The organism is Streptomyces sp. NPDC048420, assembly GCF_040651535.1.
Classification (GTDB): domain Bacteria; phylum Actinomycetota; class Actinomycetes; order Streptomycetales; family Streptomycetaceae; genus Streptomyces.
In genome coordinates this window covers 55,813-113,483 of sequence record NZ_JBEZKG010000010.1, presented here as the reverse complement: position 1 = coordinate 113,483, position 57,671 = coordinate 55,813, and the positions used below count along the sequence as shown (strand labels likewise).

The 57,671-nt window shown below is 70.4% G+C and carries 43 protein-coding genes and 2 pseudogenes (2 of these 45 only partly in view); 35 read left to right on the top strand and 10 right to left on the bottom strand.

The features are described from left to right. Positions 1-2,717: the 5' portion of a glycoside hydrolase family 3 C-terminal domain-containing protein gene (locus AB0D34_RS19760; RefSeq protein ID WP_362663074.1), read on the bottom strand. It extends 148 nt beyond the left edge of the window; the window shows 2,717 of its 2,865 coding nt (coding positions 1-2,717); the start codon lies at positions 2,715-2,717; its stop codon lies beyond the left edge, outside the window. Positions 2,718-3,043: 326 nt separating this feature from the next. On the opposite strand from AB0D34_RS19760, the gene AB0D34_RS19755 reads away from it, so the two are divergent. The 8 genes and pseudogenes from AB0D34_RS19755 to AB0D34_RS19720 all read left to right on the top strand — a co-directional run bounded on the left by AB0D34_RS19755 (position 3,044) and on the right by AB0D34_RS19720 (position 14,389). Next, on the top strand, positions 3,044-4,723 hold the full coding sequence (locus AB0D34_RS19755) for an extracellular solute-binding protein (protein WP_362663073.1): 1,680 nt from the start codon (positions 3,044-3,046) through the stop codon (positions 4,721-4,723). Continuing rightward, complete coding sequence (locus AB0D34_RS19750) at positions 4,723-5,775, top strand: ABC transporter permease subunit (protein WP_362663072.1); 1,053 nt, start codon at positions 4,723-4,725, stop codon at positions 5,773-5,775. The genes AB0D34_RS19755 and AB0D34_RS19750 overlap by 1 nt, the downstream gene beginning before the upstream one ends. Next, on the top strand, positions 5,772-6,698 hold the full coding sequence (locus AB0D34_RS19745; RefSeq protein ID WP_362663071.1) for a carbohydrate ABC transporter permease: 927 nt from the start codon (positions 5,772-5,774) through the stop codon (positions 6,696-6,698). The genes AB0D34_RS19750 and AB0D34_RS19745 overlap by 4 nt, the downstream gene beginning before the upstream one ends. A 147-nt stretch (positions 6,699-6,845) precedes the next feature. Beyond that, positions 6,846-9,047 carry a 1,4-beta-glucanase gene (locus AB0D34_RS19740; RefSeq protein WP_362663070.1) on the top strand — a complete coding sequence of 734 codons (2,202 nt, stop codon included), beginning with the start codon at positions 6,846-6,848 and terminating at the stop codon, positions 9,045-9,047. Next, a complete protein-coding gene (locus tag AB0D34_RS19735; protein ID WP_362663069.1) occupies positions 9,044-11,014 on the top strand; it encodes a beta-galactosidase in 1,971 nt (656 codons plus the stop codon). The genes AB0D34_RS19740 and AB0D34_RS19735 overlap by 4 nt, the downstream gene beginning before the upstream one ends. After that, the gene (locus AB0D34_RS19730; RefSeq protein ID WP_362663068.1) at positions 11,011-13,209 is read left to right on the top strand and encodes a glycoside hydrolase N-terminal domain-containing protein; all 2,199 of its coding nucleotides are present in this window, start codon (positions 11,011-11,013) and stop codon (positions 13,207-13,209) included. Before AB0D34_RS19735 ends, AB0D34_RS19730 begins: the two co-directional genes overlap by 4 nt. 39 nt (positions 13,210-13,248) lie before the next feature. Beyond that, positions 13,249-13,959 (top strand): hypothetical protein, encoded by a 711-nt coding sequence (locus AB0D34_RS19725; RefSeq protein ID WP_362663067.1) that lies wholly within the window; start codon positions 13,249-13,251, stop codon positions 13,957-13,959. Between the two features lie 84 nt (positions 13,960-14,043). Beyond that, positions 14,044-14,389: pseudogene (locus AB0D34_RS19720) on the top strand (hypothetical protein). A gap of 66 nt (positions 14,390-14,455) precedes the next feature. Here the strand turns inward: AB0D34_RS19720 and AB0D34_RS19715 are convergent. Together AB0D34_RS19715 and AB0D34_RS19710 are read right to left on the bottom strand one after the other, a co-directional pair. Next, positions 14,456-16,504 carry a TIM-barrel domain-containing protein gene (locus AB0D34_RS19715; protein WP_362663066.1) on the bottom strand — a complete coding sequence of 683 codons (2,049 nt, stop codon included), beginning with the start codon at positions 16,502-16,504 and terminating at the stop codon, positions 14,456-14,458. 83 nt (positions 16,505-16,587) lie between these two features. Then, positions 16,588-17,595, bottom strand: coding sequence for a LacI family DNA-binding transcriptional regulator (locus AB0D34_RS19710; protein ID WP_362663065.1), 1,008 nt, complete (start codon positions 17,593-17,595; stop codon positions 16,588-16,590). Positions 17,596-17,920: 325 nt separating this feature from the next. Between AB0D34_RS19710 and AB0D34_RS19705 the strand changes: the two genes are divergently transcribed. The 11 genes from AB0D34_RS19705 (at position 17,921) to AB0D34_RS19655 (ending at position 31,163) form a co-directional block, all read left to right on the top strand. Then, positions 17,921-18,472, top strand: coding sequence for a hypothetical protein (locus tag AB0D34_RS19705; protein WP_362663064.1), 552 nt, complete (start codon positions 17,921-17,923; stop codon positions 18,470-18,472). Positions 18,473-18,545: 73 nt separating this feature from the next. After that, positions 18,546-19,355 (top strand): endo-1,4-beta-glucanase, encoded by an 810-nt coding sequence (locus tag AB0D34_RS19700; protein WP_362663063.1) that lies wholly within the window; start codon positions 18,546-18,548, stop codon positions 19,353-19,355. A 111-nt stretch (positions 19,356-19,466) separates the two neighbouring features. Further along, on the top strand, positions 19,467-21,398 hold the full coding sequence (locus tag AB0D34_RS19695) for an acyl-CoA dehydrogenase family protein (RefSeq protein WP_362663062.1): 1,932 nt from the start codon (positions 19,467-19,469) through the stop codon (positions 21,396-21,398). Between the two features lie 10 nt (positions 21,399-21,408). Further along, positions 21,409-21,660: a helix-turn-helix transcriptional regulator gene (locus AB0D34_RS19690; protein ID WP_362663061.1), complete on the top strand. Its 252-nt coding sequence runs from the start codon at positions 21,409-21,411 to the stop codon at positions 21,658-21,660. Beyond that, positions 21,657-22,913: a 1-deoxy-D-xylulose-5-phosphate reductoisomerase gene (gene dxr, locus AB0D34_RS19685; RefSeq protein ID WP_362663060.1), complete on the top strand. Its 1,257-nt coding sequence runs from the start codon at positions 21,657-21,659 to the stop codon at positions 22,911-22,913. Before AB0D34_RS19690 ends, dxr begins: the two co-directional genes overlap by 4 nt. A gap of 8 nt (positions 22,914-22,921) precedes the next feature. Next, complete coding sequence (locus tag AB0D34_RS19680) at positions 22,922-24,214, top strand: site-2 protease family protein (protein WP_362663504.1); 1,293 nt, start codon at positions 22,922-22,924, stop codon at positions 24,212-24,214. A gap of 234 nt (positions 24,215-24,448) precedes the next feature. Further along, on the top strand, positions 24,449-26,353 hold the full coding sequence (locus AB0D34_RS19675; protein WP_362663059.1) for a recombinase family protein: 1,905 nt from the start codon (positions 24,449-24,451) through the stop codon (positions 26,351-26,353). A gap of 170 nt (positions 26,354-26,523) precedes the next feature. After that, the gene (ispG, locus tag AB0D34_RS19670; RefSeq protein ID WP_362663058.1) at positions 26,524-27,681 is read left to right on the top strand and encodes a flavodoxin-dependent (E)-4-hydroxy-3-methylbut-2-enyl-diphosphate synthase; all 1,158 of its coding nucleotides are present in this window, start codon (positions 26,524-26,526) and stop codon (positions 27,679-27,681) included. A 232-nt stretch (positions 27,682-27,913) separates the two neighbouring features. Beyond that, a complete protein-coding gene (locus AB0D34_RS19665) occupies positions 27,914-28,762 on the top strand; it encodes a GNAT family N-acetyltransferase (protein ID WP_362663057.1) in 849 nt (282 codons plus the stop codon). Positions 28,763-28,851: 89 nt separating this feature from the next. Beyond that, positions 28,852-29,382, top strand: coding sequence for a GNAT family N-acetyltransferase (locus AB0D34_RS19660; protein WP_362663056.1), 531 nt, complete (start codon positions 28,852-28,854; stop codon positions 29,380-29,382). Between the two features lie 77 nt (positions 29,383-29,459). Continuing rightward, complete coding sequence (locus AB0D34_RS19655) at positions 29,460-31,163, top strand: proline--tRNA ligase (protein ID WP_362663055.1); 1,704 nt, start codon at positions 29,460-29,462, stop codon at positions 31,161-31,163. Positions 31,164-31,322: 159 nt separating this feature from the next. Here AB0D34_RS19655 and AB0D34_RS19650 read toward each other — a convergent pair whose 3' ends face one another. Genes AB0D34_RS19650 through AB0D34_RS19640 form a run of 3 tightly spaced genes read right to left on the bottom strand, consistent with a single transcriptional unit; the run spans position 31,323 to position 33,226 of the window. Then, positions 31,323-32,213, bottom strand: a complete 891-nt coding sequence (locus tag AB0D34_RS19650; protein ID WP_362663054.1) for an aminoglycoside phosphotransferase family protein — start codon at positions 32,211-32,213, stop codon at positions 31,323-31,325. Between the two features lie 27 nt (positions 32,214-32,240). After that, positions 32,241-32,705, bottom strand: coding sequence for a ferritin-like domain-containing protein (locus AB0D34_RS19645; protein WP_362663053.1), 465 nt, complete (start codon positions 32,703-32,705; stop codon positions 32,241-32,243). Beyond that, positions 32,702-33,226 carry a hypothetical protein gene (locus tag AB0D34_RS19640; RefSeq protein ID WP_362663052.1) on the bottom strand — a complete coding sequence of 175 codons (525 nt, stop codon included), beginning with the start codon at positions 33,224-33,226 and terminating at the stop codon, positions 32,702-32,704. Before AB0D34_RS19640 ends, AB0D34_RS19645 begins: the two co-directional genes overlap by 4 nt. 176 nt (positions 33,227-33,402) lie before the next feature. Here AB0D34_RS19640 and rimP point away from each other — a divergent pair, with 176 nt between their 5' ends. From rimP to AB0D34_RS19595, 9 genes and pseudogenes are all read left to right on the top strand, one after another. Next, positions 33,403-33,900: a ribosome maturation factor RimP gene (rimP, locus tag AB0D34_RS19635; RefSeq protein ID WP_362663051.1), complete on the top strand. Its 498-nt coding sequence runs from the start codon at positions 33,403-33,405 to the stop codon at positions 33,898-33,900. Positions 33,901-33,902: 2 nt separating this feature from the next. Then, positions 33,903-34,901: a transcription termination factor NusA gene (gene nusA, locus AB0D34_RS19630; protein ID WP_362663050.1), complete on the top strand. Its 999-nt coding sequence runs from the start codon at positions 33,903-33,905 to the stop codon at positions 34,899-34,901. Between the two features lie 90 nt (positions 34,902-34,991). After that, positions 34,992-35,273 (top strand): YlxR family protein, encoded by a 282-nt coding sequence (locus AB0D34_RS19625; protein WP_123991941.1) that lies wholly within the window; start codon positions 34,992-34,994, stop codon positions 35,271-35,273. 161 nt (positions 35,274-35,434) lie between these two features. Further along, positions 35,435-38,581: a translation initiation factor IF-2 gene (infB, locus tag AB0D34_RS19620; RefSeq protein WP_362663049.1), complete on the top strand. Its 3,147-nt coding sequence runs from the start codon at positions 35,435-35,437 to the stop codon at positions 38,579-38,581. A gap of 146 nt (positions 38,582-38,727) precedes the next feature. After that, positions 38,728-39,021: a DUF503 domain-containing protein gene (locus AB0D34_RS19615; protein WP_362663048.1), complete on the top strand. Its 294-nt coding sequence runs from the start codon at positions 38,728-38,730 to the stop codon at positions 39,019-39,021. Between the two features lie 32 nt (positions 39,022-39,053). Next, the gene (rbfA, locus tag AB0D34_RS19610) at positions 39,054-39,506 is read left to right on the top strand and encodes a 30S ribosome-binding factor RbfA (protein WP_007385054.1); all 453 of its coding nucleotides are present in this window, start codon (positions 39,054-39,056) and stop codon (positions 39,504-39,506) included. Next, the gene (truB, locus tag AB0D34_RS19605) at positions 39,503-40,408 is read left to right on the top strand and encodes a tRNA pseudouridine(55) synthase TruB (RefSeq protein ID WP_362663047.1); all 906 of its coding nucleotides are present in this window, start codon (positions 39,503-39,505) and stop codon (positions 40,406-40,408) included. The genes rbfA and truB overlap by 4 nt, the downstream gene beginning before the upstream one ends. 747 nt (positions 40,409-41,155) lie before the next feature. Continuing rightward, positions 41,156-44,528: pseudogene (locus AB0D34_RS19600) on the top strand (trypsin-like peptidase domain-containing protein). A gap of 148 nt (positions 44,529-44,676) precedes the next feature. Further along, entirely contained in the window at positions 44,677-45,627 is a 951-nt protein-coding gene (locus AB0D34_RS19595; protein WP_362663046.1) for a bifunctional riboflavin kinase/FAD synthetase, read from the top strand. A gap of 67 nt (positions 45,628-45,694) precedes the next feature. On the opposite strand, the gene AB0D34_RS19590 is transcribed toward AB0D34_RS19595, so the two are convergent. The 4 genes from AB0D34_RS19590 to eccE all read right to left on the bottom strand — a co-directional run bounded on the left by AB0D34_RS19590 (position 45,695) and on the right by eccE (position 51,469). Next, the gene (locus AB0D34_RS19590) at positions 45,695-48,562 is read right to left on the bottom strand and encodes an SCO5717 family growth-regulating ATPase (protein ID WP_362663045.1); all 2,868 of its coding nucleotides are present in this window, start codon (positions 48,560-48,562) and stop codon (positions 45,695-45,697) included. Between the two features lie 290 nt (positions 48,563-48,852). Continuing rightward, complete coding sequence (locus AB0D34_RS19585) at positions 48,853-49,179, bottom strand: DUF397 domain-containing protein (protein ID WP_362663044.1); 327 nt, start codon at positions 49,177-49,179, stop codon at positions 48,853-48,855. A gap of 137 nt (positions 49,180-49,316) precedes the next feature. Then, entirely contained in the window at positions 49,317-50,147 is an 831-nt protein-coding gene (locus AB0D34_RS19580; protein ID WP_362663043.1) for a hypothetical protein, read from the bottom strand. After that, on the bottom strand, positions 50,147-51,469 hold the full coding sequence (gene eccE, locus AB0D34_RS19575; RefSeq protein WP_362663042.1) for a type VII secretion protein EccE: 1,323 nt from the start codon (positions 51,467-51,469) through the stop codon (positions 50,147-50,149). Before eccE ends, AB0D34_RS19580 begins: the two co-directional genes overlap by 1 nt. 195 nt (positions 51,470-51,664) lie before the next feature. Between eccE and eccB the strand changes: the two genes are divergently transcribed. From eccB to mycP (AB0D34_RS19540), 7 genes are all read left to right on the top strand, one after another. Next, positions 51,665-53,242 carry a type VII secretion protein EccB gene (gene eccB, locus AB0D34_RS19570; RefSeq protein ID WP_362663041.1) on the top strand — a complete coding sequence of 526 codons (1,578 nt, stop codon included), beginning with the start codon at positions 51,665-51,667 and terminating at the stop codon, positions 53,240-53,242. Between the two features lie 223 nt (positions 53,243-53,465). Further along, positions 53,466-53,786, top strand: coding sequence for a WXG100 family type VII secretion target (locus tag AB0D34_RS19565; RefSeq protein ID WP_007385064.1), 321 nt, complete (start codon positions 53,466-53,468; stop codon positions 53,784-53,786). 67 nt (positions 53,787-53,853) lie between these two features. Further along, a complete protein-coding gene (locus AB0D34_RS19560; protein ID WP_362663040.1) occupies positions 53,854-54,147 on the top strand; it encodes a WXG100 family type VII secretion target in 294 nt (97 codons plus the stop codon). 286 nt (positions 54,148-54,433) lie between these two features. Next, complete coding sequence (gene mycP, locus AB0D34_RS19555; protein WP_362663039.1) at positions 54,434-55,726, top strand: type VII secretion-associated serine protease mycosin; 1,293 nt, start codon at positions 54,434-54,436, stop codon at positions 55,724-55,726. Between the two features lie 5 nt (positions 55,727-55,731). Continuing rightward, on the top strand, positions 55,732-56,046 hold the full coding sequence (locus AB0D34_RS19550) for a hypothetical protein (RefSeq protein ID WP_362663038.1): 315 nt from the start codon (positions 55,732-55,734) through the stop codon (positions 56,044-56,046). Positions 56,047-56,085: 39 nt separating this feature from the next. After that, positions 56,086-57,498: a hypothetical protein gene (locus AB0D34_RS19545; RefSeq protein ID WP_362663037.1), complete on the top strand. Its 1,413-nt coding sequence runs from the start codon at positions 56,086-56,088 to the stop codon at positions 57,496-57,498. Positions 57,499-57,588: 90 nt separating this feature from the next. Further along, on the top strand, positions 57,589-57,671 hold the beginning of the coding sequence (gene mycP, locus AB0D34_RS19540) for a type VII secretion-associated serine protease mycosin (RefSeq protein ID WP_362663036.1). 1,255 nt of this gene lie beyond the right edge of the window; the window shows 83 of its 1,338 coding nt (coding positions 1-83); the start codon lies at positions 57,589-57,591; its stop codon lies off the right edge, out of view.

Below are 57,671 nucleotides of genomic sequence, written 5' to 3'. Positions count from 1 at the left end.
ACCGTGCCCCTGTCCAGTGACAGCTCGACCGCACCCTCGCCGGAGACCAGGGCCGTCACCTCGGTGACGCCGTCTCCGAAGTCGCAGTCCCGGTAGACGAGTTCGCCGGTACGGCCCTGAGCCGCCGTCACTGCGTCGCCCGCCGTCTTCGTCCGGTCGACGATCTCGACTCCGCTCTGCTCGTCGAAGTCCGCGCCTTCCAGACCCCGTTGGAGCACGGGACGCGGTGCGGCGGGCTCGCCGTCGAGCAGGACGGTCGTGCGCAGCCGGATGTCCTCGCTGGAGGCGCCGGCCAGGAGGTCGTACGGGCCGGGCTCCAGGCGCGGGCGGCCCTGCGTGACGTCCCAGAACTCGAAGGCGCGCAAGGGTACTTCGAAGGTGAGTTCCTCGCGGGCGCCCGGGGCGAGGGTCACCCGCCGGTGGGCCACCAGTTCGCGGCGCGGGCGGGGGAGCGCCGGGTCGACCGCGCGGGTGTAGAGCTGGGCGACCTCGTCGGCGGTGACGTCGCCGGTGTTCGTGATCGTGAACGAGACGTGCGCCGCCCCGTCGTCGATCCGCACGTTCAGATCACCGTACGAGAAGGAGGCGTACGACAGCCCGTGCCCGAAGGGGAACAGGGGTGTGCCCTCGAAGTAGAGGTAGGTCTGGCGGCTGCCGATGACGTCGTAGTCGAGGAGGCCGGGAAGGTCGGCGTCGCTCTCGTACCAGGTCTGCGGGAGGCGGCCCGCGGGGGAGACGTCGCCGGCCAGGACACGGGCCAGGGCGGTGCCGGCCGCCTGGCCGCCGTGAGCTGTCCACAGGGTCGCGGCCAGGGCGGAGGTGTCGACGGCGTAGGGGTAGGCGGAGACCAGGGCCAGGACCGTGCGGGGGTTCGTGGCGCGGGCCGCGCGCAACAGGCGCTCCTGGTGGGCGGGGAGTCGCAGGGAGACGCGGTCCTCGGTCTCGCGGCCGTTGATGTGCGGGTCGTTGCCCGCGACGACCAGGACGACATCGGCCTCCGATGTGACCCGGGTCACTGCGTCCTCGCCGCGTTCGACGATGATCAGCTCAAGGGTTTCCGCGTTCTCGGGGTTCGCGGGGTTCTCGTTGTTTTCGTCGGCAACCTTCACTCCGTCCGCGGCGACAGTGACGTGGCGGCCCGTGCCGAGGTGCCTGAGGAGGTGACCGTCGCCGTGCGGTTCCAGGCGGAAGGTCTCCTGGACGACCCAGCCTCCGGGCTGGTCGGCCGAGGCGCGCAGATAGCCGTCCTCGGCGACGGAGAGATAGCGGCCGTCGGGCGCGCGGAGCGTGAGGACGCCCTCGTCCCAGTCGATCAGCGCGAACTCGGTGCCGGTCGCGTCGGTCGTCAGCGGGGGCAGGTCCGTGCGGCCGGCGAGCAGCGCCGGGTCCAGGGCGCCCTCGGCGCCGCGCACCTCGTCCGCGCTGCCGTCGGCGTCCGGGACATGCAGAAACGTCCCGGCGGAGGTCTTCAGACGGACCCGGTCCACGCCCTCCGCGAACTCCACCCGCTCGGCGCCGAACCGCTCGTACAGGCCCTCCAGCGGGGTGGAGCGGTGGATGAGCGTGCCGCTGTACCAGTCGAGCTTGCACTCGTCGGCGAGCAGGCCGACCACGGCGATCCGGGTGTCCGGGGCGAGCGGCAGCACACCGTCGTTCCTGAGCAGGACGATCGCCTGCTCGGCGGCCTCCTGGGCGAGCGCCCGGTGCGCCGGGGTGTCGAAGTCCTTGGCGTCGGCGTGCGGGTCGTGGTGCGGGTCGAACTCGCCGAGCCGGAAACGGACCGACAGCTGCCGGCGGACCGCGGTGTCGATGTCGGCCTCGGTCAACAGGCCCTGGTCGTAGGCCCGTTGGATGCGGCCGACCATCTGCGAGCTGTCCGTCCCGTGGTCGGTGAAGCTGTCGACGCCGGCCTTGAGGGAGGCCGCGGTGGCCTCCTCGTGGGTGTCGAAGTAGTGCTCGTGGTCGACCAGGTTGGAGGGCGCGCCCGCGTCCGAGCAGACCAGCAGCTCCTCCTCGGTCCAGGCGCGCAGGTGCTCGCGAAGGTACGGCGAGACGTGGTTGGGGCGGCCGTTGACCAGGTTGTACGCCGGCATCACACCCGCCACCGCGCCCGCCTCGACGGTCTCGCGGAAGGCGCGCAGGTCGTACTCGTGCAGCACGCGCGGGCGCACCGAGCTCGACGCGGTGGCCCGGTCCGTCTCGTTGTTGTGGGCGAGCCAGTGCTTGAGGACGGGAGCCGTGCGCCAGTACGTCGGGTGGTCGCCGCGCAGTCCGTGGGTGTAGGCGGTGGCGATGGCGGAGGTGAGCTTCGGGTCCTCCGAGTAGCCCTCCTCGTTACGGCCCCACAGCGGGTGCCGGAGCAGATTGACCGTCGGCGCCCAGACGTTGAGGCCGACGCGCTCGTCGTGGGCGCGCATCGCCCGGACCTCCTTGGACACCGCCTCGCCGACGCGTCGTACCAGCTCGGTGTTCCAGGTCGCGCCCAGGCCGACCGCCTGCGGGAAGACCGTCGCCGGGCCCATCCACGCGACGCCGTGCAGCGCCTCCTGGCCGGTGCGGAACTCCGCGATGCCGAGCCGCTCGACGGCCGGGGCGAACTGGTGCAGGAAGCCGATCTTCTCGTCGAGGGTCAGCCGCGACAGCAGATCGTCGATGCGCTTCGCGAACGGCATGTGCGGATCGCGAAATGGCGGTGTGTGCGGCGGGTGTGCGGTCACGTGGGGATCCCCTTGTGATGGATCGGTTCGATGCTTTCGAAGCGCTTCGATGCTCATTCGACACCGGGGCGGGTGTCAAGAGATCAACACCGTCACTTCAAGCGGTGCATAAGAAAAGGTCACCTCCCTTACCTCCGAGGAATCTTGGGATCGACCCTTGTGCACCCCTGGGTGTTCACTTAACCTCACAGCAACATCGAAGCGCTTCGACTACGGATTCCGTCGCAACGTCGAAGTAACGCTTCAGCTCAGCCAGTTCCACTCAAGACACCGCAGCCGACGGCTCCACCGCCGGGTGTCCTGGTGCGCCATGAAGGGTTGACGCAATGACGCCGAACGCCGCTTCCGCCTCCTCCGGGCCCAGCCGGAGAAGCTTCCTCGCCTCGACGGCGGTCGCCACCGCCGCGGTGGCGGGCGGGATGCCGCTCCTTGCCGCCTGCGGAGGTTCGGGCGGTGGCGACCGCGAGGGGACCACGTCGGGCAAGGCCGCGGACAAGCTGCTCCCCACGTTCGTCGCCAGCACGGTCGCGAACCCGGACCTGCCGTCCAAGAACGGCTCGGCCGCCGGCTACACCGGCAAGGTCGACCTCGCGGCCCTGAAGACCTCGGTCCCGGAGAAGCTCGGCACCGGCGCCCCCATCAAGATCATGTCCCCGTTCTGGGGCTCCCCGCCGAAGGCCGGCTGCGCCTACTACAAGGCGCTCGACGCCGCCGCGGGCACCAAGATCACCTGGCAGAACCAGGACGGCAACACCTACGGCGAGAAGCTGGGCGCGGTCCTCGCCTCCAGCTCCATACCCGACATGGTGGTCGTGCCCGGCTGGGAACTGGTCGGCAAGATCGCGAACGCCGTCACCGCGAAGTTCATGGACCTCAGCCCCCACATCGCGGGCGACAAGATCAAGAAGTACCCGAACCTGGCCGCGATCCCGTCCGACGCCTGGCGCATGGGTATCTTCGGCGGTGCCCTGCGCGGGATCCCGATGCCCTCGGCCACCGCCGGCTTCATCACCCCCTTCTATCGCAAGGACATCTTCGACAAGAAGGGCTACTCGGTCCCCAAGTCGCCCGACGAGTTCCTCAGTTGGGCGAAGGAGGCCACCAGCGCCAAGGCCAAGGTCTGGGCCTGCGGCGACCTGAGCTGGACCGCGTGGAACATCTTCGGTGTCCGCGGTTCCGGGACGGTCGGCTGGAACATCGGCGACGACGGCAAGCTGACGTACCGCGTCGAGCAGCCCGAGTACCTGGAAGCCCTGGAGTGGGTCCGCAAACTCTTCGACGCGGGCGTGGTCCACCCCGACGACAAGGCGCGCACCGGAGACCAGGGCCAGCGGTTCACCGCCGGGCAGGTTCTCGTCTACAACGACAACATCGCCAGCTGGTACGGCAAGACCGCCGAACAGGCCGCGTCCAACCCGGACTTCAAGATCGAGGGCATGGACATCTTCGGAGCCGACGGCGGTGACCCGACGCTGTGGGCGTCACAGCCCGCCAGCATCTGGTCGATGATCCGCAAGGGCGCCTCCAAGGCGACCATCGAGAACGCTCTCGCCGCCGCCGACTTCGCCGCCGCGCCCTACGGCACCAAGGAGCGGATGCTCGTCGACTACGGCGTCGAGGGCACCCACTACACCGTCAAGGACGGCGTCCCGGTCAAGAACGACCTCGGCAACTCCGAGGTGCTCAACGCCTGGGTGATGCTGGCCGCCCCGGCCGCCTACTACGCCCACCCCGACTTCCCCGAGACCGCCCGCAAGCAGGTCGAGTGGCAGCAGCGGATGGGCGCCTTCATGAAGAAGACGTCCACCTTCGGCATGAACATCGTCGAGCCGACCCGCTGGGCCAACCTCAACAGCCAGTTCGAGCAGCTGGAGCTCGACTACGTGCGCGGCAACCGCAAGCTCTCCGACGTCCAGGCCGCCATCTCCACCTGGAAGTCTTCCGGCGGCGACAAGCTGCGCGACTGGTACAAGGAGCTCATCGACAAGAACGGCAGCGGCAACTGATGTCTCTCACGGCCGGGAGCAGGCCCGACGGGACTCGTCCCCCCGCGGCCGTCGAGGAACCGACGGCCGCGGTCGCCGCCGCGGTGGCGAAGCCCCGAGTGCCGGGCAAGGCGAGCAAGGCCGCCAAGGTTCCCTTCAAGATCCGGCTGCGCCGCGACCGCACGCTCATCCTGATGACGCTGCCGGTCATGGTCCTGCTGCTGGTCTTCAACTACGTTCCGCTGCTCGGCAACGTCGTCGCCTTCCAGGAGTACGACCCGTACGTCTCCAGCAACGGTGTCACCGCGATCTTCCACAGCCCCTGGGTCGGGGTGGAGCAGTTCTCGCGGATGATCGACGACCCGCTGTTCTGGAGCGCCGCGAAGAACACCATCGTGCTGTTCGTACTCCAGCTGGTGCTGTTCTTCCCGATCCCGATCGCCCTCGCGCTGCTCATCAACAGCGTGATCCGGCCCCGGGTGCGGGCCGTGGCGCAGGCGATCATGTATCTGCCGCACTTCTTCTCGTGGGTCCTCGTCGTCACCGTGTTCCAGCAGATCTTCGGCGGCGCGGGCATCATCGCCCAGACCCTGGAGGACCACGGCTGGAGCGGCTTCGACCTGATGACCAACGCGGGCCTGTTCAAGTACCTGGTCACCGCGCAGGCCGTCTGGAAGGACGCCGGCTGGGGGATCATCGTCTTCCTCGCCGCGCTGGCCGCCGTCAGCACCGACCTGTACGAGGCCGCGGCCATGGACGGTGCCGGACGCTGGCGCCGCATGTGGCACGTGACGCTGCCCGCGCTGCGCCCGGTGATCGCGCTGCTCCTGGTCCTCAGGGTCGGCGACGCGCTCAGCGTCGGCTTCGAGCAGTTCCTGCTCCAGCGGTACGCGGTGGGGGCGGGGGCCAGTGAGGTCCTCGACACCTACGTGTGGAACATGGGTATCCAGAACGGCGACTTCAGCTACGCGGCCGCGGTCGGCCTCGTCAAGGGAGCCATCGGACTTTGCCTCGTCCTGGGCGCGAACAAGTTCGCGCACCTGCTCGGCGAGCAGGGGGTGTACAAGAAGTGAGCCTCAACACGCAGCTCGTCCGCAGTCTCAAGGCTCCCGCCCGGCCGGTGTGGGAGGAGGAGCCGAGCAAGGCCGGACTCACCGCCAAGGGCGGTCTCCTTCTCCTGTGCTGTCTCGGCGTGCTCGGTCCGCTGTGGATCGTCATCGTCACCAGCCTCTCCCCGAAACCGGTGATCGACCGGGTCGGCGGGCTCGTCGTGATCCCCCAGGGCATCACCTTCGTCAACTACACGGAACTGCTCAGCGGGGGGCAGGTCAGCCGGGCCATCATGGTGTCGATCGGGGTCACCCTCGTCGGCACGCTGTTCTCGATGGCGGTGTCGGTGCTGGCGGCGTACGGGCTGTCGCGGCCGGGGAGTCTGGGCCATCGGTTCTTCCTGATGACCATGATGGCGACGATGTTCTTCGGCGCCGGCCTCATCCCGACGTATCTGCTGGTGCAGTCGCTGGGGCTCACGGACACCTATCTGTCCCTGATCCTGCCGAGCGCGGTCAGCGTTTTCAACATCCTTGTGCTGCGGGCCTTCTTCATGGGGATCTCGCCCGAACTCACCGAGTCGGCGCGGATCGACGGGGCCGGGGACATGCGGATTCTGCTGACCATCGTCATGCCGCTGTCCCGGGCGGTGCTGGCTGTGATCTCGCTGTTCTACGCGGTGGGTTACTGGAGTGCCTGGTTCAACGCGTCGATCTATCTCAGTGATCAGTCGATGATGCCGCTGCAGAACGTGCTCATTCAGTTGGTGCAGAAGAACACGGAGGCCCCTACGGGGTTGCAGCAGGCGGTTCGTACCGGGCAGTTGTCGTCGCTGGGGTTGCAGATGGCCGTGATGGTGCTGGCGTTGATTCCGGTGGCGGTGGCTTCTCCGTTCGTGCAGCGGCACTTCAAGAAGGGCATGCTCACGGGCGCGGTGAAGGGGTGACCTGCGCCTGATCAACGGGGGCTTCAAGTAGTTGGGCGGCTGCAGGTTCGTCGTGGCCTGTCGCGCCCACGCGGCGGAGCCGCACATCGATGCAGCCCCGCGCCCCTAGGTGGGCTCACTCTCCCTTAGTTCAGAGCGAGGTTTGTCATGCTTACGTCCGGGCTCAGCCGTCGTGCTGTTCTTGCCGGGACCGCGGCCGCCGCCGCGATCACCGCCCTTCCGTCCCTCTCGGGGACCGCCGCGGCCGCCACCCCCTCCTACCGCTGGCGCCAAGTCGCCATCGGCGGCACCGGATTCGTCACCGGCGTCCTCTTCCACCCCTCCGTCCGCGGGCTCGCCTACGCCCGGACCGACATCGGTGGCGCCTACCGCTGGGTCGACCGGAGCGCGCGCTGGATCCCGCTCAACGACGACCTCGGGTGGGACGACTGGAACCTGCTCGGTGTCGAGGCCATGGCCGTCGACCCCGCCCACCCCGACCGGGTCTATCTCGCACTCGGTACCTACGCGCAGTCCTGGGCCGGCAACGGGGCCGTGCTGCGGTCCGAGAACCGCGGGGCGACCTGGGCCCGGACCGACCTCACCGTGAAGCTCGGTGGGAACGAGGACGGGCGGGGGACCGGGGAGCGGCTGCTCGTCGATCCCCGGGACAGCGACACGCTGTGGCTGGGCACCAGACACGACGGGCTGCTCAAGTCCACCGACCGGGGCGCCACCTGGGCCACCGCGAGCACCTTCCCCGGCACTCCCAGCAGCAGCGGCCAGGGCGTCACCCTGCTCGTCGCCGCCGGGCGGGTCCTCTACGCCGGGTGGGGCGACTCCGACGGCACCACCGCCAACCTGTACCGCACCTCCGACGGCACCACCTGGGAAGCCGCCCCCGGGCAGCCCTCCGGCACGAACGCCAAGGTGCCGATCCGGGCCGCCTACGACTGCCACACCCGCGAGCTGTACGTCAGCTACGCCAACGCGCCCGGTCCCAACGGGCAGTCCGACGGCAGTGTGCACAAGCTGGCCACGGCGAGCGGCAAGTGGACCGACGTCACGCCCGTGAAGCCCGGCGGGACCACGAGCGACGGCTCCGCCGACACCTTCGCCTACGGCGGGGTCTCCGTCGACGCCCGCCGCCCCGGCACCGTCGTCGTCTCCACCAACAACCGCTGGGCCGACGTCGACACCCTGTACCGGACCACGAACGGCGGCCGCACCTGGACGTCCCTGAAGGACACCGCGGTCCTCGACGTCTCCGAGACCCCCTTCCTCACCTTCGGCGCCGACGAGCCCAAGTTCGGCTGGTGGATCCAGGCCGTCGCCGTCGACCCGTACGACTCGAAGCACATCGTCTACGGCACCGGCGCCACCCTCTACGGCACCCGCGACCTCCAGCACTGGGCCCCGCAGATCCGCGGCCTGGAGGAGACCTCCGTACGCCAGCTGATCTCGCCCCCGACCGGGGAGGCGCACCTGCTCAGCGGTCTCGGGGACATCGGGGTGATGTACCACGAGCGACTGACGGCCTCGCCCTCGCGCGGTATGGCTTCGAACCCCGTGTTCGGGTCGGCGACCGGCCTCGCCCAGGCCGCCGCCAAGCCCTCGTACGTCGTCCGCACGGGCTTCGGTGACCACGGCAACGGCGCCTACTCGAACGACGGCGGCAAGACCTGGGCGCCCTTCGCGGGCCGGCCCGCCCTCGCCAAGGACGCACCCGGCCCGATCGCCACCAACAGCGACGGCAGCGTGCTGCTGTGGACCTTCGTGCACTGGGACGGCACCAAGTACCCGGCCCAGCGCTCCACGGACAACGGCGCGACCTGGTCCGAGGTCTCGACCTACCCCAAGGGCGCCACCCCGCTCGCCGACCCGGCCGACCCGACGCGCTTCTACGCGTACGACACCGACACGGGGACCCTGTTCGCCAGCACGGACCGCGGTCTCACCTTCACCGGACGCGCGAGCGGACTGCCCTCCGGGGACAGCCAGTTCCAGCTGGCAGCTGCGCCGGGGCGCTCCGGCGACCTGTGGCTGAGCACCAAGACGAACGGCCTCCACCGGTCCACCGACGGCGGCGCGACCTTCACCAGGCTCACCAGCTGCTGGGCTTCGCACACCCTCGCCTTCGGCAAGGCCGCCCAGGGAGCCGGATACCCGGCGATCTACATGGTCGGCTCCACGGAGGCGATCACCGCCGTGTACCGCTCCGACGACGGCGCGAAGACCTGGGTGCGCGTCAACGACGACCAGCACCAGTGGGGCTGGATCGGCGCTACCATCGCCGCCGACCCGCGGGTGTACGGCCGGGTCTACATCGCGACCAACGGGCGGGGCATCCAGTACGGGGAGCCGGCATGACACCAGGACTCCAGGACGCCACCCGCGGCCGCATCCTCTACGGCGGCGACTACAACCCCGAGCAATGGCCCGAGGAGACCTGGCAGGAGGACGTCCGGCTGATGAAAGCCGCCGGCGTCAACTCCGTCACCCTCGGCGTCTTCTCCTGGGCGAAGCTCGAACCCCGCCCGGGAGAACGGGACTTCGGCTGGCTGGACCGGCTGATGGACCTCATGCACGACAACGGCATAGGGGTCGTCCTCGCCACCCCGACCTCCTCGCCGCCGCCGTGGATGGGCCACCGCCACCCCGACACCCTGCCCGTCGACCAGGACGGCCGCACCGAGTACTGGGGCGGGCGCCAGCACTTCTCGCACTCCAGCGCCACCTACCGCCGTTACGCCGCCGCCATCACCGAGGACCTCGCCGCCCGCTACGGCGGCCACCCGGCCCTCACCATGTGGCACATCAACAACGAGTACTGCACCTTCGACTGGAGCGACGAGGCCGCCGCCCGGTTCAGGATCTGGCTCCAGCGGCGATACGGCACCCTCGACGCCCTCAACTCCGCCTGGGGCACCGCCTTCTGGAGCCAGGGCTACGGCGACTGGGCCGAGGTCCACACGCCCCGTCACGCGCACTACATGAAGAACCCCAGCCAGGTCCTTGACTTCCGGCGCTTCACTTCCGACATGCTCCTGGAGTGCTACCTCGCCGAGCGGGACATCGTCCGGCGGGCCACCCCGCACACCCCGGTGACCAGCAACTTCATGCCCCTGTGGATCGGCCAGGACGCCTGGCGCTGGGCCGAGGAGGAGGACGTCGTCTCCGTCGACATCTATCCCGACCCGCGCGATCCGCTGGGGACCCAACAAGGCGCCCTCGTGCAGGACATGACCCGCTCCCAGGCGCGCGGACCCTGGATGCTCATGGAGCAGGCGGCCGGGCCGGTCAACTGGCGGGGTGTGAACCACCCCAAACCCCGTGGCCTGAACCGCCTCTGGTCCCTCCAGGCCGTCGCCCGCGGTGCCGACGCCGTGTGCTACTTCCAGTGGCGCCAGTCCCGGCAGGGCGCGGAGAAGTTCCACTCCGGGATGGTCAGCCACGCGGGAGAGGAGGGCCGCACCTATCGGGAGGTCAAGCAGCTCGGCGCCGAACTCGCGCTCATCTCCGGCGAGGTGACGGGCAGTCACACCGGCAACGACATCGCGATCCTGCACGACTGGCACTCCTGGTGGGCCGGCACCCAGGACGGCCGCCTCTCCAGCGAGGTCGACTACCCGGACGTACTGAAGTCCTGGCACCGCGCCCTCTGGGAGGCCCACCTCACCACCGACTTCGCCCACCCCGAACACGACCTCACCGCCTACAGGATGGTGGTCGTACCCCAGCTGTACGCCCTCACGGACACGGCGATCGACAACCTCCTTGCCTACGTCCGCCAGGGCGGCACCCTCGTCTCCGGCTTCCTCACCGGCGTCGCCGACCAGGACGACCGGGTGCGCCCCGGCGGCATGGACGCCCGGCTGCGTGAACTGTTCGGCATCCGCACCCTGCACGAGTGGTGGCCGCTGGACGCGGGCGAGCACGCCGAGTGCGACGGGTTCCGGGGCACGCTGTGGTCGGAGGAGATCGCGACGACCGAGGACGCCACAACAGAGGCCGCCTACAAGGGCGGTGAGCTCGACGGGCTGCCGGCGGTGCTCCGCAGGGGCCGCGCCTGGTACCTCTCGACACTCCCCGAACCGGGCGCCCTGCGCGAACTCCTCGGCCGGATCGCGTACGACGCGGGCGCACGCCCCGCCCTCGACGGACTGCCCGACCGCGTCGAGGCCGTCCGCCGCGGCGAGCTGCTCTTCCTGCTCCACCACGGGCGCGAGGCCGTGACGGTCGACGTGCCCGGGACACACCTGGACCTGCTGACGGGGGAGTCCCACACGGACCGGGTGACCCTGGGCCGCTACGGAGTGGCGGTGCTCAAGCCATGAGCGACGGCCTCGTCCACGGCACCTGGGAACCCGCGCCGGCCACCCGCTGGGAGGACGGCTTCCTGAGCGGCAACGGCCGTCACGGCGCCCTCCTGTTCGGCGCCCCGGAGGACGAGCGGGTCGTGGTCACCCACCACACCCTGGTCCGTCCCAACGGTGCCGAACACGCCCGCCCGCCCCGGCTGGCCGTCGAACTCCCCGCGCTCCAGGACCGGTTGCTCGCCGGAGACCCGCACGCGGCCGAGGGCTTCACCGACCGGCGCGAACTCCAGTGGGTGCAGCCCTTCCACCCGGCCTTCGCGATACGGCTGCGACGGCCCGCCCGTGCGGAGAACACCGGCTTCCGCCGCTCCGTCGACTTCACCACCGGCGTCGCGCGGACCGAGTACGACGGCCGGCTCAGCCGTGTCTTCGTCTCCCGCGCCGACGACGTCATCGTCCACCAGGTCACCACCCCCGACCTGGACATCTCCCTCGACCACCGGCTCCCCGGCGCACCCCACGACCTGGCCGTGGGCCACGGCGCCGTCCTCACCCCCGACGGCGCCCTGCTCACCCTGCGCGCCCGCTACCCCGGCAGTGACCGCGCCTACACCGGCGTCACCCTCGTCGCGGTCACCGGCGGCCGTACGACCCTCACGCCCCCGGGGCTCCGTATCACCGGCGCGGACTCCGTGCTCCTGCTCACCCGCGTCCTGCGGCACACCGAGGAGCCGGACGCGCTCGCCGAGGCCCGGGCGCTGGGCGAACTCCTGCCCGAGGACCACGAGGATCCGTACACCGACCTCCTCGCCCGCCACACCGAGCTGCACCGCGCCGCCTACCGTCGGGTGACGCTCGACCTCGGCGCCGCTCCCGCCGAACGCGCCCTGCCGGGCTCCGAGCTGCTCCGGCACCCCGACAGCCCCGCCCTCCTGGAGCGCCTCTTCGCCGCGGGCCGCTACCACCTGCTCTCCGCCAGCGGCCTCTTCCCGCCCCGCCTCACCGGCCTGTGGACCGGCGACTGGGACACGGCCTGGTCGGGAGCGTTCACCAACGACGCCAACGTCAACCTCCAGACCGCGTCCGCCGCCTGCGCCGCACTCCCCGAAGTCACCGAAGCACTCGCCTCCCTGATTTACCGTCAAATACCGGACTGGCAGGACAACGCCCGCGAGATCTTCGGCGCCCGCGGGGTCGTGGCCCCGCCGCACTCCGACGGCGAGTCCGGGCTGACGTACCACTTCAGCCGCGAGTACCCGCTGCACCTGTGGACGGCCGGTGCCGACTGGCTGCTCAAGCCCCTCGTCGACCACGACGAGACCCGCGGCGAACAGGACCCGCGCACCGCGCGCGCCCTCGCCGAAGTCGCCTTGTTCTACGAGGACTTCCTGCACCGCGTCGATGAGAACGGCCATCTCGTCGTCGTCCCCTCCTACTCACCCGAGAACCGCCCGGCGAACGCCGGCTGGGGCGCGATCAACGCGGCCATGGACCTCTCGGCGGCCCGCCACGCCCTGCTCACGGCCGCCGCGTACCACCCGGAGAAGGCGGAAGCCTGGCGGGCCCTCGCCGACCGCCTCCCGCCCCACCGTGTCAACGACGACGGAGCCCTCGCCGAATGGGCCTGGCCCGGCCTCGACGACACCTACGACCACCGCCACCTCAGCCACCTCTACGGCGTCTGGCCGCTCGACGAGATCACCCCGTACGACACCCCGGACCTCGCCAAGGCCGCCCACCGGGCCCTCGAACTCCGCGGCTCCGAGAACGACTCGGCGCACGGACACCTGCACCACGCCCTCGTCGCGGCCCGCCTGCGCGACGGTGAACGGGTCGCACACGCCCTCGGTCAGGTCCTGGAAGGCGACTTCTTCCACGACTCGCTGATGAGCGCGCACTACCCGAACCGGGACGTCTACAACGCGGACGCCGCCCACACCCTGCCCGCCGTGCTCGTCGAGATGCTCGTGCAGTCGACGCCGGACCGGCTGGTGCTGCTGCCCGCGGTACCCGCCACCTGCCCCCAGGGCGAACTACGAGGAATCCGCACCCGGTTCGGGGCGGAACTCGACCTCACCTGGAACCCCACCGAAGCGATCGCGGTGATCCGCCCCACCCGGACCCACCGCATCGAACTCCGGACTTCCTCCGGCGCCGATCCGCTCAATCTCGTCGCAGGAGAAGACCACGTCCTCCGTCTGGAGGCGTGGTAACCACCCCCGCATTTCCCCCCACCCATGGAAAGGGACACCATGGCAAGCACTCTGCGCAAGATCACCATGGCGGTGCTGGCCCCGGCGATGGCCATCGGCGCCACCGTCGGACTCGCCTCGGCCCCGGCCTCCGCCGCCGTCTGGAGCTCCTGCGACCAGTGGGCCAACACGAGCCTGAACGGCTACACGCTCTACAACAACATCTGGGGCTCCGGCGCCGGCAGCCAGTGCATCTGGGCCAACTCCGGCACCAACTGGGGCGTCAACGCCAACCACCCCAACACCGGCGGCATCAAGTCGTACCCCAACGCCAAGAAGGTGATCAACAAGTCGATCACCTCGCTCGGTTCGCTCTCCAGCAGCTACAACGTCTCGGTTCCGTCGTCCGGCGCGTACAACACGTCGTACGACATCTGGGACACCAACTACGACTACGAGATCATGCTCTGGATGAACAAGACCGGCGCCGTCGGTCCGCTGGGCACCTCGCAGGGCAACGTCACGCTCGGCGGTCACACCTGGACCGTCTACAAGGGCGACAACGGCTCCAACGCCGTCTTCTCCTTCGTCCGCACCTCCAACTCCAGCTCCGGCACGGTCAACGTCCTGCCCATCCTGAAGTGGATCAAGGACACCAAAGGCTGGTTCGGCAACGTGACCATCGGTGACCTCCAGTTCGGCTTCGAGATCACGTCCTCGTCCGGCGGACTGGACTTCGCGGTCAACAGCGAGAGTGTCAGCAGCAGTTGACCGGCTGGGGGTGGGGTTTCATCGGACTCATGCGTAACTCCACCCCCCTCAGGTCACCCTGATCGCCGCCGCCGCGTTGCCGTCATGCCGGGCAGCGCGGCGGCGGTCCCCACGCCCACGAGCCTCTTCCCCGTCGCGGACCTTTCCGCCGAACGCCTCGCCACCGCGGACCTCGTCGCCGCCGCCAAGTGGGGCACCGACAGCCCCATCGACGCCCCCGCCCGCGAACAGCAGGTCCTCGACACGGTCGCCGCGCAGGCCGGAGGCGAACAAGGTCGTCCAACGCGGCCTGTTCCAGCGCTGGACCACCCACCCCGACCAGGCCCCGACGACCAAGCCTGACTCGTTCCAGATCCACCACGAGAACCACTTGGACGCGCTGCACACCCGGGCCCTGATCCGCGCCTTGCCCTCAATCTGCCGCAACTGAACGTCTCTTTTGGGGGCGCGGGGAACTGCGCGACAAGCCACAACGGCGCCGCACCCGGCAAACGGCCTACCGCGGCACTTCCTGAATCGGCAACCGCGCCCCATCCCGCAGGAACAACGGAATCCGGTCCAACGGAGCCGCCACGGTCACCGAAGCCCCGCCCTCGTACGACACCCCCGTCCACGCATCGGTCCAGGACGACCCCGCCGGAAGATAAACCGTCCGGGCGGTCGCGCCGGCGGTGAGCACCGGCGCCACCAGAAGATCCGCCCCGAAGAGATACGCGTCGTCGACCCCCCAAGCCGCCTGATCCTCCGGAAACTCAAGGAACAGCGGCCGCATCGGAGTCAGCCCCTCCTCATGCGCCTCCCGCATCACCTGGAGAACGTACGGCTTCAACCGCTCCCGCAGCCGCAGGTACTTCTCCAGGATCGCGCCGGCCTCCTCCCCGTACGACCACACCTCGTTGGGCCCGCCCGTCATGTCCGGCCCCAGCTCCATACCCGGGTCACGGAACCCGTGCAGCCGCATCAGGGGCGACAGCGCGCCGAACTGGAACCAGCGGACCATGACCTCGCGGTACGCCGGGTCGTCCGGATCCCCGCCGTGGAAGCCGCCGATGTCGGTGTTCCACCAGGGGATCCCGGACATCGCGGTGTTGAGGCCGGCCGCGATCTGGTGCCGCAGGGTCGTGAAGTCGGTGCCGATGTCACCGGACCACAGGGCGGCACCGTAGCGCTGACTGCCCGCCCAGGCCGAGCGGTTGAGGGTGATGACCTCCTCGCCGGCGGCCGTCAGCCCCTCGTAGAAGGTGCGGGAGTTCTCCGAGGGGTAGCTGTTGCCGACCTCGAGGCCGGGGCCAGCCCAGTACCGCAGGTTCTCCTGGAAGCCCGGCTTGAGTTCGGGTTCGCAGGCGTCCAGCCAGAACGCCGTGATGCCGTACGGCTCCAGGTAGTTCTCCTTCACGCGCGACCACATGAACTCCCGGGCCTCGGGGTTCGTGGCGTCGTAGAAGGCCACCTGGACAGTGGAGGCGACTCCCTTGTCCGGCCAGTCGGCGTGCGCCATCGGGCCGTACTGCGTGCCGATGAAGTAGCCCCGCTGTTCCATGACCGGGTGGTTCTCGCTCAGCGGTGACACCGACGGCCAGACGCTGACCACCAACTTGATGCCCAGCTCGTCCAGTTCGCGGACCATCGCCGCGGGGTCGGGCCACTCGGCCGGGTCGAACTTCCACTCGCCCAGGTGCGTCCAGTGGAAGAAGTCGCAGACGATCGCGGAGATGGGTAGGCCGCGTCGCTTGTACTCCCTTGCCACGGAGAGGAGTTCGTCCTGGGTGCGATAGCGCAGCTTGCACTGCCAGAAGCCCGCCGCCCACTCCGGCAGCATCGGCGTACGGCCCGTCACCGCGCTGTAGCGGCGCTGACCGTCGGCCGGGGAGCCCGCGGCGATCCAGTAGTCGATCTGGCGGGCCGAGTCGGCCACCCAGCGCGTGCCGTTGTGGGCGAGCTCCACGCGGCCGATGGCCGGATTGTTCCACAGCAGGGTGTAGCCGCGGCTGGAGGCGAGGACCGGGATGCCGACCTCGGCGTTGCGCTGGATCAGGTCGAGGACCAGGCCCTTCTGGTCGAAGCGGCCGTGCTGGTGCTGGCCGAGGCCGTACAGCTTCTCGTCGTCGTAGGCGGCGAAGCGCTGCTCCAGGCGGTGGTGGCCGTTGCCGACGGCGGTGTAGAGCCGCGAGCCGGGCCACCAGAAGTGCGCGCGGGCCTCCGCGAGGAGTTCGGCGGAGTCGTCGGTGCGCAGGAAGCGGAGCTGGCCTTCGGCGTCGACGTGGACGGTGAGCGCGCCCACGGTCAACTGGGCTTCCCCGCCACCGATCTTGACGGTGCTCTCGGTGGCCGGCGGCTCGTCCAGCAGGGCGCCCGGCAGCCCTTCGAGGATCGGACCCCCGAGCCGGGCCCGCACCCGGACCGCGTCCGGGCCCCAGGGCTCGACACGTACGGTCTCCTGGCGGCCGCTCCACTCCAGCGCGCCGTCCCGCTCGCGGAAGGTGCCGACGGTGGGGGAGGACTGCGCGAGGCTGACCTTGGGCTGGATTTCGGCAGGCTGAGTCACGGAGGGTGCTCCTGAAGGGGAGGACAGACAAGGGGGTGCCCCGGCAGGGGCCGTGCAGGAGGTCTTGGGTGGCGAGGCTTCGGTCAGGACGCGGCCGGGCCGGTGCTGGACCGGACCGTCAACTCGGGCTCGATCAGGACGACTTCGTCCTCACCGCGGCCTTCCAGCTTGGCGGCGAGCCGCTCCACGGCGTGCCGGCCCATCTCCTGGGCGGGGATGGCGACCGAGGTCAGCCGCACCGAGGCCTGGACGGCGACCTGTTCGGGGCAGATCGCGACCACCGAGACATCCTCGGGAATGGCCCGGCCCTGCTGGCGGAGCAGCGCGAGCAGCGGCTCGACGGCCTGCTCGTTCTGCACGACGAAGCCCGTGGTGGACGGACGCTCGTCGAGGATGCGGGCGAGGGTCACGGCCATCGCGTCGTACCCGCCGTCGCACGGCCGGTGCAGCAGTCGTACGCCCAACTCCTGGGCACGCGACCGGAGTCCGTCGAGGGTGCGCTCGGCGAAACCGGTGTGGCGTTCGTAGACCGCGGGGGCCTCGCCGATGACAGCGATGTCGCGGTGACCGAGCTTCGCGAGGTGCTCGACGCACAGCGCGCCGGTGGCCCGGAAGTCGAGGTCGACGCAGGTCAGGCCCGAGGTGTCGGCCGGGAGACCGATGAGCACGGAGGGCTGGTCGGTGCCGCGCAGCAAGGGCAGCCGCTCGTCGTCGAGTTCGACGTCCATCAGGATCATCGCGTCGGCGAGCCCGCTGCCGGTGACACGTCGTACGGCGTCGGGCCCCTCCTCGCCGGTGAGCAGCAGGACGTCGTACCCGTGGGTCCGCGCGGTGGTGGCCACCGCGATGGCGATCTCCATCATCACCGGCACGTACATGTCGGTGCGGAGCGGGATCATCAGCGCGATGATGTTGGACCTGCTGCTGGCGAGTGCGCGGGCGCCGGCGTTCGGGTGGTAGCCGAGCTCGCGGATGCTCTCCTCGACCCGCTGCCGGGTGCTCGTTGAGATGGACCGCTTGCCACTGAGGACATAGCTCACCGTGCTCGCCGAGACTCCGGCGTGCTGGGCGACCTCGGCGAGGGTGACCATCCAGCTCTCCAAGCTTTGTGAAGCGCTTCGACAGTGCGCAGAACGAACATGGGCGGGTGAGGGTGGTTCGACAGTAGCTCCACCGGGGGTGGGTGTCCATAGGTTGTCGAAGCGCTTCGACAGGGACTTCCGGGAGCGCGGCGGACGGGGCGGTCGGGCCGCGGCATCCTGCCTACCACGACCGGCCGCGGGGGGCCATGGATCAGGGGCGGAGGAACCCGGCCGGTGGACCGGCCCGCACCGGATCGTCGCGGTGCCCGGCGAGGGGCGGGACGGGCGCCGTACATCTGGGAGGGGGCGTGCGCGGGCGGCCCGCGGCGGTGAGGTGCCGCGGGGCGAGTCGCTGGCGCGCCGCTTCCCGCGCGAGGCGCGGACGGCGTCGGCGGTGCGCGGACCCGGCGTCGCGCCGCTTCCCGGGTACGACCTCGACGGGCCCGTCCCCTGGACCGCCGCCGCACATCCGGCGGGCCCGAGTCCGGCCGAGACGGTGACGGAGCACGGGCCGTTCGCCGGGGCCGGGGCCCGGGCGCTGTCGGCCGAGCCGGCCCGCGCGGTCGCCGTGGTCCACGAGGCCGGACCGGTCCACCGTGACCTCAAGCCGTCCACCAACATCGCCCTGACCAGCCCGGGCGCCCGGATCGTCGACTTCGGCATCGCCCGCCCCGAGTACGGGCTGACCCTCACCCAGCCGGGGTGGCCCCGGCGACCCGGGGTCACGCGCCGCCGGAACAGGTCACCGGCCCCCGTGCGGGCCGACCCGGCCGCGGTGGGCTACCGGGTGGTCCAAGAGGACGCCGGCACCGACGACGTCCGGCTCCTCACCGACGGCCGCACCCGGTACGTCCTGCGCGGCAACCGCGTCCGTGCGGCCCCCTGACCCGACGGCAACCTTTCCGAAGCGGGCGGCCACCAGGGGACGTCACACGAACCGCCGCCCGGAAGGACCCCCCATGCAGCACCGCCGTCCCCGTCTGTCCAAGAAGGCGAAGACCCTCGGCTCCGCCGCGGTCGTCCTCGCGGCCGCCGCCGGCGTCACCGTCGCCCAGGCGGACGAGTCCGACAAGAAGTGCACGGCCTTCGACACGATCACGCTCGGCAAGTACTACGTGAACAACAACCTCTGGAACGAGGGCAAGTACACCGGCACCCAGTGCGTCTGGTCCAACTCCCGATCGGGCTCCACCATTTCGTGGGGCACCAACTACAGCCTGGCCAACAGCGCCACCGGCAAGGACTACGACGTGAAGTCGTACGCCTCCACCGTGCTCGGCTGGCACTGGGGCTGGAAGGTCGACAAGCCGTCCACCGGCCTGCCGATCCGCGTCGGCGACCGCAAGCCGGTCAGGACCAGCTGGGACTTCACCGTCAGCGCCAACCCCGGCACCATGAACGTCGCCTACGACCTGTGGCTGCACACCAAGAACACCGCCGACTGGCAGGACCAGCCCACCGACGAGATCATGATCTGGCTCAACCGCCAGGGCGGCGCGGGCCCCCTCGGCACCAAGTACGGCAGCGTCAGCCTCGGCGGCGCCATGTGGGACATCTACCAGGGCGACATCGGCTGGAAGGTCTACTCCTTCGTCCGCCAGGCCAACACCAGCAAGGCCTCGCTGAACCTCGACGACTTCACCCAGGCCCTCGTCCGCCGGGGGCTCCTGAGCAACGACAAGTACGTCTCCGGCATCGAGTCCGGCACCGAGGTCTTCAAGGGCACCGGACGACTGGACACCAAGTCGTATTCCGTCGACATCGGCTGAACGGCCGCGCGCGGGGTGGTGACCTCGCCCGGGATCAGGTACATACGATCGAGTAGCACCGGTCAGTAATACATCGGCCACAAGATCCCGATTCGCCACGAGGTGAGCCTGATGTCCGCACCGTCCACCAAGCCCGTCGTCACCGAGCGCGAGGCCCGCGAGGTGGCGGAGGCCGCCCGGGAGCAGGACTGGCGCAAGCCCAGCTTCGCCAAGGAACTGTTCCTCGGGCGTTTCCGGCTCGACCTCATCCACCCGCACCCGATGCCCCCGGCCGAGGACGCCCGGCGCGGCGAGGAGTTCCTCGCCCAGCTCCGCGACTTCTGCGAGACGAAGGTCGACGGGGCACTCATCGAACGCGAGGCCCGCATCCCCGACGACGTCGTCAACGGGCTCAAGGAACTCGGCGCCTTCGGCATGAAGATCGACACCAAGTACGGCGGCCTCGGCCTCACCCAGGTGTACTACAACAAGGCACTCGCCCTGGTCGGCTCCGCGAGCCCGGCGATCGGCGTCCTGCTCTCGGCCCATCAGTCGATCGGCGTACCCCAGCCGCTGAAACTGTTCGGCACCCAGGAGCAGAAGGAGAAGTTCCTGCCCCGCTGCGCCCGCACCGACGTCAGCGCCTTCCTGCTCACCGAGCCGGACGTCGGCTCCGACCCGGCCCGCCTCGCCACCACGGCCGTACCCGACGGGGACGACTACGTCCTCGACGGAGTGAAGCTGTGGACCACCAACGGCGTGGTCGCCGACCTCCTCGTCGTCATGGCCCGTGTACCGAAGTCCGAGGGCCACAAGGGCGGCATCACCGCCTTCGTCGTCGAGACCGACTCACCCGGCATCACCGTCGAGAACCGCAACGCCTTCATGGGCCTGCGCGGCATCGAGAACGGCGTCACCCGCTTCCACCAGGTCAGGGTCCCGGCCGCGAACCTCATCGGCAAGGAGGGGCAGGGCCTGAAGATCGCCCTGACCACGCTCAACACGGGCCGGCTCTCGCTGCCCGCCTCCTGCGTCGCGGCCGGCAAGTGGTGCCTGAAGATCGCCCGCGAATGGTCGGCGGCCCGCGAACAGTGGGGCAAGCCGATCGCCCACCACGAAGCCGTCGGCTCCAAGATCTCCTTCATCGCGGCGACCACCTTCGCCCTGGAGGCCGTACTCGACCTGTCCTCCCAGATGGCCGACGAGGACCGCAACGACATCCGCATCGAGGGCGCCCTCGCCAAGCTCTACGCCTCCGAGATGGCCTGGCTCATCGCCGACGAACTCGTCCAGATCCGCGGCGGCCGCGGCTTCGAGACCGCGGAATCCCTCAGGGCCCGCGGCGAGAAGGCCGTCCCCGCCGAACAGGTCCTGCGCGACCTGCGCATCAACCGCATCTTCGAGGGCTCCACGGAGATCATGCACCTGCTGATCGCCCGCGAGGCCGTCGACGCCCACCTTTCCGTCGCCGGCGACCTCATCGACCCGGAGAAATCCCTCTCCGACAAGGCGAAGGCGGGCGCCAACGCGGGCGTCTTCTACGCCAAGTGGCTCCCGAAGCTCGTCGCCGGACCGGGCCAACTGCCGAACTCCTACGGCGAGTTCAAGCGCGAGGTCGACCTCTCGACGCATCTGCGCTACGTCGAACGCACCGCCCGCAAGCTCGCCCGCTCCACCTTCTACGCCATGTCCCGCTGGCAGGGCCGCATGGAGTCCAAGCAGGGCTTCCTCGGCCGGATCGTCGACATCGGCGCCGAACTCTTCGCGATGAGCGCGGCCTGTGTACGCGCCGAACTCCTCTACACCACCGAGCCCCACGGCCGCGAGGCCTACCAGCTCGCCGACACGTTCTGCCACCAGTCCCGCCTGCGCGTCGAGGAACTCTTCGGCCGCCTCTGGAACAACACCGACGAACAGGACCGCAAGGTCGTCAAGGGAGTCCTGTCCGGCACCTACACCTGGCTGGAGGACGGCATCGTCGACCCCTCGGGCGAAGGCGTCTGGATCGCGGACGCGACCCCCGGCCCGAGCGAACGGGAGAACGTCCACCGGCCGATCCGGTGAGTGGCCCAGGGTGTCCTCCCGTGAGGGGGACACCCTGTCCGGCGGCAGAGGCTCCTGTCATCTCAGCGACTCTCGGGAAGCCCAGGGGCTCAGCCAGGAGGCTCTGGGCGGGGCGTCACAGCTCGGCCGCAGTCGGATCGACCAGATCGAGCGCGGTGTGCGTCCGGGTGTACGGCACGTGACCCGTCCAACCGACGGCCAGCACCTCAAAGGGGACGCGCTGTCCTCCTACACCGTCCTTACGGCCACAATGGAGGGATGAGCGACAGTCCAGCCCCTCTCGCCGACCCGCACCTGGTCTACGACCCCCTCGCGGGCGACGGCCCCAAGGACGTGGTGATCCTCGGCTCCACCGGCTCGATCGGCACCCAGGCCATCGACCTCGTGCTGCGCAACCCCGACCGGTTCCGGGTGACCGGGCTCTCCGCCAACGGCGGCCGGGTCGGGCTCCTCGCCGAGCAGGCCCACCGGCTCAAGGCGCGGACCGTCGCCGTCGCCCGCGAGGACGTCGTACCGCAGCTGCGCGAGGCGCTCAGCGGCCTCTACGGCACGGGCGAACCGCGCCCCGAGATCCTCGCCGGCCCCGACGCGGCCGCCCAGCTCGCCGCATCCGACTGTCACACCGTCCTCAACGGCATCACCGGCTCCATCGGCCTCGCCCCCACCCTCGCCGCCCTGGAAGCGGGCCGCACCCTCGCGCTCGCCAACAAGGAGTCGCTCATCGTGGGCGGCCCGCTGGTCAAGGCGCTCGCCAAGCCCGGACAGATCATTCCGGTCGACTCCGAACACGCGGCACTGTTCCAGTCCCTGGCGTCCGGGACGCGGGCCGACGTACGCAAGCTGGTCGTGACGGCGTCCGGGGGACCGTTCCGCGGCCGTACGAAAGCCGACCTCGCGCAGGTGACCGTCGAGGACGCCCTGGCCCACCCCACCTGGGCCATGGGCCCGGTCATCACGATCAACTCCGCCACCCTCGTCAACAAGGGTCTTGAGGTCATCGAGGCACACCTCCTCTACGACATTCCCTTCGACCGCATTGAGGTGGTCGTGCATCCCCAGTCGTATGTCCACTCGATGGTTGAGTTCACCGACGGATCCACGATCGCCCAGGCGACGCCCCCCGACATGCGCGGGCCGATCGCCATCGGCCTCGGCTGGCCCGAGCGCGTCCCCGACGCGGCACCGGCCTTCGACTGGAGCAAGGCGTCCACCTGGGAGTTCTTCCCGCTCGACAACGACGCGTTTCCTTCGGTCAACCTTGCGAGGCACGTGGGACAGCTCGCGGGCACGGCCCCGGCGGTGTTCAATGCGGCCAACGAGGAGTGCGTGGAGGCCTTCCGGGCCGGCGCGCTGCCGTTCAACGGGATCATGGAGACCGTGACCCGGGTGGTGGACGAGCACGGCACCCCGCGCGCCGGAACCTCGCTCACCGTCGCGGACGTCCTCGAAGCGGAGACCTGGGCGCGGACCCGGGCCCGGGAACTGACGGCACAGACGGCGGAGGCCCGTGCATGACGACCCTGATGTTCATCCTCGGCATAGGGCTCTTCGCCTTCGGCCTCCTGGTGTCGATCGCGTGGCACGAGCTGGGGCACCTGTCCTTCGCCAAGCTCTTCGGCATCCGCGTGCCGCAGTACATGGTCGGCTTCGGCCCGACGATCTTCTCGCGCAAGAAGGGCGAGACGGAGTACGGCATCAAGGCCATCCCCTTCGGCGGCTACATCCGCATGATCGGCATGTTCCCGCCCGGCGACGACGGCCGTATAAGCGCACGCTCCACCTCCCCCTGGCGAGGCATGATCGAGGACGCCCGCTCGGCCGCCTTCGAGGAGCTCCAGCCCGGCGACGAGAAGCGCCTCTTCTACACCCGTAAGCCCTGGAAACGCGTCATCGTGATGTTCGCGGGCCCCTTCGCGAACCTGATCCTCGCGGTGGCCCTGTTCCTCACGGTCCTCATGGGCTTCGGCATCTCCCAGCAGACCAACACGGTCAGCTCGGTCTCCAAGTGCGTGATCGCCCAGAGCCAGAACCGCGAGAACTGCAAGGCCTCCGACCCCGCCTCCCCGGCCGCGGCGGCCGGCCTCAAGGCGGGCGACAAGATCCTCGCGTTCAACGGCGTGCGCACGGACGACTGGAACAAGCTCTCCGACCTCATCCGCGCCAACCCCGACAAGACGGTCCCGATCGTCGTCGAGCGCGACGGCAAGGACGTCACCCTCACCGCGAAGATCGCCTCCAACCAGGTCGCCAAGAAGGACTCCAGCGGCCAGTACGTCCAGGGCGAGTACGTCACCGCCGGCTTCCTCGGCTTCAGCGCCGCCACCGGCATCGTCAAGCAGGACTTCGGCGACTCCGTGGTCTGGATGGGCGAGCGCGTCGGCGAGGCCGTCGACTCCCTCGCCGCACTCCCCGGCAAGATCCCGGCCCTGTGGAACGCGGCCTTCGACGACGCCCCGCGCGAGCCGGACTCCCCGATGGGCGTGGTCGGCGCGGCGCGGGTGGGCGGCGAGATCTTCACCCTGGACATCCCGCCGACTCAGCAGCTGGCCATGGCGTTGATGCTGGTCGCGGGCTTCAACCTCTCCCTGTTCCTCTTCAACATGCTCCCGCTGCTGCCCCTGGACGGCGGCCACATCGCGGGCGCCCTGTGGGAGTCGTTGCGCCGCAACCTGGCGAAGGTGCTGAAGCGGCCGGACCCGGGACCGTTCGATGTGGCGAAGCTGATGCCGGTGGCTTATGTGGTGGCGGGGATCTTCATCTGCTTTACCCTGCTCGTGCTCGTCGCCGATGTAGTTAATCCGGTCAAAATCAGCTGACAACCGGTCATTTTCTATCAAGATGGCAATTGGGCCTCGCCTTCCACCCGTGTAGCTCACACGAGTGAAAGGCGAGGCTTATTGGTACGGCGCAGGTCCGGGCTTCGTACGTTCTTGCTGTTCATGGGTGACCCCAGCGGTGCGCTAACACCCTGGGGTCTGGCCAGTCTGAGAGGGACTGACATGCAGCAAGGTACTGCGCCGTGCGCAGAAGACAAGAGCAGGTACTCCGAGGTGGTCGCCGTCGCCGCGTACATGCGGATCTCGACGGCGGAGCAGAAGCGAAGGTATGGAATTCCGGCTCAGGCCGACGCCATTCGGACCTTCGCGGAGAAACATCCGAAGTGGCGACTCGCGGGATCCTGGGAAGACCTCGGTGAGCCGGGATCGACAGCTTCGAGGCCTGGACTGAATGAGCTGCTCGCGGAAATCGCCGCAGGCCGGGTAAGCGTCGTACTCGCGTCCAGCCTTGACCGTTTGGGGCGGACTGAAGCAGCCATCTGGCGCTGCCTCTGGCAGATCGAGGATGCCGGGGCAGAGTTCGGGTGCTGCGACCAGGTGCTGGGGGAACCGGGACTCGGCCGGTGGCTCACCATCGACCGGCTGGCACAGGCGGTGGAGGTGGATTACTCCCGAATCGTCGCTCGAACGCAATCGGGTCGGCAGCTCCAGGCAGTTCACGGTGGTTGGCCGGGTGGTCCGGCTCCCTATGGTTACAGGATCAGCGGGAAGGGCGCCTTCGGATCGACTCTCCGGGTCGATCCGGATGAGGCAGCCGTGGTGAGGCTTCTGGCAGACCTTGTGATCGAGGGCGGCCGGACCCTCACTGACCTTGCCGAGGAACTGAACAGGCGAGGCATCCCCACCCGCAGCGGCAGGCGTTGGACGAGGGCGAACCTCCACCGGCGGCTGAAGAGCGCTGCGTTCAGCGGAGAGGCAGTCTTTCGCCGCTCCGATCAGCAATGGGGTGGCCATTGCACCAGGCTTGATGGCTCCGGACAGCCCGTGCATGGCGAGAGCGTGGTGATCCCGCTGCCGCCGATCCTCCCGACGGACCGGATCCGCGCCGTTCAACAAGGACTGGCCGAGCTGTCCCGGCCGCGCAAAATGCCCTTGGGGGACTATCCGCTCACCGGCCGAATCCATGGGCCGTGCGGGCGGGCCTACGTCGGGTGCTTTCGCAGCAATGACGGGGTGCGGACATACCGTTGTTCGGGATGGCAGGAAAAGGTTCCCTGTGGTTGCGCCTTTCTGCGTGCTGATCACGTCGAGCAACAGGTGGCGCGGCACGTCAATGCTCTGCTGGCATCCACGCCACCCCGTGCTCGGCCGATGCTGCCGGTCTCCTTCGAGACGCAAACGCGGCTGATTCTGCATGCCGGGCGGGTGAGGTCCCTGAAGGGGCTTGTCGCGCAGTGTGCTGAGGAACTGGACGCATTGCGGTGCGAGGCCCAGCAAAGTCGTGTCGTCGTTGCTGCGCTGCGGCAGATCGAAGCTGACAAAGGGGCGTTGGAGCGAGTTCTCGCCCATGCGCGGGACTGGCTGGTGGAGCTGGAGGCCCGAGTCCGCAGGGATGTCCGGCTTACTGCTGTCTTGGGGGCAGGCGCACCGGACATCCAGGCTCTGTCGCCTTCCGAACAACGGCGACTGATCGAGCAGCTCAAGGTGCGAGTCGAGATCACGGACCCGGAGTTCAGGTACCGCGAGGGGAGGAAGTGCTTGACCGTTCAGTGGCATGAGCGCACAGGGGTACCCGTACCTCCGGACCCCACGGACAGCCTGTGGGCTCGCATCGACGAGTTGCTGCGCTCCAGGTACGGGCCTCACCACTTCCGTTCGCCGCTCGATCTGCGAGCTGCCCTCACGGGGATGCTGCATCGTCTGCGCTCGGGGATCCTGTGGCGTGACCTTCCGGAGCGTTTCGGTGCCCCTGGAAAGGTTCGACTCCGGCAGCGAACCTGGTTGGCGGACGGAGTGTGGGAGGAGATCGTGCAGATCCTCGTTGAGGGGGGAGAGGGCACTCCTGTGCTGAGTCATGGAACCGCGCCGGAACTGTCCATCAGCTCGGGGCTCATCACCGAGGCGCAGCCGAGCATCTCGATCGGTGCCCGCGTGGTTAAGCCGGTCAGAATCTCCTAGCCATACGGCGTTGGCGGCGGCCCGGCATGCTCCATGCCGGGCCGTCTCCCATTGAGTGGGTTTGACGGCGCTGATGTGCTCGCGCCTGCGTCGGTGCCGTAATCTCGAAGTCCGGAGCCCGCCGCTGACGGGACCTGGGCCTTGATCCACGACTTGGGGTTGCACAGCAGATGACTGCGATTTCTCTCGGCATGCCGTCCGTTCCGACCAGGCTCGCCGAGCGCCGGAAGAGCCGGCAGATCCAGGTCGGGTCTGTGGCGGTCGGCGGTGACGCCCCCGTCTCCGTGCAGTCGATGACGACGACGCGTACGTCCGACATCGGCGCCACCCTTCAACAGATCGCCGAGCTGACCGCGTCCGGGTGCCAGATCGTTCGCGTGGCCTGTCCCACCCAGGACGACGCGGACGCCCTCGCGACCATCGCGCGCAAGTCGCAGATCCCGGTGATCGCGGACATCCACTTCCAGCCGAAGTACGTCTTCGCGGCCATCGAGGCCGGCTGCGCCGCCGTCCGCGTGAACCCCGGCAACATCAAGCAGTTCGACGACAAGGTCAAGGAGATCGCGCGCGCCGCGAAGGACCACGGCACGCCGATCCGGATCGGCGTCAACGCCGGTTCGCTGGACCGTCGGCTGCTCCAGAAGTACGGCAAGGCGACCCCCGAGGCGCTGGCCGAGTCCGCGCTGTGGGAGGCGTCCCTCTTCGAGGAGCACGACTTCCGGGACATCAAGATCTCCGTCAAGCACAACGACCCGGTCGTGATGGTCGAGGCGTACCGGCAGCTCGCCGCCCAGTGCGACTACCCGCTGCACCTGGGGGTCACGGAGGCCGGTCCCGCCTTCCAGGGGACGATCAAGTCGGCCGTCGCGTTCGGCGCGCTGCTCTCCCAGGGCATCGGCGACACCATCCGCGTGTCCCTGTCGGCCCCGCCGGTCGAGGAGGTCAAGGTCGGCAACCAGATCCTGGAGTCCCTGAACCTCAAGCAGCGCGGCCTGGAGATCGTGTCGTGTCCCTCCTGCGGGCGCGCGCAGGTCGACGTCTACAAGCTGGCCGAAGAGGTGACGGCGGGCCTGACCGGCATGGAGGTCCCGCTCCGCGTCGCGGTCATGGGCTGTGTGGTGAACGGCCCGGGCGAGGCCCGCGAGGCCGACCTCGGTGTCGCCTCCGGCAACGGCAAGGGCCAGATCTTCGTCAAGGGCGAGGTCATCAAGACCGTCCCCGAGTCCAAGATCGTGGAGACCCTCATCGAGGAGGCCATGAAGCTGGCCGAGCAGATGGAGGCGGACGGCATCGCCTCGGGCGAGCCGTCGGTGTCGGTCGCGGGCTGACGGGGTGTTTCGTCGCCCGAGTCTTCCAAGCGCCGGTCCGCGCGATGTCAGCCCGTCCGGCGTTTGAGGACGAGGCCCTTCGGGCCGATGGGGTCTGGGGGCGCATTCCCCAGGGACGGCCACCAGGACACGGGCGCCTCACTGCCGACCGGTACCGGAACACAGGGCGGCGCGGCTCAGCTTCCGCAGGTACAGTGCGGAGATCAGCAGACCCCAGTGTGAGGCCCCGCCCGTGTTGACCCAGACGACCTCCCGGGTCCTCGAACCGAGCGACCTGGACGCCGCGCTCGCCGTACTCGACCGCGATCCGGTCGCGAACGCCTTCGTGACGTCGAGGGTCCAGGTCGCCGGCCTCGACCCGTGGCGGCTCGGCGGCGAGATGTGGGGCTGGTACGAGGACGGCATGCTCACGTCCCTCTGCTACGCCGGCGCCAACCTGGTCCCGATCTGCGCGACCCCGCGCGCGGTCCGCGCCTTCGCCGACCGTGCCCGACGGTCCGGTCGCCGCTGCTCCTCCATCGTCGGTCCCGCGGAACCCACGGCCCAGCTCTGGCGGCTGCTGGAACCGAGTTGGGGCCCGGCCCGAGAGGTCCGCGCCCACCAGCCCCTCATGGTCACCGACCGCATGCCCACCGACATCGCCCCGGATCCGTACGTCCGCCGCATCCGCAAGGACGAGATGGAGACGATCATGCCGGCCTGCGTGGCGATGTTCACCGAGGAGGTCGGCGTCTCCCCGCTGGCCGGCGACGGGGGGCTGCTGTACCAGGCCCGGGTGGCCGAACTGGTCGGCTCCGGCCGCTCGTTCGCCCGCCTCGACGAACACGGCAAGGTCGTCTTCAAGGCCGAGATCGGCGCGGCGACGGACCTGGCCTGCCAGATCCAGGGCGTCTGGGTGGCCCCCGAGTACCGCGGCAGGGGAGTGGCCGCCCCCGGAATGGCGGCGGTACTGCGTTACGCCCTGGCGGACGTGGCCCCGGTGGTGAGTCTCTACGTGAACGACTTCAATACGCCGGCGAGGCGGACGTACATGAGGGTGGGCTTCCAGGAGGTCGGGGCGTTCATGAGCGTCCTGTTCTGAACCCACCTGAAAGGGCGCGGGGAACTGTGCGACCAGCCCCAGGGGCCCGCACCCGGCACGCACCCGGAACTCCCCTGTACGCTCCCCGCATGGACCTCGTCATCGGCCCCCTGGACCTGTCCGCCCACGTAGACGAGGCCCTGGCAGTCCAGGCCATCGCATTCGGTCTGGGCGCAGACGAGGTAGCGGTCCGCCGCCAGATCGTCCTCCGCCACATGACGTATCCCGGCGCCAGGGCACTCGGCGCAACCGTCGGCGGCAACCTCGTCGGATTCGTCTACGGCATGCCCAACGACCGCACCCACTGGTGGTCGACAGTCGTGGAGCCCTACCTCCGCGCCCAGCACAACGACCCCTGGCTGGACAACTCCTTCGTGATCACCGAGCTGCACGTCCACCCCCACCACCAGAACCGCGGCATCGGCAGGTCCCTGATCACCACGATCACCGACGGCGCCGCCGAACCCCGCTCGATCCTCTCCGCGATCGACACCGACAGTCCGGCCCGCGGCCTGTACCACTCCCTCGGCTACCAGGACCTCGCCCGCCAGGTCCTCTTCCCGAGCGCCCCGAAGCCGTACGCCGTGATGGGCGCCCCGCTCCCGCTGCGTCACCGCTGAACACCGGATTTCCACCCCCACAGCACGCCCGGCTAACCTCCTTGCCATCACCCTTTCCCGGCAGGAGTACGAGAACAATGGCGAACGCACCGGTCCAGCGCATGTCCCAGTTGATGGCGAAGACGCTGCGCGACGACCCGGCGGACGCCGAGGTCCTCAGCCACAAGCTGCTCGTGCGCGCCGGGTACGTCCGCCGTACCGCGGCCGGCGTCTGGAGCTGGCTGCCGCTCGGCATGAAGGTGCTGCGCAACGTCGAGCGGATCGTCCGGGAGGAGATGGACGCGATCGGCGCCCAGGAGGTGCTGCTTCCCGCGCTGCTGCCGAAGGAGCCGTACGAGGCGACCGGCCGCTGGGAGGAGTACGGCCCGGAGCTGTTCCGGCTGCAGGACCGCAAGGGCGGCGACTACCTCCTCGGCCCGACCCACGAGGAGATCTTCACTCTGCTGGTCAAGGACCAGGCGTCCTCCTACAAGGACCTGCCGGTCATCCTGTACCAGATCCAGACGAAGTTCCGTGACGAGGCCCGCCCCCGCGCCGGCATCCTGCGCGGCCGCGAGTTCCTGATGAAGGACTCGTACTCCTTCGACACCGAGGACGAGGGCCTGGCCCAGTCCTACGCCCTGCACCGCCAGGCCTACCAGAAGGTGTTCGAGCGCCTCGGCCTCGACTACCGCATCTGCGCCGCCACCGCCGGCGCGATGGGCGGCTCCAAGTCGGAGGAGTTCCTCGCCCCGGCCGAGGCCGGCGAGGACACCTTCGCGGACTGCCCGAACTGCGACTTCGCGGCGAACACCGAGGCGATCACGTACGAGCTCAAGGAGCAGGACGCCTCCGCCGCGCCCGCCCTCGAGGAGATCCCGACCCCCGACACCCCCACCATCGAGACCCTCGCCGCCCACCTCGGCGTCGAGGCCTCCGCCACCCTCAAGAACCTCCTCGTGAAGGTCGACGGCGAGATCGTGGCCGTCGGCGTCCCCGGCGACCGCGAGGTCGACCTGGGCAAGGTCGAGGCGCACTTCGCGCCCGCCGCCGTCGAGTTGGTCACGGCGGAGGACTTCGTCGGCCGCCCCGACCTCGTCCGCGGCTACGTCGGCCCGCAGGGCCTGGGCGAGAAGGTGCAGTACATCGCCGACCCGCGGGTGGCCCCCGGCACCGCCTGGATCACCGGCGCCAACAAGGAGCACACGCACGCGAAGAACGTCGTCGCGGGCCGGGACTTCGAGGTCGACCAGTACGTCGACGTCGTGGTCGTACAGGAGGGCGACCCGTGCCCGAAGTGCGGTACCGGCCTCAAGCTGGACCGCGCCATCGAGATCGGCCACATCTTCCAGCTGGGCCGCAAGTACGCCGACGCCCTCAAGCTCGACGTCCTCGGCCAGAACGGCAAGCCGGTCCGCGTGACCATGGGCTCCTATGGCATCGGCGTCTCCCGCGCGGTCGCCGCCCTCGCCGAGCAGACCGCCGACGACAAGGGCCTGTGCTGGCCCGCCGAGGTCGCCCCGGCCGACGTGCACGTGGTCGCCGCCGGCAAGGCCCTCCAGATCGAACTGGCCCTCGACGTCTCCGAGAAGCTGCGCGCGGCGGGCCTCCGGGTCCTCGTCGACGACCGCGCCGGCGTCTCCCCGGGCGTGAAGTTCACCGACTCCGAGCTCATGGGCGTACCGAAGATCCTGGTCGCGGGCCGCCGCTCGGCCGAGGGCGTCCTGGAGCTCAAGGACCGCCGTACCGGTGAGCGCGAGGAGCTGACGGTGGACGAGGCGATCGCCCGCCTCACTGTCTGACCGGTCTCTCGGGGCCGTACCCGACCGTAGTGCGTGACACAGCGTCACTACGGCTACGGAGGGGTACGGCCATGACAACACTCACGGCCAGGTGATGCTGTTCAGGGGCGCGGGGAACTGCGCGACCAGCCCCCACCGGCCGGCAGCCGAAACAGACCTTCAAAGCCACCCGGCGAACTCCAGCAACAACTCGGCATCCCGAGGCCGCCCCACCCGAAGCGCCCGCACCCCCGACTCCACGGCCCGGAACAACGTCCACCCCCGCAACCGCTCCTGATCCACGTCCAACGACTCCGCAAGCCGCTTCACCCGCCGCCGCGTGGTCGCCGCCCCCGAGGGCGAGGCGATCAGGTCCTCCACCCGATCCCGCACCAGCCGAGCAAGATCGAACGCACACTCCCCGACGACAGGATCAGGCCCTACGGCGAGCCAGGGAGACCGCACACCGGAAAGCACCTTGCTCTGCCGGAACGTCCCGTGCAGCAACCGCACCTCCGGCGGCGCGACCAGCAACGACTCCCGAGCGTCGAGAGCGGCGCTCACCAGCGACGCCACCTCCGCGGAAGCACCCCGCATCGCAGAAGCCTGCCGGCCCGTCCGCTCGGCCACCGTCTCGAAGACATGGTCACCGGGCGGCTCCACCCACAGCCGCCGCAAGGTCCCCGCCGCCTCAAGCAGCGCCTTCGCCTCCGGCAGCGATCGCACGGACACATCCGGATGCAGCCGCTCAAGCAGCAGAACACCCTCATCGACGAAGGGCTCGATCAGCTGTACGGCCCCCCGCCCACCCCAGTGCGCGAGAGCCGCCCGCTCGCTCTCGGGCCGGGACCGAGGCGGCACCAGCTTGAGCACGGCCGGTGTCCCGTCCGCCCGCCGCACGAGCACGACGAGACTGCTGCGCCCACCGGGCACCTGCACCCGCTCCACGGTCAACTCGCGCACCGCGACGGCCTCCGCGGCGGTCTTGGGCAGCTTCTCCACCCAGTCGTCACCGTCGGGAGCGCTCTCACCGAGCGCCCGCACCAGCCGCTGAGGCGGTTCGAAAGCCATGCGCGAGGTGTTCCCTTCAGTGCCGTGTCATGCCGTGGGCGCTGCTGTGGGCGCTGCCGTGGCCGCCCGCTCGGCGAGCCCAGGGAAGGCTACGCTCTCGCCGCGCCAGCGCACCGCCCGCACCGCGGCCTCCCGCAGCGCCTCCGCGGCCGTACCCCGCCGCCCGCCTTCGGTTGCCCGCACCACGTCGGAGTACACGCCGGCGACCCGGTCCTCCAGCTCGGCGGCGAGCCGTACCGCCGCGGCCGAGTCCGGTACCGGGAAGGGCAGCGCGTACGCCGCCGCGGCGGCCACCGGCGTCCCGCCCAGACCCCGTACCTCACGCACCAGCGCGTCCCGCCGGGCCCGGTGGGCGTCGTAGGCGGCCTTGGCCTCCGTACGCCGTCCCTCACGGATCCGCCCGCCGACCACGCCGTAGCCGTACACGGCCGCGTGCTCGGCGGCCAGCGCCTTCTGCAGTGCCTCCAGCTCGTGCTCGTCCTCGTCGCTCACCGGTCCCCCTCCATCAGCAGATAGGCGTGCGCCGCGCCGGCCGCCGCCACCGAGGCCAGCAGCCGGGCCAGCTCACCCGGCACGGCCAGCAGCGCCTTCGCCCGCCGGTCGGCGAGCTCCCGCTCGGCGGCGGCGAGCTGGGTGAGGGCGTCCTTCTCGGTCGCGGGCACGGTGACCGACGGCGAGGGCGAGGCGTTGCTCGACACACTGGGTGAGGCCGCCGTGAGCGTCTCCCCGAACGCCTCCACATGCCGTACGGCTTCCGCCCGCAACGGCCCGAGTCGCTGCGCGAGCGTCGGATACGCGGCCAGGACGACGTCGTACCGCTCGACGATCCCCCTGCTGTCCCGAGCCGCACGCACGCGTACCCGCTCGGCGGCGGACGGGCTGCCGGCGGTGCCCTCCTCGCTGCTTCCGGTCCCGTCGGAGCACCCCGTCAGCAGGGCGCCCCCGGCGACCGAGGCGAGCAGGGATCTTCTGCGCGGCCCCGAGGGGACGCGCGGCGGAAAGGGGTACGGCACGACAGACGTCCTCGGGAAGCTCGTACGAACACACGGGCGGGAGGTCGAGCCCGCCGGCGATCACGGTACCCGCGCATCCGGGGTCACCTGGACGGCAACACCCCCCGCGACCGGATACCCTTTGACCAGACACGCGACCTACCCACAACAGCACACGCGGCCGAGGAGTCACCCGGATGAGCACCACCCAGAGCGAGAGGCTGCGAGAGCTCCTGGAACCGCTCGTCACCTCCCAGGGCCTGGATCTCGAAGAGATCGCAGTGGACTCCGTCGGACGGAAGCGAGTGCTGCGTGTCGTCGTCGACTCGGACACCGGTGCCGACCTGGACCAGATCGCCGATGTGAGCCGCGCGCTCTCGGCGAAGCTCGACGAGACGGACGCGATGGGCCAGGCGGAGTACACCCTGGAGGTCGGCACCCCGGGCGCCGAGCGCCTCCTCAAGGAGCACCGGCACTACCTGCGCGCCCTGGACCGGCTGGTGAAGTTCCAGCTGACCGAGGGCGGCGAACTGGTCGCCCGGATCCTGAAGGTCGACGACGAGGGCCTCGAACTCGAAGTGCCCGGCGTGAAGGGCCGTAAGGCCACCGTCCGCACCCTCGCCTTCTCGGAGATCGACAGGGCGCGCGTGCAGGTCGAGTTCAACCGCAAGGACAAGAACGAAGAGGAGGCGTAGCCGTGGACATCGACATGAGTGCCCTGCGGGGCTTGGTACGGGAGAAGGAGATCTCCTTCGACCTGTTGGTCGAGGCGATCGAGTCGGCCCTCCTCATCGCCTACCACCGCACCGAGGGAAGCCACCGCCACGCGCGCGTGAAGCTCGACCGGGACTCCGGACACGTGGTCGTGTGGGCGAAGGAAGACCCCGAGGAGCTCGAAGAGGGCCAGGAGCCGCGGGAGTTCGACGACACCCCGTCCGACTTCGGCCGGATCGCCGCCACCACCGCCAAGCAGGTCATCCTGCAGCGGCTGCGCGACGCCGAGGACGACGCGACGCTCGGCGAGTACGCGGGGCGGGAGGGCGACATCGTCATGGGCGTGGTCCAGCAGGGCCGCGACCCGAAGAACGTCCTCGTGGACATCGGCAAGCTGGAGGCCATCCTGCCGGTGCAGGAGCAGGTCCCGGGTGAGACGTATCCGCACGGCATGCGGCTGCGGTCGTACGTCGTCCGGGTGGCGCGGGGTGTCCGCGGGCCCTCCGTGACGCTGTCCCGCACCCACCCGAACCTGGTGAAGAAGCTCTTCGCCCTGGAGGTGCCGGAGATCGCCGACGGATCCGTCGAGATCGCCGCGATCGCCCGTGAGGCCGGTCACCGCTCCAAGATCGCCGTACGGTCCACCCGTTCGGGCCTGAACGCCAAGGGCGCCTGCATCGGCCCGATGGGCGGCCGGGTGCGCAATGTCATGGGCGAGCTGAACGGTGAGAAGATCGACATCGTCGACTGGTCGGACGACCCGGCCGAGATGGTGGCGAACGCGCTGTCGCCCGCCCGGGTCTCCAAGGTGGAGGTCGTGGACATGGCCGCCCGCTCCGCGCGGGTGACGGTCCCCGACTACCAGCTCTCCCTCGCCATCGGCAAGGAAGGGCAGAACGCCCGGCTCGCGGCCCGGCTCACCGGCTGGCGGATCGACATCCGGCCGGACACCGAGCAGAGCGCCGACAGGGCCGGGGAATAGATCCAAGCCGTCGGTGGCTTAGATCACGACAACAACCGTTCGATCCTCGCCCCCAAGGGGTGAGGTCGGTACGGGGAGGTAGACTTAAGAGTGTCTGGCCGGACGCACGCCCGCGCATGCCCTGAACGAACCTGTGTGGGATGCAGGCAGCGAGCGGCCAAGACCGATCTGCTGCGCATCGTGGCGATCAAGGACGCCTGCGTTCCTGATCCTCGCGGTACGCTGCCCGGCCGGGGTGCGTACGTTCACCCCGCCCTGGTCTGTCTCGACCAGGCGGTACGCCGCCGGGCGTTCACGCGGGCGCTGCGCGCCCCGGGAGCGCTCGACACAAAGGCGTTGCGCCAGTACGTCGAGCAGACAGACAGTTGCTGAGCAGGCAACACCGTAAGAAGCGTCGCGCGGAACCTCTGTGCGGCCCTGTACACCGCGAGTTGGAAGTAGGTCGAGATTGCGATGAGCACTCGATGAGCACGCGATGAGTACGCCCATGAAGTAGCGACGGTCCGGACGCACCCGGACCTAAAAGGAGCGAAGTGGCTAAGGTCCGGGTATACGAACTCGCCAAGGAGTTCGGGGTTGAGAGCAAGGTCGTCATGGCCAAGCTCCAAGAACTCGGTGAATTCGTCCGTTCGGCGTCTTCGACCATCGAAGCGCCCGTCGTCCGTAAGTTGACGGACGCCCTCCAGCAGGGCAACGGAGGCGGCAAGCCCGCCCCCGCCCGCAAGGCTGCCCCGGCACGTCCGGCAGCCCCCTCTCCCGCGCAGGCAGCCCGTCCGGCCGCCCCGCGCCCGCCGGCCCCCAAGCCGGCCGCCGCCGAGAGGCCCGCGGCTCCCGCCGCCCCGGCCGCTCCCGGCCCCCGTCCCACTCCGGGCCCGAAGCCCGCGCCGCGGCCCGCCCCGGCGTCCCCGGCTCCGACCACGCCCGAGTTCACCGCGCCGCCGTCGGCTCCCGCCGCTCCGGCCTCCCAGGGCCAGGGTTCGCAGGGCCAGGGCTCCGGCCCGCGTCCGAACGCTCCGCGTCCGGCCGGCCAGGCCCCGCGTCCGGGTGCTCCGCGTCCCGCCGGTGGTCCCGGCCAGGGCGGCCAGGGTCGTGGTGACCGTGGCGAGCGTCCCGGCGCCCCGCGTCCGGGTGGCCAGGCGCCGCGTCCCGGTGCCCGTCCGGCCGGTCCCCGTCCGGGCAACAACCCCTTCACCTCTGGTGGCTCCACCGGCATGGCGCGCCCGCAGGCGCCCCGTCCCGGCGGTGCCCCGCGCCCCGGCGGCCCTGGTGGCCCCGGTGAGCGTCCCGGCGGCGCCCCGCGTCCGCAGGGTCAGGGCCAGGGCGGTCCCCGTCCCCAGGGCGCGGCGGGCGGTCCCCGTCCGCAGGCTCCGGGCGGCGCCCGTCCCAGCCCCGGCGGTATGCCCCGTCCGCAGGGCGGTCCCCGTCCCGGCGGCGGCCCCGGCGGCCCGCGTCCCAACCCCGGCATGATGCCGCAGCGTCCGGCTGCCGGCCCGCGTCCCGGCGGCGGTGGCCCCGGTGGCCGCGGTCCCGGTGGCGGTGGCGGTCGCCCCGGCGGCGGTGGCGGCGGTCGTCCCGGTGGCGGCGGCGGTTTCGCCGGTCGTCCCGGTGGCGGTGGCGGCGGCTTCGCCGGTCGTCCCGCGGGTCCCGGTGGCGGTGGCGGCGGTTTCGCCGGCCGTCCGGGTGGTCCCGGCGGTGGCGGCGGCGGTCGTCCCGGCTTCGGTGGTCGTCCCGGCGGTCCCGGTGGCCGTGGTGGCACGCAGGGCGCCTTCGGTCGTCCCGGCGGTCCCGCGCGTCGCGGTCGCAAGTCGAAGCGGCAGAGGCGCCAGGAGTACGAGGCCATGCAGGCCCCGTCGGTCGGCGGCGTGATGCTGCCTCGCGGCAACGGCGAAGCCATTCGCCTGTCGCGCGGTGCGTCGCTCACCGACTTCGCGGAGAAGATCAACGCCAACCCGGCGTCCCTCGTCGCGGTCATGATGAACCTCGGCGAGATGGTCACGGCCACGCAGTCCGTCTCCGACGAGACGCTGCAGCTCCTCGCCGGCGAGATGAACTACACGGTTCAGATCGTCAGCCCCGAGGAGGAGGACCGCGAGCTGCTCGAGTCCTTCGACATCGAGTTCGGCGAGGACGAGGGCGACGACGAGGACCTGGTCGTCCGTCCGCCGGTCGTGACCGTCATGGGTCACGTCGACCACGGTAAGACCCGACTCCTCGACGCCATCCGCAAGACGAACGTCATCGCGGGCGAGGCCGGCGGCATCACCCAGCACATCGGTGCCTACCAGGTCTCGACCCAGGTCAACGACGAGGACCGCGCGATCACCTTCATCGACACCCCGGGTCACGAGGCGTTCACCGCCATGCGTGCCCGTGGTGCCCGGTCGACGGACATCGCGATCCTGGTCGTCGCGGCCAACGACGGCGTCATGCCGCAGACGGTCGAGGCGCTCAACCACGCCAAGGCGGCCGACGTCCCGATCGTCGTCGCGGTCAACAAGATCGACGTCGAGGGCGCCGACCCGACCAAGGTGCGCGGTCAGCTGACCGAGTACGGCCTGGTGGCCGAGGAGTACGGCGGCGACACCATGTTCGTCGACATCTCCGCCAAGCAGGGTCTGCACATCGACTCGCTGCTGGAGGCCGTGGTCCTGACCGCGGACGCCTCGCTCGACCTGCGGGCCAACCCGAACCAGGACGCGCAGGGCATCTCCATCGAGTCCCGTCTCGACCGCGGCCGCGGTGCCGTGGCGACGGTCCTCGTGCAGCGAGGCACCCTGCGGGTCGGCGACACCATGGTCGTGGGCGACGCCTACGGCCGTGTGCGCGCCATGCTCGACGACAACGGCAACAACGTCGCCGAGGCGGGTCCGTCCACGCCGGTCCAGGTGCTGGGTCTGACCAACGTCCCGGGTGCCGGCGACAACTTCCTCGTGGTCGAGGAGGACCGTACGGCCCGTCAGATCGCCGAGAAGCGTGCCGCCCGCGAGCGCAACGCGGCCTTCGCCAAGCGCACGCGCCGCGTCTCGCTCGAGGACCTGGACAAGGTGCTCAAGGCCGGCGAGGTCCAGCAGCTCAACCTCATCATCAAGGGTGACGCTTCTGGTTCCGTCGAGGCCCTCGAGTCCTCCCTGCTCCAGCTGGACGTCGGCGAAGAGGTCGACATCCGCGTCCTGCACCGCGGTGTCGGTGCGGTCACGGAGTCGGACATCGACCTGGCGATGGGCTCCGACGCCATCGTGATCGGCTTCAACGTGCGCGCCGCCGGGCGGGCACAGCAGATGGCCGAGCGCGAGGGTGTGGACGTCCGCTACTACTCGGTCATCTACCAGGCGATCGAGGAGATCGAGGCGGCCCTCAAGGGCATGCTCAAGCCGGAGTACGAAGAGGTCGAGCTCGGTACGGCGGAGATCCGCGAGGTCTTCCGCTCGTCCAAGCTGGGCAACATCGCGGGTGTTCTCATCCGCTCCGGCGAGGTCAAGCGCAACACCAAGGCCCGTCTGCTGCGCGATGGCAAGGTCATCGCGGAGAACCTCAACATCGAGGGCCTGCGCCGCTTCAAGGACGACGTCACCGAGATCCGCGAAGGCTTCGAGGGCGGTATCAACCTCGGAAACTTCAACGACATCAAGATCGACGACGTCATCGCGACGTACGAGATGCGCGAGAAGCCGCGAGGCTGACCGTCACAGCACGCGATCGGGGCCGATCGGCGGAGCCGTTCCCTCTGGGAATTTCCGTCGATCGGCCCCGGCCGTTGCGTGTACGGTTCCCGTATCGGCGTCGACGCGGCGCCCGTACCCCGAACCGGCGGGACATCCGGACACACATGTATGTGGGGACTCTGTCCTTCGACCTGCTCCTCGGTGACGTCCACTCGCTGAAGGAGAAACGGTCTCTCGTCCGTCCGATCGTGGCCGAGCTCCAGCGCAAGTACGCGGTGAGCGCGGCGGAGACGGGCAGTCAGGACCTCCACCGCAGGGCCGAGATCGGGCTCGCGGTGGTCTCCGGGGACACGGGACACCTCAGCGACGTACTGGACCGCTGTGAGCGGCTGGTAGCAGGGCGGCCCGAGGTGGAACTGCTCTCGGTTCGACGCAGGCTCCACAGCGACGAAGACTGAAGCAACAAGTAAGTACTTAAGGAGACGGACCAGTGGCCGACAACGCGCGCGCCAAGAGGCTGGCGGACCTCATCCGAGAGGTGGTGGCCCAGAAGCTGCTGCGCGGGATCAAGGACCCGCGGCTCGGCTCACACGTCACCATCACGGACACCCGGGTCACGGGTGACCTGCGGGAGGCGACCGTCTTCTACACCGTGTACGGCGGTGACGAGGAGCGGGCGGCCGCGGCAGCCGGACTGGAGAGCGCCAAGGGCGTGCTCCGGTCCGCCGTGGGGGCGGCGGCGGGTGTGAAGTTCACGCCGACGCTGACCTTCGTCGCGGACGCGCTGCCCGACACCGCCAAGACCATCGACGACCTCCTCGACAAGGCCCGCCAGTCCGACGAGAAGGTGCGCGAGGTCTCGGCGGGTGCCGCCTACGCCGGTGACGCCGACCCGTACCGGAAGCCGGGCGACGAGGACGAGACGGACGACGCCGCCGAATGACCGAGAAGAACCGGACGCCCGACGGCCTTGTCATCGTCGACAAGCCGTCGGGCTTCACCTCGCACGACGTGGTCGCCAAGATGCGCGGGATCGCCAGGACCCGCCGCGTCGGCCACGCCGGCACCCTCGACCCCATGGCGACGGGTGTGCTGGTCCTCGGTGTCGAGAAGGCGACCAAGCTCCTCGGGCACCTCGCGCTGACCGAGAAGGAGTACCTGGGCACGATCCGGCTCGGCCAGACGACCCTGACCGACGACGCCGAGGGCGAGATCACGGGGTCGGTCGACGCCTCGAAGGTCACCCGAGAGGCCGTCGACGCCGGGATCGCGAAGCTCAGCGGCCACATCATGCAGGTGCCGTCCAAGGTCAGCGCCATCAAGATCGACGGGGTGCGCTCCTACAAACGGGCCCGTGAGGGCGAGGAGTTCGAGATCCCCGCGCGGCCGGTCACCATCTCGTCCTTCGCGGTGTACGACGTCCGGGACGCGGTCGCAGAGGACGGTACGCCGGTGGTGGACCTGGTGGTCTCGGTGGTCTGCTCGTCCGGCACCTACATCCGGGCCCTCGCCCGCGACCTGGGCGCCGATCTGGGCGTCGGCGGCCATCTGACGGCTCTGCGCCGCACGCGCGTGGGCCCGTACAAGCTGGACGCGGCCAAGACCCTCGACCAGCTCCAGCAGGAGCTCACGGTGATGCCGATCGCCGAGGCCGCCACGGCCGCGTTTCCCCGCTGGGACGTCGACGCGCGGCGGGCCAAGCTGCTCACCAACGGTGTACGGCTCGACATGCCCGACGTGTACGCGGGCGCCGGTGCGGTGGCCGTCTTCGACCCCGAGGGACGCTTTCTCGCGCTGGTCGAGGAACAGAAGGGCAAGGCCAAGAGCCTGGCCGTCTTCGGCTGAGGCCTTTTAGGGGGCCCGGGGCGGTCTGCCCGTGGAGCGGCGATCACGGGGTTGTGCCGCCGCTCCACGGTCCCCCCTCGGTTCCCCCACCCCTAGGGTGTATCCGCCGCTCACCTTCCATTCACCCGCGCAGGCAGGCGCTCGGAGTGAAGCAGGGGGGTGGAAGGGGGCGCGTTCACGACGCGATCTGTCCCGCTGATCACCCCGCGCCTACCGTCGACAGCAGGAACGTGCGTACGGCGGGGAGGTTCGACCATGGCGGCAGGAGACTCCGTCGGTGGAGCGGTTCCTCCCTCCTCCGGCACCGGCGCGGAGAACTGGGCGCGGGAGGACGGGGCCGCCCGGCGGACGGTCGGGTCGGCGGCGGTCCGGGAGGCCGGAGGCGCAGACGGACGCGTCGGTCCCGGGACTCGGCAGGGGAATGGGCGGACAGGCGAGGCCGGATGGGCTGATCGGGCCGGGGAGCGGGAGTCGCGCAGGGCCGGTCGGGCTGATCAGGTCGGTGAGGGTGAGGGGGGCGAGGTCTCGTGGGTCGATTGGGCCGGGGAGCGGGAGTCGCGCAGGGCCGGTCGGGCTGATCAGGTCGGTGAGGGTGAGGGGGGCGAGGCCTTGTGGGTCGATCGGGGCGGTGAGCCCGAGGCCGGTGACGGAGGGCAGTCCCGGCGCGGTCCCTGTGCGGGCGCCCGGTCGGCGTGGAGGGGCGGCCGCTCGCGGCAGGCGCGGGGCCGGCAGCGGGCCCAGGACCAGGTGGTCGGGCCCGGGCGGGACGCGGATCTCGTGCGCGTCCATGACCTGGCGGGCCGGCCCCGCGGTCTCGGCTTCGTGGCCGATCACCACGGCACCGTCGTCACCAGCCACGAGGCCGTCGACGGGCTGCCCCGGCTCGTCCTGCACGCCGGTGACCGCAGCTGTGTGGTGACCGCCGACGCGGTGACCCCACTGCCCGAGCTGGACCTGGCGCTCGTCCGTACCGAAGGCCTCGGAGTGGACCCGCTTCCGGTGTCCGTGCGCGACACCGCCGAGACCGGCAGCTATGTCCGTCTCCCCGCCGGCTGCTGGCGCGAGGCCCGGGTGCTGGGCGCGGCCACCGTGACCTACACGGCCACCGACCGCTTCCATCTGCTGGACGGCGCCCTGGAGTTGGCGATCGGCACGGCAGGACGGGACGCGCTGCGGCTGGGCGGCGGGGCCGCCGGGGGCCCGGTGCTCGACGCCGGGACCGGCGCGGTGGTCGCCGTCCTCGGCACCGCCCTGCAGAGCGGCCACCGCGACGGCGCCTACGCCGTCCCCCTCAGCCCCGCCCGGACCGGCCCCCTCGCCGACCTGCTCGCCAAGAACGCGGCGACGGTCCCGGCGTACGGCGCCGACCTCAACCTGGCCGGTGTCCTGGAGCTGACCGCCACCTCGGTGGGCCAGGACGGCCCGCCGGGCGCGCTGGCCGGTTACGTGGGGCGGCAAGACGCCACGGAACCCGTCGAACGGACCGCGACCGCAAGGCAGTTCGCCGCGTTCACCGAGGGCCCGGACACCGTCCTCGGGCTCGTCGGACCGCCCGGCAGCGGCCGAACGACGGAACTCGCGGCCCTCGCCGCCCGCCGCCACCGCGGCCCCGCCCCCGCGCCCACCCTGTGGCTGCGCGGCGCCGACCTGGAGGACACCGACGTCTCGGTGGCCGACGCGGCCCGCCGCGCGCTCACCCGGGCCGCCCGGATCGTGGCGGCCTCCACGGACACCGTCCCCGCCGACCTCGGGGACCTCTCCCCGGAGCGACTGGCCCGTCTCTCCCGCGCTGCCGCCCGGCCTCTCTTCCTCCTCCTCGACGGTCCCGAGGAGATGCCCCCGGTCCTCGCCCACCGCCTCGCCGAGTGGACGCAGGGCACGGCGGAGTGGCTGCGGGAGACAGGGGCACGGCTGGTGGTGGCGTGCCGGGAGGAGCACTGGGAGCAGGCGGACTTCCCGAAGGAGCTGCTCCACGGCGGCCCGGGGGAGCCTTGCGTACGGCTCGGCGACCTCACCGACGACGAGGCCCGCCGGGCCAGGGCCCGCTACGCCCTCCCCGACACCGTCCTCACCGGCTCCGACGCCCGCCACCCCCTCACCCTCCGCCTCCTCGCCGAGGTCCGCGCGGCCATCCCGCACGCCCCCGACGCTCCCGTGAACCGCGACGAGGTCCTCTCCGCGTACCTCGACCTGATGTGCCTGCGCATCGCGGTACGGCTGGCCACCCCGAGCGGGATGCGCGGCACCGCCGTCCGCCGGCTCGCGGCCAAGGTCTCCGGCCAGGTCCACGAGGCGGCCCGGCGCAGCCTCGGCCCCGGCCAGGGCGAACTGGACCGGGAGTCCTTCGAGGCGGTGTTCCCCTGGGGCCCGGCCCCGAAGCGGCTCGGCGGCACCGGCTGGGCCTCCGCCGTCCTCGCCGAGGGCCTCCTCGTCCCCGCGGGCTCCGGCTACCGCTTCGCCCACGAGGAGCTCGCCGACTGGATCCAGGGCATGCACCTGGACCTCGACGAGGCCCTGCGCGCCCTGGTCCACCGCCGCCGCACCGGCCCAGAACACCCCCTCCCGGTCCCGCACCACCGCATCGGTCCCGTCGTCCAGGCCCTGCTCCTCGTCGCCCGCCAACACGGCACACCGCAACTGGCGTACCGGCTGGAGGAGTTGCTGCACGCCCTCGACGCCGACCCGGACTCCTGGTGGGCGGCCCGCCTGCTTACCGAGACCCTGCTGCGCGTGCCCGACGCGACCCCGTACACCGATGTCCTACGGCAGCTCACCGACCGCCTCGTGGTCCGGCGCCAGCGAGCGGAACCGGTCCCGGCCGCGTTCGGGCCCGCCTTCTGGAGCGCCCTCCCGCTTCCCCTGGACACCCGCTTCGACCTGCTCCGCCGGCTCGTCCTCGCCGACGGGCCCCCGCACGAGCCCGGTCCACGGTTCCTGGACTTGGTGGCGGAGCTGCTCGCCGTCGACCCCACCGCCGTACAGCCGTGTCTCACCCGCTGGTTCGACGACGAGCGGCCGCTGCCCGCGACCCCGCACGCGACCGTGGCGGAGGCCGCGCAGGCGCTGCTGCACACGCATCGGACCCGGGCCCTGGACGATCTCACCGAGGTGCTCGTCGGGTGCGCGCACCGGCGGGCCGACGAGCTGCTCGCCGTGCTGGCCGAGGACGAGCCGTCGGCGGTGTGCCGGGCCGTGGACCGGTGGGCGCACGACGAGCGGCCCGCGAGGAGAGTGGCCGCGGCGGCCTACGGAGTGCGTGCCGCCCCGCATGTGCGCACCGAGGCCGACCGTGAGCTGCTGCGCTACGCCGCCCTCGCGCTGCTGGCCCGCCCCGAGGACTGCACCCTGCACGGCGGTGCGCTCGCCCTGCTCGTCCGCGACCCACGCACGCGTGCCCGTCATCTCCCGCAGGCGCTCGGGTACTTCGAGGCCGGCGACCCGCAGTTCCCGGCCGACGCGCTGGTCCCCGCGCTCGCCACCGACCCCGACCCGGTCCTGGACGCCTTCCGGGAGCGGCTGCGGCGGCCCGGCGCCGGCAAGGCGCTGCGCACCCTCGCCGACGTCACCACGCCCGCGCTGGCCCGCCGGGTGGCCGCGCTGGTGCGGGAGGTCGTCCAGCGGCGCCCGGAGACCGCCGGGGACGTGGCCGCGTACGTCGACCGGCGCCTCGACCAGGGCCCGGCCTCCCGGGCCGTACTCCTCCCGCTGGTCACCGGACTGCTCGACGGCGGCCCGGAAGGGGTGCGGGCCGCGCTGGCGGCCGTGCTCGCGGGGCCCGGCACCTCCGCCTCCCTGCCGCTGCGGCAGGAACTCCTCGAATCCCTGCTTGCCCACGAACAGGAGCCCGCGGTCCTGGTCGCCCTGCTGCCCGCGGCCGCCGCCCGCGCGGACGCGGGTGTCCGCGACCTCGTCCACCGCATCGGCCTCCTCCTCGTGCGCACCCCGGACGGCGCGGCCCGCTTCGACCGGGGCCTCGTCGACCTCGGCCGTCATGTCCCCGGCTTCGCCGCGCTGGAGGGCCGGCTGGCTCGCCGACGCGCCGCAGGAGTGGGCGGCGGTGGTCGGCCCCAGTACCCGGCGGATGATCGAGAACCTGGCGGGCGTACGGGTTCCGGCCTGAGAGCGGGCGATGAGGAGCCTCCGCCTCCGCGTGCGTCGGGTCACAGCCCCCATGCCGATGCGAGCCACGGGCACGCGGCATGGCACCCTTAGACCTGCGCAGGTCTTGAGAGTCAATACGGACACGGGTTCGACGAGGAGCGGTCACAGTGCAGCGCTGGCGTGGCTTGGAGGACATCCCCGAGGACTGGGGGCGCAGCGTCGTCACCATCGGTTCCTACGACGGGGTCCACCGCGGGCACCAGCTGATCATCCGGCACGCCGTGGACCGGGCGCGTGAGCTGGGCGTCCCCTCGGTCGTCGTCACCTTCGACCCGCACCCCAGCGAGGTCGTCCGCCCCGGCAGCCACCCGCCGCTGCTGGCCCCGCACCACCGCCGCGCCGAACTCATGGCGGACCTGGGCGTGGACGCGATCCTGATCCTCCCCTTCACCACGGAGTTCTCGAAGCTCTCGCCGGCCGACTTCGTCGTCAAGGTCCTCGTCGACAAGCTGCACGCCAAGGCGGTCGTCGAGGGCCCCAACTTCCGCTTCGGCCACAAGGCCGCGGGCAACGTCGAGTTCCTCGTCGAGCAGGGCAAGACGTACGACTTCGAGGTCGAGGTCGTCGACCTGTACGTGTCCGGCGCGGCGGGCGGCGGCGAGCCGTTCTCCTCCACTCTGACCCGGCGTCTGGTCGCCGAGGGGGACGTGGAGGGCGCCGGCGAGATCCTGGGCCGCCCGCACCGGGTGGAGGGCGTGGTCGTACGTGGGGCCCAGCGGGGACGGGAGTTGGGCTTCCCCACCGCCAACGTCGAGACGCTGCCACACACCGCCATCCCCGCCGACGGCGTCTACGCCGGCTGGCTGCACGCCCAGGGCGAGGTGATGCCGGCCGCGATCTCCGTCGGCACCAACCCGCAGTTCGACGGCACCGAGCGCACGGTGGAGGCGTACGCGATCGACCGCGTCGGCCTCGACCTGTACGGGCTGCATGTGGCGGTGGACTTCCTCGCCTATGTGCGCGGGCAGCAGAAGTTCGAGTCGCTGGACGCGCTGCTGAAGGCGATGGCCGTCGACGTGCAGCGCTGCCGTGAGCTGATCGAGGGCGCGGGGGCCTGATCGCCCGATCAAGGACACGAGAAGAGGGCCGGCACCGTGAAGGTGCCGGCCCTCCTTTCGTGTGGGGCTACTGCTGCGGCGGCTGACCCGCGTTGGGGTCGTACGGCGGCTGCGGGAAACCGGGCTGCGGCTGACCAGGCTGGCCCGTCTGCCAGGGCTGGCCGGGCTGGGCGCCGGGGAAGCCCTGGAACGGGGGCTGCTGCGGCTGTCCGGCCGGGGGCTGCGGCTGGCCCGGCATCGGGGGCGCCATGGTGGGCGGCTGGTTGCCGCCCTGCCCCGTCCACAGACCCTGCTCCTGCTGGGCCCGCACGAAGTCCTCGGCCACCATCGTGGCCAGGTCGAAGTACGCCTCCCGGACCTTTGGCCGCATCATGTCGAGGTCGACCTCGGCACCGGCCGCCAGGTGCTCGTCGAACGGTACGACGATCACGCCACGGCAGCGCTGCTCGAAGTGGGTGACGATGTCCTCCACCTTGATCATCTTGCCGGTCTCGCGCACACCCGAGATCACGGTGATGGACCGCGAGACCAGGGACGCGTACCCGTGCGCCGACAGCCAGTCCAGCGTCGTACTGGCGCTGCTCGCGCCGTCCACCGACGGCGTCGAGATGATGATCAGCTGGTCGGCGAGGTCGAGCACCCCGCGCATGGCGCTGTAGAGCAGACCCGTGCCCGAGTCCGTGAGGATGATCGGGTACTGGCGGCCCAGTACGTCGATCGCGCGCCGGTAGTCCTCGTCGTTGAACGTCGTGGACACGGCCGGGTCGACGTCGTTGGCGATGATCTCCAGACCCGAGGGCGCCTGGGACGTGAACCGCCGGATGTCCATGTACGAGTTGAGGTACGGGATCGCCTGGACCAGGTCACGGATGGTCGCGCCGGTCTCGCGCCGCACCCGGCGGCCGAGGGTGCCGGCGTCCGGGTTGGCGTCGATGGCGAGGATCTTGTCCTGGCGCTCGGTGGCGAGTGTCGAGCCGAGAGCGGTGGTCGTGGTCGTCTTGCCCACGCCGCCCTTGAGGCTGATCACCGCGATCCGGTAGCAGGACAGCACCGGGGTGCGGATGAGGTCGAGCTTGCGCTGCCTCTCCTGCTCCTCCTTCTTGCCACCGAGCTTGAACTTCGACCCGCCCGGAGCGGGACGGCTGCTCTTGGCCTTCTGCTTCTTGCTGTTGACCAGCCGGTCCGAGGTCAGCTCGACGGCCGCGTTGTAGCCGAGCGGCGCACCCGCGCCGGCGACCTGCTGCCGCTGGTCGTGCTGGACCGCCGCCGGCCAGGCCGCGCCGGTGCGGGGGTCCACACCGGGCTGGCCCGGAGCGCTCCCGTACGGGTTGGGCGCCTGCGGCTGCGGCTGTCCCGGGAACTGCGGCTGCCCCGGCTGCCCCTGCGGCTGGGCCGGAGGCGGCGGAACAGGCTGGCCGGGCTGCGCGGGGGGCTGGTGCTGGGGATAGCCGTAGCCGCTCTGGCCGGGCTGGGGGGCGGGCGGTTGCGGGAAGCCGTAGCCGCTCTGCGGGTTCTGGGGAGCGGGCGGCTGGGGGTAGCCGTAACCGCCCTGGCCGGGCTGCGGGGCGGGCGGCTGGGGGTAGCCGTAACCGCCCTGCGCCGCCGGAGACCCGGGCTGCGGCGGGGTGGCCGACCAGCCCGAGGGCGCGGGCTGCGGAGCCTGGGGCTGGGTGGGCGCGGGCGGGGTGCCTGGCTGAGCGGCGGGCGGCTGCGGCTGCCCGCCCGTCGTCCACTCCGGGGCCGGCGGCGGCACCGCACCGGAGTCCGCCGACGCGAACTGGGGCGGCAGCGGCGGAACGGCGCCCTGCGGAGCCGGCGGGGGCCGCCAGCCTTCCTGCTGGGCGTCGGGCTGCTCCGGGGCGGGGGCCTGGGGGGCCGGGGGCTGGTCCGGTACGGCCGGCTGGGCGGCCGGGGCCTCGGGCGCGGCGGGCTGCGGCTCGGCGGCGGACTCGGTGTCAGCGTTCGGGGCGGCGGCGGAGGGCGCGGTGGTGTCCGGGGGTGTGGTGGTGTCCGGGGCCTCTGCCGTTGCCGGTTCGGGGGTGGGGGGTGCCTCGGGGGCATCCGTGCCCTGGTCGGCTGCGGTGACGTCGCTGTCGGAGCCGGACGCGGAGGCCTCCTCACCCGGAGCCGGGGCGGCCGGTGCGGCGGAGCCCGCCTCGGACTCCGCGGACTCCGCGGACGCCTCGGCGGTTTCGGCGGGGGCCGGCGGTTCGGGTGCCGTCGGTGCCTCCGCCGACGGGGTCGCGGGGGGCTGCGGTGCGCTCGTCGTCGTAGCGGCGGCGGACGGGGTGTCGGCACGGCCTTCCGCGTCGGCGCCCTGGGCGCTGGACGATGCCGGGGGCGCAGGGGCCACGGGCGGAGCAGGCGCTGCGGGGGCCACGGGAGGTGCGGGAGCCGTCGGAGCCACGGGAGGTGCGGGAGGCGCCGCGGCCGCGGGGGGTGCCGTGGGGGCAGGGGGTTGCGGGTAGCCGTAAGCGCTCTGGGGGTTCGGGGGAGCGGGCGGTTGCGGGTAGCCGTAGCCGCTCTGGGGGTGCGGGGGTGCGGGGGGCTGCGGGTAGCCGTAGCCGGTCTGCGGGTGCGGGGGTGCGGGCGGCTGGGGGGTCGCGCCCGGGGTGCCCGCCCACGGCGGCGGAGGCGGCGGTGTCGTGCCGGGTGCGCCCGTGGACGGGTCGAACTGCGGGCCGGGAGCCGGCGCGCCGACCGGCGATGGTGCGGAACCGGACGTATCGGGGTAGCCGGGGTGGGGTGCAGGCGCGGCGGGGGCAGGGGCGGGCGCCGGTGCCTCGGCCTCGGGCGCCGCGCTCTGCGTGTACCAGGCAGGTGCGGCGTAGTCGATGGTGAACTCGCCCGTCAACTCGGTGGCGGACTCCGCGTCGGACTGGTCGTCGCTGGGCGTGGTCCAGCCCGCGCGCAGCCCGTCCCGATCGCTCTGCACAATTCCTCCTGGTTGGTCGAGCACCCTCGTGCCGGGTGGGCACTCATGTGCCGGGCTGGGGGCGACCGTTCCTGTTGTCCGATCCGACTGAAGTCCCCTGGACGCGAACAACCCACCCGTGGGTTCTTACGTCGCACCCGCATCAAGCGTAAACGCCACGGCCGTCGGCGGGGCAGGCCCGTCCGCTGTGCGCTCGCACGCACCGCGGACCGCCGGCTGCCTCGATGTCGGCCTTGTCGTCCTTGTGGCGGTTGTCTGTCTCTTGAGCCCGGGCCGGTGTGCCTGCTCGGCTACTCGGCCTGCTCCGCCGTGCGTCCGCCGTAGTGCGGTGCGGGCTCCAGGTCGAACTCGCCGTCACGGGCGCCGAGTACGAAGGCCCGCCACTCCGCTTCCGTGTACCGCAGCACGGTGTCCGGGTCCAGGGAGGACCGCATGGCCACCGCGCCCTCGGGGAGGTAGGCGATCTCGACGCGTTCCTCGTGCTCCTCGGTACCGGGCGCGCTGTGCCACTCGACGCCGGAGATGTCGAGGCCGTACAACTCGTCCCGTTCCCGCTCTTTTCGCGCCTTTACATCCGCGTCCGGTGTCTTTGCGGCGATGTTGTCCGCGTCGGTCATGGTCGGCGGGCCCTTTCTCATGAGCGAACCTCGTGCAGGAGCACCCTACTTGGCCTGGGACCCCTCACACGGCGCAACGGTATGGTCACGAACTCGTATGAGGGGCCGGGGCCTTGGCCGAGGCACGAGACCGCCCGTCAGTCCATCCGGCGGGGCGCCCCGAGGAGGCCGGTCTCCGCGTCGGTGGGCTGGGTCATCACGTACTGCCGGCTCTTCTGCGTACACCACAGGGCGACGTTGTCGGAGAGGGACGACAGGGACGCGGCGTCCCCCTGGGGCAACCGCATGGACTTGCCGACCACTTGGGATTCCTGCGGGGAGATCCGCTGTACGCCGACCACGTCCGCGTTGGCCAGCAGCCGGGGCGCGGTCTGGCCGAGGTAGGGGAGCAGGGTCAGCACCGACTGCCAGGGCGCCGTGGTGAGACGGCTGCGCGGCGGACGGATGCCCAGGTCGCGGATGATCAGCACCGGGCTGGCCGGGGACGGGCCCTGCGGGGCGATCCGCCCCACCTGGTGCACCGTCACTGCCTGCTGGCCGCCGCCGGCCGCCTGCGCCATCGGCGCCCACAGCTGCGGACGTGCCGTCTCGACGGCCACGCGCGCGCCTATCGCCGCCGCCCGCAGGGCGATGACCTGGGCCATCCAGGTGCCGCCCACCAGCACCATGTCGAGCCGGGTGGGACGGCACAGCCCCAGCACCGCGGGCTGGTTGTCCTGGTCGATGCCGAGGATCAGACCGTCGTCGCCGACGGGCAGGGACAGCTGCGCCAGCACGCCGGCGTCGACGAGGTGGCGCTCACGCCGGGGGCCGAGCAGACCGAAGGCCGCCCGCAGCCGCCGCTCCGGACCGGGCCGGGCGGGCTCGGGGGAGCGGGGCAGATGGCCGGGACGCTGGCCGGGGAAGCCGGGGTTGTTGGAGGACCCGAAGCCGGAACGGCCCGAGGGACGAACGGTGGGAGCGGACATCAGCGGGTACCTCCCAGCGGCAGGGTGGCCAGAACTCCGGGCAGCTGCTCACGGTCGAGCCGTACGAGACCGACCTTGAACGCGGACGCGGCCCGCTCCAAGTGCTGGGCCGCCTCGCCCAGTTCGTTCTCACCGCGGCCGGTCAGACGTACGTGTCCGGACAGCGCGATGACGTTGCCCCGGCGCCTGCTGATGGTGAGCGAGAAGGTGCTGGCGAGCGTCGGCGCCGAGGTCAGCGCGCCGACCAGCCGGGGGAAGGACGGACCGGCGCCGAACTGCGGCCACCGGGAGATCCAGTACGTGGTGTGCAGCCGGTCGTCGCAGCGCCAGGTACGGGTGGTCTCCGCCGTACGGCGGCCCGAGCGGCTGCCGTCCATCGCGGCACCGCCGGTGGTGGCCATCGGGTTGACACAGCTGGAGGTCGCGATGGCGCCGCAGATGTCCGCCTCGCTCAGCACCTTGGCCTGCATGCCGGCTCCCATGAGACGGCTGGCCAGCTGGTCGGCGACCCGCAGCAGCGCCCGCCGGGCCCCCTGCATACCGCCGCCGCGGGCCTCCACGGCCTCCGGGCACAGCTCCGGGTCCAGCTTGAGCGCGACCCAGGTGATGCGCAGACCCGGCGTCATGCTCTGGGCCTGCAGCGGCCCGTAGGAGCGGACCGCCATGGCCTGCGGGGGCAGGTGCGGGGCGGGCGCGGGCTGGGTGTGCTGGACGACCTGGACCGAGGAGAGCCGGATGTCGTCCACCTCGAGCAGGCCCTGCAGCAGGTCGAGGGGGACGTCCCCGGTGCCGTACGCGGGCCGCAGGGGGGTGTCGGCGGCCTGTACCTGCACCAGTGCGGTGAGGAAGGTGCCGTCGCCGATCATGCCGATCTCGCGCTGCTCACGGTCCTGGAAGCTGTAGGTGCGCAGCGCCGGGTCGCACTCGACGGCCGGGGCGAAGCCGGGGTCGGTGCCGGGCGGCACGGGTTCGGCGTTGCGCTTGCGGCGGTCCCGGAGCGCGCGGGCGGTGCTGAACCACTCGGGCAGCGGGCGGCCGCGCCGACGCAGCAGTCCGGCCAGGACCAGCGGCACGGCCAGCACGATGCCGACGGTGAGGCCGATGGGGCGCAGCAGCCAGCCGATCAGCAGGACGGCGGCGGCCAGTTCGATGCCGACCAGCTGCTGGACGCGGATGGGGCCGATGCTGCCGGGGCGCCGGGCGAGCGACGGCGAGGCCGGACTCGGGGGCGGCGAGGACTGTGCCGGTTCCGGCCCCGGCCCTTGGGTTCCCTGGGTACGACGGCTGCCGTTACGGCGCCGGGACCTGGTCGCAGTGCTCATCCCCCGGTACAACCCCTTTGCATTGTCTGGCCGCGACTTGAGCTGGCGGCGGATCACCGTACCCCGTACCGTACGGTGCGATCGTCACACGGCATAGTAGAGGCCCCTGCAGGAGCAAACGCCACGGAGTACCGGGCGGCCCTGGGGAGTTCCGCATTCGGCAACAAAGCGAAAAAACGGGGAGTTGACCCATCGATGGCGACACGTCGGGATGAGCTGAACGCTTACTCCTTCGCGCGCAGGCGCACGGTGGCGGCCTTTCTTCAGCCGTCACCGCACGGTTCGGAGGAAGCCGCGCCGCGCCCCCTCAAGACGGTCCTGCCGAGTCTCGGTGTGGCGGCGCTGGTGCTCATCGGATTCGGTGCCTGGGGCATGCTCAGCCCGGCCGCGCCGAAGGGCTGGAACGCGCAGGGCAAGAACATCCTCGTCGGCAGCGAGTCGACGACGCGCTACGTGCTGGTGAAGACCAAGGGCGAGGACAAGCTCAGCCTGCACCCGGTCCTCAACCTGGCGTCCGCCAAGCTGCTGCTGAACGGCGAGAACCCCCAGGTCCTGAAGATCAAGGAGTCGGTGCTCGACAACAGCAAGTACCCGATGGGCGCCACCGTCGGCATCCCCTTCGCCCCGGACCGGCTGCCCTCGGCGGACGACGCCAAGACGGCGAAGACCTGGGCGCTGTGCCAGGCCCCGGGGCAGGACGGGCAGCCCGTCAGTGCGACGTACGTGCTGGACAAGAGCGACAACACCAAGCTGTTCGAGAAGAGCGGCGGGCAGTTGAAGCGGAACCAGGTGCTGTACATCGAGGGTCCGACGGACCCGCAGGTCGGGCATGGGCCGCGGTACATGGTCACCTCGGACGGAAGCGCCTACCTGATCGGCGGCAAGACCTGGCGGCTCTCGGGCGACAAGACGTCGTCGAACATCGAGCGCGCCGTGTTCGGCAGCGGAGTGCAGCCGCAGAAGGTCGGCGCGGACTTCATCAAGACGCTGAACATCGTGGGAGACCTCGACTTCCCCACGTTGCAGGATCTGGGGGCGCCGGCGGGATCGGAGGCGCACATCGAGGGCCTCCTTCCCCAGTACTCCAAGGTGGGCCTCGTCCTGGACGCTCCGACCGGCAACACCACGCACAAGTTCATCGTGCTGAAGGACGGAGTCATGCCGGTCTCCGACTTCACGGCGCAGATGTGGCTGTACAACCCCTTCATCAGTGCCGTGTACGGGACCACGAACCCGAAGCCGGTGAAGGTCCTCTTCAACGACATCCAACCGGAGTCCGGCGAGTGGCTGGCGGGGAAGAACTGGCCCGACGAGTTGGTGACCCAGGCCAACACCGTCTATGAGAAGGGCGGCAAGAACACCTCGTGCAGCATCTGGCACGGCGGTGCGAAGAACGAGACGACCGGTTCGGCGCTGATGTCGGTCTGGACCGGCAAGGACTTCCCGAAGGACGTCTCCCAGAGCGGTTCCCGGACCTATGTCTCGCCCGGCAGCGGCCTGCTCTTCAAGAGGATCACGGGCACCGACGCGGGCGGCGGCAGCACCTTCCTGGTGACGGACACCGGCCTGCGCTACTCGATCCCCGCGCGTAACGACAGCGAGGTGACGGGCGGCGAGAAGGCCGACTCCCAGACCCAGCAGACCAACACCTCCCAGGTCCGGCTCGGTTACGGCAAGATCCGCGCGGCGTCGGTCCCGGCGACGTGGGCGGACCTGCTGGCGGCCGGACCGGAGCTCAGCAGCGGCAACGCGGAGCAGGCGCAGGGGTCGTAAGCCCGCTGCTTGGTCCCGTGTCACTCACACTTCACGAACGCACTTGTGAAAAAGGTGAGTTGACTTCATCGCGATCTTGCTACAAGCCCCAACTGATGTTCGCTCTGTCAGCGGATGCGACTAGAGTGGAACCAGACCGGACTGGATACGTCTGCCGCCATTCGGTGACGGCGTTCCGAGTGAGGGTCTACTCAGAACTCCTACGTCTCATGGGGGACACAACATGGCTGGACAGCAGTTCACCATGACCGAGGAGGAGATGGTCGCGTTCAGCGGCAAGATCTCCTCGGTCAACTCCTCGATCCAGGGCGAAATCTCCCGGCTGCAGACCGTAATCGACACGATCACGGGCGGCTGGAAGGGCTCGGCGGCCACCGCGTACAACAACCTGCAGTCGCAGGTGAACCAGGATGCGAACAAGATCAACCAGATCTTGAACGACATCAAGGAAGCGATCGACCAGAGCACCAAGGCCTACGCGGCTTCGGAAGAGGAGCAGCGTGCGTCCATCCAGAACATCGCGGCCTCGTCCCCCTTCGGATGATCGGACCCGTGCGCCACGGTGCACGTCCGTGACCGACCATCCACACATCTGAGGAGACATAGAAGAGATGTCCGGGCAGATTCTTGTAAATTTCGCCACGATCTCCCAGGCCGCGCAGGACGTCCGCAGCACCGCGGGCAAGATCCGTACGCAGCTGGACGAGCTCGAGAGCGGCGTGAAGCGCATCTCCGCCAGCTGGGAAGGCTCGGCGCAGGAGTCCTACCGCGCCAAGCAGGCCGAGTGGGACCAGCGCGCCGCCTCCATGCAGCAGACGCTTGAGGCCATCGCCAAGGCCCTCGACAGCGCCGCCCAGAACTACCAGGCGACCGAGTCGAGCAACGCCAGGATCTGGGGCGCCTGACGTGATCGCTTGATGGGGGCGGGTGCGCGACAGCGTGCTCGCCCCCATCGGCGGTTCGCGGGGCGTGTGGACGTTTGGGCTCATAGCCGGGTTATCGGCTCAAAGGTGGCCACCCGCACAAAGGTGGTCTGCTGGCTCAAAGGTGGTCCGCCGGCTCAAAGGTGGTCCGCTGACTCAGAGTTGATGTTATCGACTCAGAGTTGATGTATCGATTCAGAGTTGGTTCATCGGCTCCTTTGGTGGGTTCATGCGCGCCGTACGGAAACAAAACGGGAGGACGTAACAAGTGGGATCCGGGGCATCGCGCGCCGCGCATCGGAGCGCCGCAGGCACCGCCGCTTTGGCGGTCCTCGCCTGTGGGCTGCCCTTCGCGGGCGCCGCACCGGCAGCCGCCGCGGACCGGGTGCGGACGGTCTTGGCCGACGACGACGTGCGCTTCCAGGTCGACGACACCAGCTGTTCGTTCCCGTCGGACATCATCAAGGGAACACCCTGGTCGCTGCAGCGCGTCGTCCTGGACCAGCTGTGGCAGGACACCAAGGGCAAGGGCGTCAAGGTCGCTGTCATCGACACCGGCGTGGACACCGTCAACGCACAGCTCAAGACGGCCGTCACCAACGGCAAGGACTACCTGCACTCCGGCGGCAACGGCAAGATCGACAAGGTGGGCCACGGCACCAAGGTGGCGGGCATCATCGCGGCCAGGAAGCTCGACGGCACCGGTTTCATCGGCCTCGCGCCGGAAGCGACGATCATCCCGATCCGTCAGAACGACGACCAGGGCAGCGGCAATGTCGGCACGATGATGCAGGCCATCAGGTGGGCGGCCACGCAGGGCGCGAAGGTCATCAACATCTCGCAGGACACCGCGTCGAAGATGGCTCCGTCGGTCGACGCGGAGTTCCGTTCGGCCATCGAGTTCGCCCAGTCGAAGGACGTGCTGATCGTGGCCGCGGCCGGCAACGACGGTGCGGACGGCAAGGTCAAGGAGACGTTCCCGGCGGCTTATCCGGGCGTGCTGGCGGTCGCGGCCTCCGACCGCAACAACGCCCGTGCACCCTTCTCCCAGTCGGGCCCGTTCGTGGGTGTCGCGGCGCCGGGCATCGACATGGTCTCGACCGTCCCGGTGGGCGGCAACTGCGTCGACCAGGGCACGAGTTTCGCGGCCCCGTATGTCTCGGGAGTCGCCGCCCTGATCCGCGCCAAGCATCCCGAGTGGAGCTACAAGCAGGTCATCACCCAGATCGAGCAGACCGCCGACCGGAGCAAGCCGGACCGCGACGACTTCGTCGGCTGGGGCGTCATCGACCCGGCGGCCGCGGTCAACGACGACACGACGGTGCCTTCGGCCGACGGCCCGAAGCCGGACTCGGCCGGCCCCGCGGACGGCTCCGCCGACGTCCAGGCCGCGACCCTGGTCCTCGGCGAGACCGAACAGCAACGAACGGAACGCTACGCGCTGTACGTCCTGGCGGCCGGGTTCGCGCTGGTGCTGCTTCTGTTCGGGGGCGGACGGGTGCTGAGTGACTGGCGGCGTAAGCAGGGTGTGGGTAAGAACGTGGAGTCAACGGGGAGCTGAGTGGTATGGCTGAGCAGTACAAGGTTGATCTTAGTGAGATCGAGGGGACGATCACCAAGCTCAACGGCGTCATCAAGGACATGACGACGTCCAAGTCGAGCTGCATGGGCAACACGTACCTGCCGCAGGGCGCGCTGGGTACGGGCTTCGGTGAGGCCAAGGCGCTGTACGACGCGCACGAAGCGATGAAAGAACGTCTCTACGAGATCGTCGCGCACCTCGAAGAAGTGCTCGACGACTTCGGGCAGAAGACGAAGAGGACGCATGACGCGTTCAGCGACGCTGAGGCGGAGAACTATGCGGCGTTCAACAGGAAGTAACGGGATGTCCTGCTACGTGGTTATGAGGGGGCTGTAGACATGGGCGACAAGGACATCGACGACTTCGAGTACGTCGAGACGAATCAGTGCATTTCTGCGAAGCACACCACGGCTTTCGGGCTCGATTTCGACATGGACCAGATGAAGGCCATGGTCCAGGACGCCGACCCGGCAACCGTGACGAGGGTCGCGCAGGCCTGGGAGGCCCTCAGCAAGGATCTCGTGGGGAGCGGCGGGATCAAGGAGACCCTTGAGACCGCCGTGCAGCATGTCCTCGCCCACTGGGAAGGACAGAGCGCGGACCTGTTCAAGGCGCGGGCACAGGTGATCAGCAAGAAGCTTACCGACAGCGCCAAGTACGCGGACCACACCTCGGTGTCGCTCAAGGGCGCCGCCGCGAAGCTCGATGAGATCCGCCCCGAGGTCCTGGCGATGGAGAAGCCGGGCAAGGTCTCCAGCACGCTCGACTACATCGGCAACATGGGCGACCGCGACGACTCGGGCGCGAACAACGCCCTCAAGAGCGGCGCCAGTTCGCAGTCGGCCCTTGACGACAACGCGGGCAGCCTGTCGGAGGGGCGCGAGGCGCAGCTGCGGATGGCTGTGAAGATGGAGGCGTTGGGGGCGGCTTATAACAGTCGGGCTGCGGAGATGGGGCAGTGGAAGCCCTCGCCGAAGCCGGGTACAGGCACAATCAGCGATGGTGATGATTGGCCGGGTGATCCAGGTGGCGTTGCACCCGCTCCTGTAATCGTGCCGACGGAGACTGCTCCTCGAAGCCCAAGAGCCGTAGCCTCAAGCACCGCTCCTAGGGGCCAGGTTGGCACGATTGGCTCATCGAAGCCTGTTGCTCCGCCCTCGGGTATCACGGGTGGTGCACATAAGCCGACCACGACGCAACCTCAAGTCACTACTGCGATTGACGGCGTGTCCGGTGGTCGCGCAGGTGCGCCTTCGCCTGGTGGCATCGGCAGTGTCGGTGGTGGATCCGCTAGCGGAGGTGGCGTCGGAGGAGGCGCTGTTTTTGGCGGCGGCGCGGTTGGCGGGGCGGTTGGAGCCGGTGCAGCCCGCGGTGGCATGGTCGGTGGTGCCGGGGCTGCAGGTACGGCAGGTCGTGCTGGCGCAGGCGGCGTGGGCGGCGCAGGTGCCGCCAAGGGCGCAACCGGACGTGTCGGAGGATCGGCTCGTGGGGGCGTAGTCGGTGGCACGCCGAAGTCCGGTGCGGGCGCGGGCAGGGGCACTGCCGGTGGGTCGGGTCTGCACAGCAGCCGCGGTGCCGCAGGAAAGGGAGCCAGCGCTGTCCGTAAGGGGGGCATCGCAGGCGCCCCCGGTTCACGCACTGGCCGACGCAAGGAAGACGAACAGCACGAGGGCGAGCGTCCCGACTACCTGGTCGAGGACGAGGAGACGTGGACCCCGCAGACCAACGCGGCCCCTCGAGTGATTGAGTAGTCGCTCAGTGCTTACGGGCACGTGACAAGATGCGTGGGCGTGACTTCCGGGCCACGCCCACGCTCGGCACTGGGAGAGGGAAGACGGAAAATGGCCTTCAGGCGAACGACGTGCGCACTGAGCGCCACGGCATTGACTGGCGCGCTGGTCCTGGCAATGGCTCCCGCTGCTTC

Excerpts from the sequence above, each read along its gene's own strand:
- AB0D34_RS19755 (WP_362663073.1), top strand. The coding sequence starts at position 3,044 with ATGACGCCGAACGCCGCTTCCGCCTCCTCCGGGCCCAGCCGGAGAAGC.
- AB0D34_RS19750 (WP_362663072.1), top strand. The coding sequence starts at position 4,723 with ATGTCTCTCACGGCCGGGAGCAGGCCCGACGGGACTCGTCCCCCCGCG.
- AB0D34_RS19740 (WP_362663070.1), top strand. The coding sequence starts at position 6,846 with ATGCTTACGTCCGGGCTCAGCCGTCGTGCTGTTCTTGCCGGGACCGCG.
- AB0D34_RS19735 (WP_362663069.1), top strand. The coding sequence starts at position 9,044 with ATGACACCAGGACTCCAGGACGCCACCCGCGGCCGCATCCTCTACGGC.
- AB0D34_RS19730 (WP_362663068.1), top strand. The coding sequence starts at position 11,011 with ATGAGCGACGGCCTCGTCCACGGCACCTGGGAACCCGCGCCGGCCACC.
- AB0D34_RS19725 (WP_362663067.1), top strand. The coding sequence starts at position 13,249 with ATGGCAAGCACTCTGCGCAAGATCACCATGGCGGTGCTGGCCCCGGCG.
- AB0D34_RS19710 (WP_362663065.1), bottom strand. The coding sequence starts at position 17,595 with ATGGTCACCCTCGCCGAGGTCGCCCAGCACGCCGGAGTCTCGGCGAGC.
- AB0D34_RS19700 (WP_362663063.1), top strand. The coding sequence starts at position 18,546 with ATGCAGCACCGCCGTCCCCGTCTGTCCAAGAAGGCGAAGACCCTCGGC.
- AB0D34_RS19695 (WP_362663062.1), top strand. The coding sequence starts at position 19,467 with ATGTCCGCACCGTCCACCAAGCCCGTCGTCACCGAGCGCGAGGCCCGC.
- dxr (WP_362663060.1), top strand. The coding sequence starts at position 21,657 with ATGAGCGACAGTCCAGCCCCTCTCGCCGACCCGCACCTGGTCTACGAC.
- AB0D34_RS19680 (WP_362663504.1), top strand. The coding sequence starts at position 22,922 with ATGTTCATCCTCGGCATAGGGCTCTTCGCCTTCGGCCTCCTGGTGTCG.
- ispG (WP_362663058.1), top strand. The coding sequence starts at position 26,524 with ATGACTGCGATTTCTCTCGGCATGCCGTCCGTTCCGACCAGGCTCGCC.
- AB0D34_RS19660 (WP_362663056.1), top strand. The coding sequence starts at position 28,852 with ATGGACCTCGTCATCGGCCCCCTGGACCTGTCCGCCCACGTAGACGAG.
- AB0D34_RS19655 (WP_362663055.1), top strand. The coding sequence starts at position 29,460 with ATGGCGAACGCACCGGTCCAGCGCATGTCCCAGTTGATGGCGAAGACG.
- AB0D34_RS19650 (WP_362663054.1), bottom strand. The coding sequence starts at position 32,213 with ATGGCTTTCGAACCGCCTCAGCGGCTGGTGCGGGCGCTCGGTGAGAGC.
- rimP (WP_362663051.1), top strand. The coding sequence starts at position 33,403 with ATGAGCACCACCCAGAGCGAGAGGCTGCGAGAGCTCCTGGAACCGCTC.
- AB0D34_RS19615 (WP_362663048.1), top strand. The coding sequence starts at position 38,728 with ATGTATGTGGGGACTCTGTCCTTCGACCTGCTCCTCGGTGACGTCCAC.
- truB (WP_362663047.1), top strand. The coding sequence starts at position 39,503 with ATGACCGAGAAGAACCGGACGCCCGACGGCCTTGTCATCGTCGACAAG.
- AB0D34_RS19585 (WP_362663044.1), bottom strand. The coding sequence starts at position 49,179 with ATGACCGACGCGGACAACATCGCCGCAAAGACACCGGACGCGGATGTA.
- AB0D34_RS19580 (WP_362663043.1), bottom strand. The coding sequence starts at position 50,147 with ATGTCCGCTCCCACCGTTCGTCCCTCGGGCCGTTCCGGCTTCGGGTCC.
- eccE (WP_362663042.1), bottom strand. The coding sequence starts at position 51,469 with ATGAGCACTGCGACCAGGTCCCGGCGCCGTAACGGCAGCCGTCGTACC.
- eccB (WP_362663041.1), top strand. The coding sequence starts at position 51,665 with ATGGCGACACGTCGGGATGAGCTGAACGCTTACTCCTTCGCGCGCAGG.
- AB0D34_RS19565 (WP_007385064.1), top strand. The coding sequence starts at position 53,466 with ATGGCTGGACAGCAGTTCACCATGACCGAGGAGGAGATGGTCGCGTTC.
- AB0D34_RS19560 (WP_362663040.1), top strand. The coding sequence starts at position 53,854 with ATGTCCGGGCAGATTCTTGTAAATTTCGCCACGATCTCCCAGGCCGCG.
- AB0D34_RS19550 (WP_362663038.1), top strand. The coding sequence starts at position 55,732 with ATGGCTGAGCAGTACAAGGTTGATCTTAGTGAGATCGAGGGGACGATC.
- AB0D34_RS19545 (WP_362663037.1), top strand. The coding sequence starts at position 56,086 with ATGGGCGACAAGGACATCGACGACTTCGAGTACGTCGAGACGAATCAG.